Consider the following 56,306-nt stretch of genomic DNA (forward strand, 5'->3'; position numbering starts at 1 on the left):
ACGGCGACTTCTACCGCGTCGACACCGCCCTGGTCGTGCCGAAGGTCGACGCCACCACCTGGAAGCTCCGGATCCACGGCAAGGGCGTCGACCGCGAGCTGACCGTGTCCTTCGCCGACCTGCTGAAGATGCCGCTCATCGAACGGAACATCACCCTGACCTGCGTCTCCAACGAGGTCGGCGGCCCCTACGTCGGCAACGCCCGCTGGATCGGCGTCCGTCTGGCCGACCTGCTCAAGCAGTGCGGAGTGAAGCCGCCGTCGAAGGGCGGCCCCGCCGACCAGCTCGTGGCGCGGTCGGTGGACGGCATGACCATCGGCAGTCCCGTCGAGGACGTGATGGACGGCCGGGACGCGATGCTCGCCCTCGGCATGAACGGCCGGCCGCTCCCCTTCGAGCACGGCTTCCCCGTCCGCATGGTCGTCCCCGGCCTCTACGGCTACGTATCGGCCTGCAAGTGGATCCAGGACATCGAGCTGACCACCTTCGACTCCTACGACTCGTACTGGGTCAAGCGGGACTGGGCGCAGAAGGCGCCGATCAAGACCGAGTCGCGCATCGACACGCCCAAGCCGTTCGGCCGCCCGAAGTCCGGCACGGTCATGGTCGCCGGGGTCGCCTGGGCCCAGCACCGCGGCATCGACAAGGTCGAGGTGCGCGTCGACGACGGGGCGTGGGAGGAGGCCCGGCTCGCCACCGAGGACACCCGGGACACCTGGCGCCAGTGGTCCTACCCCTGGGACGCCACCAAGGGCGGCCACACCCTGACCGTGCGGGCCACCGACCGCACCGGCGAGACCCAGACCCAGAAGCGCACGAACACCATTCCCGACGGCGCCTCCGGCTGGCACTCCGTCGTCGTCACTGTCGACTGAGCTGGCCTGTCTCTTCGCGCTGCCCACCCCGAACAGGTACGAGCCCGGCGACTGTGCGTTACTGGTGGCTTTGACCTGTTCAAGCCGCAGTCCAGCGGTGTCCGGAAGGCAGCACGTGAAGGAAGCCAACCACCTGGAGTCCGGCCCATCCCGTGGACCTGAACTGCAAGAACTGATCGTCCAGGTCGCCCAGGGCGACCACGAGGCGTTCGCCCTGGTGTACGACGCGGTGGCTGGGCCCGTGTTCGGCATCGTGTGCAGACTGCTGCGCGATCATGCCCAGTCGGAAGAGGTCGCCCAAGAGGTGCTGGTCGAGGTCTGGCGTACCGCGGCCCGCTACCGAGCGGATCGGGGCACGGTGCTGAACTGGGTGCTGACCCTGGCGCACCGGCGCACTGTGGACCGGATCAGGTCGGTCGAAGCGGCGGCCGCACGCGACCACAAGGCCGCACTGCTGGAGCAGATCCCGGAGTTCGACGAGGTGAGTGAACAGGTGGAGGGACAGTTGGAACGGGAACAGCTGCGGCGCTGTCTGCGTTCCCTAAGTGTGATCCAGCGTCAGGCCGTGACGCTGGCCTACTACCAGGGCCTCACGTACAAGGAGGTCGCCGAGACACTGTCCGCGCCGTTGGGCACCGTCAAGACTCGGCTGCGTGACGGTCTCATCCGGCTTCGTGACTGCTTGGGGGTGACCGTATGACCGCCTCGACCGACCTGCACACGCTGACCGGCGCCTACGCGCTGGATGCCCTCGATGAGGACGAGCGCGTCGCGTTCGAGCAGCACCTGGCCAAGTGTGAGGACTGCGCCCAGGAAGTACGTGAGCTGATGGCGACCGCCGGACGGCTGGCGCTCGCGGCCACGGTTCCGCCACCGCCCCGCCTCAAGGTCCAGGTGATGGAGCAGATCACCGGTGTGCGGCAGGAGCGCCCTCATTCTGCGGTGACGGCCTTGTCGCCTACAGCACGTCGCGGGCACGCCATGCGGTGGGCACTCGCGGCCTGTGTCGCCGCCGCTGCCGCTCTCGGCGGCACGACGCTGTGGCAGTACCAGCAGGCCGATGAAGCCCGTCAACAGGCCGAGGCCGCGCAGCAGCAGGCCGACCGTGTCGCCGAGGTGCTCGCCGCCCCGGACGCCAAGGTCACCTCGACCGCCGTCGGCGGCGGGGCACGCGGCTCCGTGGTCGTCTCGCACGACAGCGACCAGGCCGTCTTCATCGCGTCCGGCATGGCAAAGCCACCGGAGGGCAAGGTGTACCAACTGTGGTTCGCCGACGGGGACCGGATGCGCCCGGCCGGCCTGATGAACCCTTCCCGGACGAACCAGAGCGTCCTGATGACGGGCGCCGTCGACAAGGCGTCCGGCGTGGGCGTCACCCTCGAACCGGACGGCGGATCGAAGCAGCCCACCACCCAACCGGTGGCCCTGCTGCAACTGCCGTCCTGATCCTCCGGCCTCGCCGTTCGGTCCGGGACGGCCCGGGGCATGGTCAAGGGGTGCGCCACGGCCACGGCGCACCCCTTGATTCCCCTGCTTTTTCCCTTTTCCCGTCACCCGGTGTGGTGTCGAGGCTGTCCGGCTCCCGCGTCAGCTCTTGGGCATGAGGACGCTGTCGATGATGTGGACGGTGGCGTTCGAGGTCTGTACGTCGCCGCAGACGATGTTCGCGGTGTCGTTGACCTTGTACTTGTCGCCGGAGCCGGAGGTCGTCAGCTTGCTGCCCTCCAGCGTCTTGAAGCTGCCGTCGGCCAGTTTGTCCTGAGTGACCTTCTCACCCACCACGTGGTACGTGAGGATCTTGGTGAGCTGGGCCTTGTCGCCCAGGACCTTGTCCAGGTCGGCCTTCGGGATCTTCGCGAACGCCTCGTTGGTGGGCGCGAAGACCGTGATGTCCTTGGCGTTGTTCAGCGTGTCCACGAGACCGGCCTTCTTCACCGCTGTGACCAGCGTCGACAGGTCGGGGTTGTGGGACGCCGCCGTCGCCACCGGGTCCTTGGCCATGCCGTCGAACGAACCCGCGCCGTCCTTGGGCACCGACGAACAGGCCGGGCCGAACGGGCCGGACATGTCGTCGGCGGAGGCGGACGGAGCCAGTACGGCCAGCGAGAGCGGCATGGTGAGCGCCGCCGCTCCGACCAGGATCCGGGTGCTTACTCGATGAGCGGTCATGATCAACACTCCTTTGCGGCGGGCTGCGGACCCGCCGGGCCCCCGAGCGGCCCGGGGCCGGTGAGGGCGCGGGCTACCGGGGGCCGGCGCGTCATTCACGCCCTCACATCAGGAATTCGTCACCGCACGAGGGACGGATTGGTCTGCATTGCCCTGATTTAAGAATGTCGCCGACTTCGGCAATCCGGAGTGAGGGCCGGTGCCGGATTACTGGCGGAGGGCGCACTCGAAGGGTGCGGTGCCATTCAGAGCCGGACCCGCGGGTGCACGGGACGGGGAGGGTGAGTTCGAGGAGGAGTCGGCCATGAACCGCTCGAAGATCCGCACCGGGATCGGTGCCGCCGCCCTGACGGGAGCCTTCGCCCTGACCGGTCTGGCCACAGCCGGCAGCGCCCACGCTTCCGGCTGGGACCCGGACGGATGGGGGCCCGCAGGCTCCTGGTCCGGCTCCTGGTCCTGGTCCGGCTCGTGGTCCTGGTCCAGATCCGGGGGAGGGCATGACGACCATGCCGCTCCGGCCGTCGTGACGGCGTGGCCGGAGGTGTACGTGCGTGACGCGCCGACCGTGCACGCGGAGGCGACGGCCACGCTGCCCGACGGAGCCCACATCCGCCTGTTCTGCCAGACCACCGGCGACCGCGTGGACGGTACGTCGACCTGGTACTTCGACAACGACGCCCACGGCTGGATCAGTGCAGCCCACGTCCACCCCACCGGTTGGCAGCCGCCCAGTTGCTGACGTCACCGTCACCGACACCGACACCGTCCGCAGTCCGTCCGGAGGGGGCTAGGAGGTTCTCGCCATGACCACCCTTCATGCCAGGCCCCGCACCCGTCCACGGGTGACGCTCGACGATCACCTGCCGGTCGACCACCGCCTGGGCCGGGTCTACCGATACAGCGCCGGATTCATGGGCCTGTTCCTGCTGGCGTTCGGTGTCCTCGGACTCGTCCGCCGCATCGGCTTCTTCGACACCGGCGCCAACACCGCCCTCGGCCTCAGCACCAACGGAGCGCTGAGCGTCCTGTCCCTGGTGGTCGGCGGCGTCCTCCTGGCGGCCGCCGTCCGCGGCGGGAACACCGCGTCAACCGTGAACACGGTGCTCGGCATCGCCTTCCTGCTGGTCGGCTTCGCGTTCCTGTTCGCGCTGGACAGCCGCTTCAACTTTCTCAACTTCCGCATGCAGAACGTCCTGTTCAGCTTCGCTGTCGGACTCCTGCTGATGACCGGCGGCATGTACGGAAGGGTCAGCGGGGGCCTCCCGCACGACAACCCGTACTGGCGCTCGCGGCATCCTGGCTGACCACGGCGCCCCGCAGCGGCCCTGCCGCCTCGGTTTCACTCTTTCGGTGAATCGACCAATCCGCACCGGCGACCGCACCGGATTCCCCGCGATGGAGGCGAATGGCCTTCACAGTTCCGATCGCTGAGGGATTTCCATGCAGACTCGCCTCCGTCGTGCCGCCGTTGTCGTCGCCGCTGCCGCCATGCTGCCGCTGGCCCTGACCGCGTGCTCCGACAGCGACTCCAAGGACAAGGCGTCCGACAGTTCGTCCGCGGCCTCCTCCAAGGGGTCGGACATGGCCAGCCCCTCCAGCGACACGAGCACCGCGGACGAGCCGTTCGGCTCGGCCTGTTCGTCCGTGCCCAAGGACGGTGCGGGTTCGTTCGACGGGATGGCCAAGGACCCGGTCGCCACCGCCGCGTCCAACAACCCGGCCCTGTCGACGCTGGTCACCGCGGTGAAGAAGGCCGGCCTGGTCGACACCCTGAACAACGCCAAGAACATCACCGTGTTCGCGCCCACCAACGACGCCTTCGCGAAGATCCCGAAGGCCGACCTGGACAAGGTCCTGGCCGACAAGGCCAAGCTCACCCAGATCCTCACGTACCACGTCGTGGGCCAGAAGCTCGCGCCCAAGGACCTGGCGAACGGCTCCTTCGACACCCTGGAGAAGTCGAAGCTCACCACCTCCGGCTCCGGCGAGAACTACAAGGTCAACGACTCGGCCAACGTCGTCTGCGGCAACGTGAAGACGGCCAACGCCAACGTCTACATCATCGACACCGTCCTGATGCCCAAGAGCTGACGACCCACGAGCTGACACGACCGCGCGGGCCGACCGGCAGGAAGACCCGCGTCGAACGGCCTCCGCACCTGCCCGCCCCGGACGGTTCCAGGGGAGTCCGGGGCACAGCGGCGGGCGGAGACGGGCCGGGCAGGTTGCGGTGCCTGCTCGGTCGGTCGTGTCCGGCGGGCGGGTAGTGCGTGGAGTCCGAGCAGCAGCTCCACCGCTCCCGCCCGCGCCTGGGTATGTGCCGGCTGTCCCGTACGTACGGACCCGCAGGGCTGACGTCAGTGCGCGCCGGCCCCGAACTCCGCGTGCCGCGCCCGCGCCTCGTACAGATCGCCGGGGCTGACGTCCCGCAGGGGAAGTGCGGTACGCCGGGCCTCCGCACGGGCCTGCTCCATGAGCCGCCGGAACTCTTCCTGCGTCATCGCACTCACCTCACCAGGGCTGCCAGGGCTGCACGGGCTCTCCCTGGTAATCCGTCGCCGCACGCGCATCGGACGGGTACGGATCGCCACGTTCACGGCAGGCGCTGGCCCGGTTCGGCATCCAGACGGGCAAGGAACACCATGGAGTCCGCCTCGGTCGTCCCGCGAGCCCGGTCGTAGGAGAGAACGTCCAGGACCGTGCACAGGCCGGCCGTCGCGACGTCATCGGCATGGTGCAGCAGGAGCTTGCGGGCCGAGCAGGCAGCCACACCCCCCGAGGAACAGGGCGACCCGCAGACGGTCCCGCCAGGATCGACGCCGAGACCCGGCGCCGCTTCGCTTTCGCTCAGGCGGCACCGGATCTCCCGCGGTCTCATCGCCGGACATCAGCAGACGCGCTGCGCCGGAAGGCGGGGACTACTTCCACATACCCGTCTGACCGCCGCCCCAGGTGTCCGAACCGTTGGCGCAGGTGTTGCCGAAGGCCGGGTTGAGCAGGCCGATGACGCTGACGGTGTTGCCGCAGACATTGACCGGAACGTGCACCGGCACCTGGACGACATTGCCGGAACCGACGCCCGGCGAGCCCCAGGCGTCGCCCTGAGCGCCGCTGTCCGCGGAGGCGGCACCCGCACCGGCGAGAACCGCGCCGCCGACCGCCACCAGAACCGCCGCGCTCTTCAGTACACGAGACATGAATTTCCCTTACTGCTCGCACAGTCCCCGCCCGTCGGGCGGGGACAAGGAACTTCCTGTTCCTCAAGGGCAATCCGGACCTCTCACGGGCCCGGATTGGCGGACGGCCGCCGGTTCACTCGTCCGGAGCACGGGCAGAACGCGTGCACGCCGCTCCGCCGGCCGGGGTCAGCCCACGGGAGGACGAGCCGCTGACCCGCTACTTAGCTGTCGGGGTGGCGGGATCTGAACCCGCGACCTCTTCGTCCCGAAGCAACTTGGGGCGGCTGGCTAGTTCCCGGAAGGGCGGAGTTCCGCATGATAGGCCCGCACATGAAAAAAGTCGCTGGACTCAAACCACTCGCGAGCTAACAAGTTTGTCCAAGACTCTGGCGCACTGGGGCGGGTGGTCACCATCTTCCGCGCTCGTTTTAGGGCCCTCCATACTCTGAGGCGCGGAATACTATCGCCTCGGTGTTCGCCTAACGCGAAGCGAAGTGTGCCGATCGGTTCCGCGCCTGCTTCTAGCTCGACCGCTCGGCCCGTGCCTCTGGGGCTACGGGAGGGTGCAAGCTCATGTACTTTCGTTTTGGAAAGGTAGATGACTTCACCGTCGCGGCGCCCCTCATCGATATGGCCTCATTCTCTCCGACGTGAACGTGCTGGGGCTGAGCGTAGAGCCAATGCGAAAGCCCTCGACAGCAGCTGGCTGGAGCTGTCGAGGGCTTGAGTCACCGGCTCAGGCAGGGAGCAGCAGCCCGGCTGCACGACCTTCTGCGACCGCCGCGGCCACCAAACAAACGACCTTAAATGACTTCCGCATTCTGCTCATGAAACTCTCCCTTCGTTCACCACTGGCATTCCCTGACGTTGTGTTACCTAGGGTCAGAGCCAAAAACCTCAGCACCAGGGCGACCGAAACGAGCGCGAGGAAGGGTACAAGGGGAGTCGAACCCCAAACTCCTGCCCCTAGTCTCAACCGGTGACGCAGGGAGAGTATCGACGAACTCGATCTAGACGGCAAGCAGTTTGCGCAACAACTTGACGGGCCCCTCCGTCTTGCAGGCAGGGGCAGGGTTTCCCCGCAGGTGACTGTTCGTCCCGTCCCTGCCCGCTTGATGGCGTGGCATCAGTGACGCGTCTGAACCCAGACGATCAACAAGCTGACGGCTCCGGAGCCGAGACTGTACGAGGCACCCCGGAGCATCTGATGCCGAACGGCCCGCCCGTGACGGGCCGCCCACATCCGCAGGTATCGAGCGGCGCGAGACCGTGGGCCGCCCGTATTGCTAGTCTGCACAAGTCACCTTTCTTACGTGAGATACGTGAACCGGGTGCGCAGAGAGAGCCCTCCGGCTGATGGCGTAGGAACCGTGCCGGGAAGCAGGGCTCTCTTTGCGTTGTGGGGAGTGTAGGGAATGTCAGCGGTACATGGCTGCACAGCAGGGGTGAGCTGTCTCAGGGAACGCTCCGTAGTGGCACGCTGGTGCACGTTTCGGGTACACCAGCGCGACACTTTGACTACAGGAATGTGATTCGTCTCACATGAGGCGAACTGGCCATTGCTGAGCTGGCCTTGAGACACCGTAAGGGAAACCTGCACGGCAGGGTTTAAGCCGAGAAGCCATCCCGCCAAGAACTCTTTGATGCAGGTCAGCCTCGCGAAAGACGCACGGGAAGGGGGTGGGTGGCTGACTAACACCCAACTAGGGCTGACTCAGGCCCACTCAAGGCAAGCGCCCGTAGGCCTGCACGGAACGTGGATTGGCCGAAAGTGGCCGAGTGCAAGCTCTTCACCTCTTCACCCGCCCCCGGATCGCCAGGGCAGCGAGACCGAGCAGGACGGGCTCGGAGAAGCGGGACACCATCTCGATGTACCCGCCGGCCGTGGTGAGTTCCTCCCCGCCGGAGCGGAAGATCACGGAGTTGAGGGTGACGCTCAGCGCCTTGTCGAAGCGCTCGCCGGTGAAGTGATCACCCGTCGGGTTCTGCGGATCGTCCTTGTCGATCTCGAACGTGACCTTCCCGCCGCCCGGCGGCACCACGCCGGTCGCCTCCTGCGTGGGGGAGTCCTGCGGCAGGCCGAAGCCCATCATCAGCAGGATGGTCGTCATCATCGCCAAGGTGAGCCAGCCCAGTGCTCGTGAGGCGCGCAGCCCGTATCCGGACAGCAGCCAGTAGAGCTGAATCAGCCAGCGCTCCGCCGTTCCCCACCCTTTGCTGTGACGGCGCATCTCCATCTCGCCGTAGTAGAAGTCGGCGGCGCCTGGTTCGTCCTTGGCGTCCTCGCGGGCTTTGCGGAGCTGGCGGTATGAGGTAGTGATGATGGCCGGGCTGGGGAGCAGCTCGGGGAAGGTGTTGTGGGCCACCCACCCTCTCCACTGACGCTCTTCGAAGATGACCTGCCGCTTAGTCCATCTTCGGGGCAGACCCCTGCGCCAAAGAATTCCAGAGGGAGGCCTTTGGGTGCGCCATATTCCTTCCAGTCGGAGCTGGTCGAGATGATGAGTTCCGGAAAACCTGCAGGTTGAAATGTCCACGCTAGATAGAAGCAACATCGAAGCGTCGACTCCACGCAGCGAGGAAATCGAAGCAGCGGTGGGATCGCCGTCACCGGCTCGTTCTGTCCCCGAAGGGCGGGGGACATTAGCAACGTCGCTGGTTATCGTTGAAGGCTGCAAGAATGCCGCTTGGTCGAGGAAGACAGTGGCGTAGCTTATGCGCAGCGTGGCCGACTCCTCGAACCTCGACCGTACGCATGAAACGCGTTCAGCCATAACTTCTATGAGGCTGCTGCTCAGAAAGGAAGCATCTGCAAGGATCAAATTTTTTCCGCAAGATAGCGGGCCGATGGATGATTTACCCCCGAAAGATGCTCCTTGAAAGGTAGCCGTTTCATGCACGTTCGATCTATTGAAGTCAACGGCTGCATGAAATTTGGCAGACGGGGCGTACAGGTCGCCGAAGTTGGCCCGAGTGAATTGTGCGTCATTCCCGAACTCGGCTTGCGCAAAAGAAGCTGTACTGGCAAAACGCGCTTGGTCAAATGACACGCCTTCGTCAAAGCGGGCGTACTCGAATCCGACGGCTCCATCGAATATGACCCCCTTGAACGTGTTTATATGCGAAAAATGAACTTGCAGAAATGTTGAGTGAAGATCGAAGCGTGCGAGATCGAAACTGGCGAAGCTGTCGAATTCGGTTGCTTCGAAGCGAGCTCCTCGTGAGAAATGTGCCCTGCTGAATGTGGCCATGCTGATAAACTTGGAGCCGGTAAAATCGGCGCCCACTTCAAAGTGAGATTCGTTGAAGCTGGTAACGCCGTTAAAGGTGAATTCGCCGAAGTCGATCGAGCCAAGAAACCGAGCCTGGTTAAATGATGCCCTGCCAAAGTGGGGTTCTCCGCTCTCGTTGGTAAGCGCGTTACGCAGACGTGTGAACAGTGCCTCACTAATCTCTGTGCCCCGCAGGTCGACGTCGCTCCCTGGGGACAAGGCCGCGAAGTAGTCCCGCTGCCCCTCGGGCGATGAGTGCGTGAGGCAGTTCGTGCGGCCCGGCAAAGGTATGCCCGAGCATCCGGAGGGGTCTACGGCACAGCGTGGCCAGGGCTGTTGCGCTGACGATGGCTCACTCATGCACCACTGATACCTCATTCAGCCACTCGCGTCACAGAGTGTGCAGGTAAGGGGAGCTGCTGTGAACCTGATCGCCTACGCCGTCACCGCCTGGCAGCAGGGCTTCACCGTCTTTCCGTGCAACCCGGCCGGGACGACGTGCCCGCAGTCCAGTGCAACAGGACTCCTGTGCTGCTGAGATGAGACGTCGAACACCTCCCTCAACGGCACGGGAGCCCTGTCCGTTGCGCACCCCGATCTCACAGCGCCCCCATCACCCGATCAGTGGCCACACTGAAAACGCTCCCTACGCTTTCCTGCGGGTCGTGGTGAGCCCTTCGTATGGTTGACCCGCCCAGGGGCGCCGAGTGTGGTTCAAAACGCTCTGCCGTTGGTGGCTTTCACTGATTGGCCGCTCGGCGCCCCACGACGACTCGGCTGCCGATTAGGAATTGCGAATGATCGCTCAGTAGGGAGTTGACAGCGAGGTCGTCCGTGGGAAGAGCCAACAACACACCGCACGGAGGCACCACATGGCCGCGATCTGGGCCGGCATCGACGCCGGTAAGACCCACCATCACTGTGTCGTGATCGACGAGAGCGGCGGCCGGCTGTTCTCGCAACGCGTCGCCAACGACGAGCCCGTACTGCTCGAACTACTCGCCGATGTCCTGGCCCTGGGCGACGAGGTGACCTGGGGCATCGACCTGGCAGACGGCGGAGCCGCTCTCGCCATCGAACGCACCCGCACCGCATGTGGCTACTCCCAGCGTCTGCTCGCCACTCGCGTCACCGCGCAGGGCCGACCCATGACCTTCACCACGCTCTCCCGCATCGAACGCACGGTCCGACGCTGCGACATCGACGATCTCGTTGCCATCGCCGCCGCCCTCGGCGTCTCCCCATGCGCCCTCCTCGGCGGCCCTGCCCGAGCCTCGGAGACGGCCGGCGGGGGCGCAACATAGCCGACGATCGCCGGTTACCCAAACCGGTGATTCTCCGCATCATTGAACTTCCCCAGCGAGGCCCCCGCCTCCGTTGGTTTCGTGATTCCTTGCACGGCAAGTTCTCCGGCCAGTGGAAACGGGGACCTCCGGGATATTTTTCGCGACGCGCTGTCTCAGTCGTCGTAACGGGCCGCTCTTCATTCCGTCTCCCATTGAAGGACTTCTCTTGCCTGAAATCGCCTCGATTCCCCCTGGCTGTGCGTCCACATTCCCGGATGCCCCCGTCGTCGACCGCGCATTTCTTGGCGTGCGGGAAGCTGCCGCCTACCTCGGCCTCTCGCCTCGCACGCTCTACGTCTGGCGGCACCGTCGGCAGGGGCCACCGAGCTTCCGCCTGGGTGCCCGTGGGCGTGTGACGTACCGGCTCGACGCACTCGACGCCTGGATACGCGAGCAGGAACAGGCCGACTCGCGTTCCAACCTGGCCCTGGACCCCGTGAGCGCCGTCCCGCAGCGCCGCGTCGACTTCTCGGCCACAGCCTGACGCCCCAGAGCCGACGGCACCTCCACCCCGATCTTGAGGAAATACTTGGCCGGCTACATCGAAGACCGCTGGATCAACAAGAAGAAGGACCCCACCAGCGGCAAGCGGGAGCGCACCACCCGCTACGGGAAGGGCTCGCGGTACCGCGTGGCTGGTATCCCTGGCGTGCGGAACATGTCATTCGACACGCTGGAGGACGCCAAGGCGTGGCTCCGCAGGGCCGGAACCGACAGCGAGCGCGGCGAGTTCGTCGACCCCCGTGACGGCTCCGTCGCCCTGGCCGACTACGTGACCCGCTTCTGGAAGGAGGGTGTGCGGGGTGCTCCGGGCACGGTCAAACGTGTCGACGAGCGCGTGCGCCTCCACATCCTCCCGCACCTCGGCACGGTGGGCCTGAGGGACATCTCGGCGACCGTCCTGCGCAGCTACATCGCCACGCTCGAAAGCGAGTGCGCGCCGCGCTATGCCCGACAGATCCTCACGACCCTCTCGAACATCTTCGAGACGGCCATCGACGACAAGCGCCTCGTACGCAACCCAATGCGCGCCAAGTCGGTGCGCTGGCCCAAGGCGCCGGAGGACCAGCGGGAAGCGTGGCCGCTGGAGACAGCGCAACGCGTGCGGGACGTGATCAAAGCGCGCTACCGCATCGCGGTCGTGGTCGCTCTCGGCTGCGGGCTGCGCCAAGGGGAGGTCTTCGGCCTCTCTCCGGAGGACATCGACTTCCAGCGCGGAGTCATTCGCGTGCGTCGACAGGTACAACTGCTCAACGGACGGCTGTACTTCGCCCTGCCCAAGGGCGGGAAGACGCGCATCGTCGACATGCCGGGATCGGTCGCCGCCGAGCTGGCCGCGTACTTCCTTCAGTACACGGCGGTCGAGGTCGAGTTGCCGTGGGGCGGGCCGGAACCGGAGAGGGAGAAGCGGCGGTTCTCCCTCGTTCTGACGACGACGTACGGCAACGCGATCCGCGCGAACATCTTCAACGTCGAGGTCTGGAAGCCTGCCATCGCCGCGGCCGGGGTCATCCCCCTGCGGGAGAAAGGGGAGCGGTGGAAGGCGTCACGCAAGGACGGGTTCCACGTGCTCCGGCACACCTTCGCCTCGGTCATTCTCGAAGCGGGCGAGTCCGTCGTCACGTTGGCTCGATGGCTGGGCCACTCCAGTCCGACCATCACGCTCGACCACTACGCGCACTTCATGCCGGAGGCAGGCGGGAAGGGGCGCGCGGCGGTCGACGCACTGCTCGGTGTGGTTCCCGAGTACGTTCCGGACGACCCAACTCGGGCGTGAGGGTAAGAAATGGGTGGCACAGCGTCGGCTGTGCCACCCATTGTGCTGTGTGGACCCTGGCGGCCGGATGGGGGTCAGTCCGTGAGGCTCTTGCGGCGAACACGCAGTGAGTACGTCCGCTTTCCCCCGGGGCGGCCGCTGCTGCCCCAGCCGCCGCTCGTAGCCACGTTCCACCCGCGCTGTTCCTTCATCTGGCCGGCGAAGGCGTGCAGGTCGTTGATCTCACAGCCGCAGTCCAGTGTGACGCTGACGCCGATGTACGGGCTTCTAGGGCTGTCCGTTGCGTAGGGGTTCGGCTCCCATCGCACTTCGTGTACGTGCTCCTTGAGGCCGGTGCGCTCGACGTCGTGCTTGATGCCGTGGGCTTTCGCGTACTCGTCCAGGTCATCGATCACGAACAAGTCGCTCGACCACTCGCCGGGCCAGACCGCGAACAGGCGGGACTTGCCGGCCACGGCCCGCTCGTACGCGGCGCGGTCGTCCCCGTGGGTTACCGTTCCGTCCTCGTGGACCTCGATGTAGCACGTCGTACGAGCGGTGTAGGGGAAGTCCTTCCCTGACTCCGCGGCACTTCTCGGTTCCAACTGATCCTCCCGGCCCGCGCGGTTCCATGTGGCCATTCAGTCAACACGCAGGGTGATGGCCTGCGCATGGAAGTCGGCGGAAGTCGGCTGGACGATGCCCGCGCAAGGGCTGGCGCTGTGCGCGGCGCCCTGCTCCCCAACGCCGCCCGTTCTCCCCAGATTCTCCCCAGAGGGTTCCGCAGTGCATTCGAAACCATTCGCTTACGTGAAGTCGATCAAGCGTCGCGAGTCGCCGCTACAGCCAGTCCCGCCGCTTGAAGACGAAGTACAGGCTCACACACACCACTGCCATCAGCCCGATCGCGAACGGATACCCGAAGCTCCAGCCCAGCTCGGGCATGTTCTCGAAGTTCATCCCGTAGATCGTGCCGACCAGCGTGGGAGCAAACAGAATGGCCGCCCACGACGAGATCTTCTTGATCTCCTCATTCTGCTCGAACCCCGCCTCCGCCAGCGCCCGCATCTCCGCGTTCTGCTGCTGGGTCACCAGGGTCGCGTTCACCGTCAGGATGTCGGTGAGGGCCTGGCGGAAGCCGTCGACGCGTTCGCTGGTGTGGGTGACGTGGTCGGCGACGTCGCGGAGGTAGCTCTGGAGTTCCTCGTCCGTGCCGTACTTGGCGAAGCCCGCCATCAGGCCGTGCAGCATGCCGACCAGGGGGCGGGTGGCGCGCTGGAACTCGACCATTTCGCGGGAGAGTTCGTAGATGCGGCGGGAGACCTCGGGGGCGCCGGAGAAGACCTCCGTCTCGATCTCGTCGATGTCGTTCTGGACGCCGTCCACGACCGGGACATAGCCGTCGACGACCGCGTCGAGGATCGCGTACAGGATCGCCTCGGGGCCCAGCTTGAGCAGGTCGGGGGAGTGCTCCATGCGGCGGCGCACCGCCGACAGGTCGGGTGCCGCGCCGTGCCGGACCGTGATCACGAAGTCCGCGCCGACGAACACGTGCAGCTCGCCGAAGTCGACCTCCTCGGCGGCGTCGAGATAGCGGGCCGCGCTCAGGACGACGAAGAGGGTCTCGCCGTACCGCTCCAGCTTCGGTCGCTGATGCGCCTCCAGCGCGTCCTCGACGGCGAGTTCGTGCAGGTCGAACTCGGCCGCGAGGGACTTGAGTTCAGCCTCCGTGGGCCGGGCCAGGCCGATCCACGCCGTCGTCCGCGGGTTCTCCCGCAACTGGCGGTACGTGTCCGTGAGCGACGCGGGGCTCGCCACCCGCACCCCGTCCCGGTACAGCGCCGCGTGCACCACGCTGTCCGGCGTCGGGTCGTGCGGGTCGTGCGGTTCCGCGGCGGTCGGGGCGGGCGACCCGGCCGGAGGGTGCCGGTCCGTGCCCCGGCGCCAGGTGTAGCGGCGTCCATCCTGCCGTCGCGGCATCGCCGCCTCCTTCCGGTGTTGCGATGGGTCCCCGGCAGCGTAACCAGCGAAGCCCACCCGCCCGGGCAGCGGCATCGCGGACAGTGGCTGACCTCATCGACCGCTACCGTCCTGTCATGACGACGAAGCCGATCACCGCGCGCGCCCTGGGCCGGGCCACCCTGGAGCGCCAACTCCTGCTCCGCCGCAGCCCGATGAAGGCCGAGGAGGCCGTCGCCCATCTCGTCGGACTCCAGGCGCAGGAGGTCCGCCCGCCCTATCTCGCGCTCGCCGCCCGCCTCGACGGCTTCACCCCCGCCGACCTCTCCGACGCCCTCGAAGCGCGGCGCGTGGCCCGGCTCGTCACCATGCGCTCCACGATCCATCTGCACACCGCCGACGACTGCATGACCCTGCGCCCCCTGGTGCAGCCCGCCCGGGAGCGCGAACTGCGCCTCTTCCGCAAGGGCCTGAACGGTGTCGACCTCGACCGGCTCACCGCCCTGACCCGCCCGTACGTCGAGGACGAGCCGCGCACCCCGAAGGAGATCCGCGAACTGCTCCTCGCCCACTGGCCGGACGCCGACCCGCAGGCCCTGATGATCGCCGCCCGCGCCTGCCTGCCGCTCGTCCAGGCCACCCCGCGCGGCCTGTGGCGCAAGAGCGGCGGCGTGCGGCTGACCACGGCCGAGCACTGGCTGGGCACGCCCACGGCGCCCACCCCCGCGCCCGACGACACGATCCTGCGCTACCTCGGCGCCTTCGGGCCCGCCTCGGTGAAGGACTTCCAGCAGTGGGCCGGCCTCACCCGCACCAAGGAGGCCTTCGAACGGCTGCGGCCGCGGCTCGTGACGTTCCGCGACGAGCACGGCGTGGAACTGTTCGACCTGCCCGACGCCCCGCGGCCCGACGAGGACACCCCGGCCCCGCCCCGGCTGCTCGCCGAGTTCGACAACCTCCTCCTGTCGCACGCCGACCGCACCCGCGTCATCGACGAGACCGACCGGGGCCGCAACTGGCAGGTGAACACCGTCTACTTGACCTTCCTCGTCGACGGAATGCTCGCCGGCCTGTGGACCCTGAAGGAGCCGAAGGGGACCAAGGCGGAAGGCACCGGGAGCGTGCTCACCCTCGAACCCTTCCGGCCGCTCACCCCCGCCCAGCGCGAGGAACTCGTCGCCGAGGCGGAGCGCACCGCCGCCGTCCTGGAGGCGCCCGGCCCGGTCACCGTCGACTTCGGCACCGTACGCACCTAGGGCCTGTCCGGCGGATCAGGTCGACTTCGCGGTCCCCGCCACACGCCCTAAGGCAGCAGCCCCGCCCGCCGCGCCTGCGCCACGGCCTCACCTCGGGTGTGCGCCCCCAGCCTGCGCATCGCCGAGCGCAGGTACCCCTTGACGGTCTCGGGGCGCAGGCCCAGCCGCTCGGCCGCCACCGCGTTCGTCGCGCCCTCCGCCACACACGCCAGCACATCGACCTCGCGGGGCGCGAGCGTGACGGCCGTCTCCCGCTCCACCGGGGCCCCGGCGGACGCCAGCCGGCCGCACACCGTGAGGAGTTCGGCCCGCAGCGCCGGGTCGACGATCCTCGGGGCGAGCGCGCGCAGCGCCCCGTGGGCCTCGCGGACCTCCTCCCACGCGCCGGTGCCCTCGACCGCCGGCGCGCTCGCCGCGGACAGCAGCGCCTGCGCCTCGTCGCGCACCACCAGCGCCTGCTCCACATCGCGGGCCGCCGCGAGCGCCGCGGTCAGCACCCGGTCGCCCAGCGGCTGGGCCGTGCGCAGCGCCCCGTACAGCACACCGCGCACCCGGCGCCGTACGACGACGGGCACGGCCAGTACCGAGCGCAGGCCCTCGGCCGCGACCGCGGTGTCGTACTCGTGGCTGATGTGCCGCGAGTCGGGGTAGTCCGTGACCGCGCACGCCCTGGCCAGGGAGAGGGCCTTGCCGCCCAGCCCGTTGCCCATGGCCACCGCGAGGCCGCGCAGCGACTGGGTCGCCGCGCCGCTCAGCTCGCCGATCCGCATCTGCCCGGGGCCCGCCGTCAGCCCGCCGAACGCGACCGGCAGGTCGGTGCTCCGGCGCAGCCGCACCAGCGCAGCTCGCAACTCCACCGCCTCGGAGAGGTCCGCGCTCACCGTCGATCTCCCTGCTGTGCTCTGTTCACCCCCGTTCGGGGGTGGTGAGATCCGCGTCACGGACTACACGATGTCAGACACGGTCCGCAAGGGCCGGGGCCGCGGCGCCGCGGGTACCCAGGGAGCAGGGGAGAACGATGCGTGTTCCGATGACGATCAGCGACTTCTTGGACCGGGCCGAGCTGGGTTTCGCCCACAGTCCCGGGGTGATCGACGAACCCGACCAGCCGAGCACGCCCGTGCCGACCTCCACGTACGGACGACTGGGCGAGCGGGTGCGCGCGTGGCAGGCCGGTCTCGACGCGCTCGGGGTCGGTGAGGGCGAGCGGGTCGCGGTGCTCAGCCACAACTCGTCCCGCCTTCTGGAGCTGCTGTTCGCGGTGCCGATGAGCGGCCGGATCGCCGTGCCGGTCAACTTCCGGCTGAAGGCCGAGGAGATCGAGTACGTGGTGCGGCAGAGCGGCGCGTCGGTGCTGCTCGTCGACCCCGAGGTGCAGGAGATCAGCGCGCACGCCAAGACGGCCCACCGGTTCGTCCTCGGCGAGCAGACCGAGACCGAGCTGATGCGGTTCGGCGTGGAGCCGCGCCCCTGGTCGGCGCCCGACGAGGACGCCACCGCCACCATCAACTACACGTCGGGAACGACCGCGCGCCCCAAGGGGGTCCAGCTCACCCATCGCAACATCTGGGTGAACGGACTGACCTTCGGCCTGCACACCCGCGCCTGGGAGCAGGACGTGTACATGCACACCCTGCCGATGTTCCACTGCAACGGCTGGGGCATGCCGTTCGTCGCCGCCGGCCTCGGCATGAAGCAGGTCGTGCTCCGCAAGGTCGACGGCACGGAGATCCTGCGGCGCGTGGACGAGCACGGCGTGACGCTGATGTGCGGCGCGCCCGCGGTGTGGAACGCGGTGCTCGACGCGGCCGCAGGCTGGGACGGCGCGATCCCCGGCCGCGACCGGGTGCGGATCGTGTGCGCGGGCGCCCCACCGCCCAGCCGCATGATCCAGCGCGTGGAGGAGGAGCTGGGCTGGGAGTTCACCCAGATCTACGGTCTGACGGAGACGTCCCCCGTACTGACGTTCAACCGCGCGCGGCCGGAGGAGTCGCTGCTGCCCGCGGAGGACCGGGCCCGGCGCCAGTCGCGGGCCGGGGTGCCCGCGCTCGGCGTGAAGCTGCGCGTCGCCGACTCCGGCGAGGTGCTGGCCCGCTCGAACGTCGTGCTCGACGGCTACTGGGAGAAGCCGGACGAGACCGCCGCGGCTCTGGAGGGCGACTGGTTCCACACCGGCGACGGCGGCACCATCGACCCGGCCGACGGCCATCTGACGATCTCGGACCGCAAGAAGGACGTCATCATCACCGGCGGTGAGAACGTGTCGTCGATCGAGGTCGAGGACACCGTCTTCAGCCACCCGGAGGTCGCCGAGGTCGCGGTGATCGGCGTGCCGCACGCCAAGTGGGGCGAGACGATCAAGGCCCTGGTGGTGCTCGTGGAGGGCGCGACGGTGACGGAGGCCGAGATCATCGCGTACTGCAAGGAGCGGGTGGCCGGGTACAAGGCGCCGACGACCGTGGAGTTCCGGGACGCCATCCCGCGTACGGCCACCGGCAAGATCCAGAAGTTCAAGCTGCGCGAGCCGTACTGGGAGGGGCGGGACCGGGGCGTCAACTGACCTCTCCGGCCCTGCCCGGCCTCACGCCCCGAGCCGCAGCTCCCGCCCCTGCCACCGTCGCCGCAGCCACCGGTCGTGGGTCGCGACGACGATCGCTCCAGGACCGCCGCCGAGCGCCTCCTCGAGTTCGTCGCACAGGCGCGGCGAGAGATGGTTCGTCGGCTCGTCGAGCAGCAGCAGGTGGGGCGGGCGCGCCACCAGGAGTGCCAGCGCGAGCCGCCTGCGCTGCCCGACGGAGAGCTGTCCGACGGGTTTGTCCAGGTCGGCGGCGTGCATCAGGCCGAGCGAGAGCAGCGGCACCCGCTCGGCCCTGGCCGCCCCCACTCCGGACGCGTAGGTCGCGGCGACCGTCCGGTCGGCGCGGTCGAACACGGTGTCCTGGGCGAGCAGCCCCACCGTGAGGCCGGGCCGTACGTCCCGCTCGCCCTCGCCGTCGAGCCGCCCGGCGAGCACCGCGAGGAGGGTCGACTTGCCCGTGCCGTTGCCGCCCGTGACCAGCAGCCGGTCGTCCGCCGTGACCTCCAGGGCGGTCGGTGCGAGCCGGCCCGGAACCGTCACGTCGGCCAGCGCCACCAGGGGCCGGTCGGCGTCCGCGGTGGGCGCGGCCAGCTCCCCGGCCGCGAACCGCAGCGGGCTCGGCGGCTCGGCGACCCCCACCCGCTCCAGCTCCGTCAGCCGCCGCGTGGCGTTGCGGACCCGGCGCGAGACCTGGCTCTGCACCCGGCCCGCCCGGTGGCCGTAGCCCATCTTCTCGTTGTCGCGCGGGCCCCGGTCCGGCGCGACCCGGTGCGCGGTCACCCCCGCCGAGTGCCGCAGCCGGACCAGCTCCTCCTGCTCCTCCGCGTAGCGCCGCTCCCAGCGCTCCCGCTCGGCGTGCTTCTCGTCCAGGTACGCGCTGTAGTTGCCGCCGTAGCGGACCGGCCCGTCCACCGCCGGGTCGAGGTCGATGACATCGGTGCAGACGGCGTCCAGGAACGCCCGGTCGTGGCTGGCGACCACGACGGCCGCGGGCAGCGCCCGCAACTGCTCCTCCAGGAACGCGGCGGCCTCGTCGTCCAGGTGGTTCGTCGGCTCGTCGAGCAGCAGCGCCGACGGGCGCCGCACGAGCAGCGCGGCCAGCGCGAGCCGCCCGCGCTGCCCGCCGGACAGCTCGCCGAGCGTGCGGTCGTGGCCGAGCGCCCCGAGCCCGAGGCCGCCCAGGACGAGGGCCGCACGCCGGTCGGCGTCCCAGGACTCCCGGTCCTGGGCCTGTTCGAGCCGCCGGCCGTAGGCGTCGAGGAGCTCCTGATGGCCGGGGGAGTCCTCGGGGACACCGGCCAGCTCCGCGCCGAGCCGGTCGAGCTCCGCTAGGTCCGCACGGGCCTCGCGCAGCGCGTCGTCCAGTACGTCGGCGATCGACGCGGCCGCGTCGAAGGGCATCTCCTGATGCAGCAGGCCGAGGTCGTCGGGGCGCTCGACGCTCCCCGAGTCGGGCACGTCCACCCCGGCGAGCACCCGCAGCAGGGTGGACTTGCCGACGCCGTTCTCACCGATCAGTCCGATGCGGTGGCCGGGCGACGCGGTGAGGCCGACGCCGTCGAGGACGCGCCGGTCCCCGAGGACACGGACGACGTCATGGGCGAGCAGAGCAGTTTTTGGCACCTGTAACCGTCCGATGCGATCGAGGGGCGGCCCGCCGGGCGGCAGCCTCGGGCGCGGGCCGTCGAGCACACCGGAAGGTCACACCTCGGGGCCGCCGCTCTCCTGGAGCGTGCCGTCGGCCACGCGCAGCCAGCGGTTCACCCCGATCTCGGTGAGGAACCGCTCGTCGTGGCTGACCACCATGAACGCGCCCTGGTACGAGTTGAGCGCGCTCTCCAGCTGGCCCGCGCTGACCAGGTCGAGGTTGTTGGTCGGTTCGTCGAGCAGCAGCAGGTGCGGGGCGGGCTCCGCGCACAGCACGCAGGCCAGGGTGGCGCGCAGCCGCTCGCCGCCGGACAGCACTCCGACCGGCAGATGCGCGCGGGCGCCCCGGAAGAGGAAGCGGGCGAGCAGGTTCATCCGCTCCGCCTCGGGCCGCTCGGGTGCGAACGCGGCGAAGTTCTCCGCCACCGTCAGCTCGGGGTCCAGCAGGTCGAGCCGCTGCGACAGATACGCGATCCGGCCGTCGCCCCGCTTGATCTCGCCGCTGTCCGGCGCGAGGTCTCCGGTGATCAGCCGCAGCAGCGTGGTCTTGCCCGCGCCGTTGGGCCCGGTCAGCGCGATCCGCTCGGGGCCGCGCACGGTCAGGTCGACGCCGCCGTCGGCGAACACCGGCCGGCCGGCGTGCCGGGCCTGGAGCCCCTCGCCGATGAAGACGTTCCGCCCGGCGGGCACCTGGGTGTCCGGCAGCTCCAGGGTCAGGCGCGCTTCCTCGCGCACGGCCCGCCCGGCCTCGTCGAGCCGCGCCTTGGCGTCGCTGACCCGGGAGGCGTGCAGCTGCCCGGAGCGGCCCGCGGACTCCTGGGCGCCGCGCTTCATGTTCCCGGCGAAGATCTTGGGCAGTCCGGCGCTCTTGAGGTTCTTGGCGGCATTGCTCTGCCGGCGCTCGGCGCGCTCGCGGGCCTGCTGCATCTCCCGCTTCTCGCGCTTGAGCTCCTGCGCGGCGTTGCGCACGTTCTTCTCGGCGACCTCCTGCTCGGCGCGGACGGCCTCCTCGTACTCGGTGAAGTTGCCTCCGTAGAGGCGCAGTTCGTCGCTGCCGAGCTCGGCGATGCGTTCCATGCGGTCGAGCAGCGCCCGGTCGTGGCTGACCAGCAGCAGGGCGCCGCCGAAGTCCGACAGCACGTCGTAGAGCTTGTGCCGGGCCGCCAGGTCGAGGTTGTTGGTCGGCTCGTCGAGCAGCAGCACGTCGGGCCGCTTCAGCAGCTGGGCGGCGAGGCCCAGCGAGACGACCTGGCCGCCGCTGAGCGTGCTCAGGCTCCGGTCCAGGGCGAGCCCGGCCAGACCGAGCCGGTCGAGCTGGGCGCGGGTGCGCTCCTCGATGTCCCAGTCGTCGCCGATGGTGGTGAAGTGCTCCTCGCTCACGTCGCCGGACTCGACGGCGTCGATGGCCCGGATGACCGGGGCGACCCCGAGCACCTCCGAGACCGTGAGACCGCTGGTCAGCGGCAGACTCTGGGGGAGATAGCCCAGCGTGCCGTCGACCGAGACGGAGCCGGCCGTGGGCTTGAGCTCGCCCGCGATCAACTTGAGCAGCGTGCTCTTGCCGGAGCCGTTGGGGGCCACCAGACCGGTACGGCCCGCGGCGACGGTGAAGGAGAGGTCCTGGAAGACGGGGGTGTCGTCGGGCCAGGCGAAGGAGAGGTTCGAGCAGACGATGGAGGCGTCGGACATGAAAGTGACCTCGCGGAAAAGCGGGCAGACAGACGAGACAGACTTCTGCCCTGAGCGGCGTGGGAAAAAGGGGTACGACGAACGGGCCACTCCGGCTGCGCTCTTTCAGCGCACTGCCGGTGGCCTGTCAGATCCGGGTCTCACCCGGAGATGTCGTCGTCACCCGCCACGACTGCCACTCCTCGCTCACGGACTGTTCACATACAACAGATCACACAAACCCTAGCAGGCGACGCGTCGGTACGGCGGGCGTCAGCCGCGCAGGTGGCGGCTCACGTCGCCCACCAGATGGATGCGCACCCGGCGTTCGACGAACCGCCACTGCCCGTCGCGCCGTGCGAAGCGGTCGCGGTAGCGGCCCGCGGCCACCGGCTGGAGGGGAAGCCCGGGCAGCTCCTGGAAGACCGTGACGTAGGAGCGGGCCGAGGCGGTGCCGGTCTCTTCGTCGACCTCGACGGCGATGTTGGTCGTCGCGTGGTGGGTGCGCGGTGTGCCGTCCTCGTACAGGATCACGCTCTTCCGGAGCATCCGCTCGACGGCCTCGGCGCCCTCGACAGGCGGTCCGCTGCCGATGAACGCGCCGTCGGCCAGCAGCGCGCCGACACCGGCGAAGTCCCCCGTGTCGATCAGCTCCGCGTACCGGGTGATGAGGTGGGTGACGGCGAAGGTGTCCGCAGCGGTGGTCATGTCGGTGAGCGTAGACGATCATCCGTCGCACCCGTCCGGAGTGAACCTTCCTGCTGTCGGCGGCCGTTGCAGGGACGTGACGGGTCTCCTCGACACGTTGTGCAAGGGGGTACGAACTCGTGGTGGGCGCGGTTAAGTTGCTCATCGGGCGCGCCCGCGAAGGGCCCGCCCGCCGAGTACTCAAGGAGGACCGCCGGTGACCGCCCCTTCGACCGCACTCTCGTACACGCACGGCACCAGTGCGACGCCCCTGCTCGGTGACACCGTCGGCGCCAATCTCCGGCGCGCCGTCGACGCCTGGCCCGAGCGTGAGGCGCTCGTCGATGTGCCGAGCGGACGCCGCTGGACGTACGGACAGTTCGGCGCGGACGTCGAGGAGTTGGCGCGCGGGCTGCTCGCGCGGGGCGTCGGGAAGGGGGACAGGGTCGGCATCTGGGCGGTCAACTGCCCCGAGTGGGTGCTCGTCCAGTACGCGACCGCGCGCATCGGCGCGATCATGGTGAACATCAACCCGGCCTACCGGGCGCACGAACTGGGCTATGTGCTGCGGCAGTCGGGCGTCAGCGTGCTCATCGCGTCGACCGGGCACAAGGGCACCGACTACCGCGAGCTGGTGCGCCTGGTCGCGCCCGAATGCCCGGAACTGCGCGAGCGCGTCTTCATCGGCGAGGAGAGCTGGGACGCGCTCGTCGCGGCCGCCGGATCGGTGACGGTCGATCAGTTGGCACTGCGCGAGGCCGAGTTGTCCTGCGACGACCCGGTCAACATCCAGTACACCTCGGGCACGACCGGCTTCCCGAAGGGCGCCACCCTCTCCCACCACAACATCCTCAACAACGGCTTCTGGGTGGGCGAGACCGTCGGCTACAGCGAGCAGGACCGGGTGTGCCTGCCCGTCCCTTTCTACCACTGCTTCGGGATGGTGATGGGCAACCTGGGCATCACCTCGCACGGCGCCTGCATCGTCATCCCCGCCCCGGCCTTCGAACCGGCGGCCACGCTGCGCGCCGTGCAGCAGGAGCGGTGCACCTCGCTGTACGGGGTGCCGACCATGTTCATCGCCGAGCTGAACCTGCCGGACTTCGCCGACTACGACCTCTCCAGCCTGCGCACCGGCATCATGGCGGGCTCGCCGTGCCCGGTGGAGGTGATGAAGCGGGTCGTCGCCGAGATGCACATGGCCGAGGTCTCGATCTGCTACGGCATGACCGAGACCTCACCCGTCTCGCTGCAGACGCGCCGCGACGACGACCTGGAGCGCCGCACCGGCACCGTCGGCCGCGTCCTGCCGCACATCGAGGTCAAGGTCATCGATCCGGTGACCGGTGTGACGCTGCCGCGCGGCGAACCCGGCGAGCTGTGCACCCGCGGCTACAGCGTCATGCTCGGCTACTGGGGCGAGCCGGAGCGGACCGCCGAGGTCGTCGACGCCGGACGGTGGATGCACACCGGCGACCTCGCGGCGCTGCGCGAGGACGGGTACGCGCAGATCGTCGGCCGCATCAAGGACATGATCATCCGCGGCGGCGAGAACATCTACCCGCGCGAGATCGAGGAGTTCCTGTACGGGCACCCGAAGATCGCCGACGTCCAGGTGGTCGGAGTGCCGCACGAGAAGTACGGGGAAGAGGTCCTGGCCTGCGTGATCCTGCGGGACCCGGCGGACCCCCTCACCCTGGACGAGCTGCGCGCATACTGCCGCGACCGGCTCGCGCACTACAAGGTGCCGAGCCGGCTGCGGCTGCTCGACGCGTTCCCGATGACCGTCAGCGGCAAGGTCCGCAAGATCGAACTCCGTGAGGGGCACGAGGAGGCGTAGCGGGTCAGCCGTCCCGCCGCATGCACACCCGGGGCCACCGGTCCAGGCCGAGTTCCGCCTCCGCCGCGCGGATCCGGCGCAGGCCCGGGGTGAGCGCGGCGCCGGTGAGCCGGTGGAAGCCGAGGCGCTCGTAGTACGGGGCGTTCCACGGCACCTCGGTGAAGGTGGTCAGGGTGAGACCCGACAGGCCCGTGCGGTGGGCGTGGTCGGCGGCGTGCGCGATCAGGGCGCGGCCGACCCCGCGCCGGGCGGTGTCCGGGTGCACGGTGACCTGCTCGATGTGGAAGGAGCCGTCCACCGTCTCGCCGACCAGGTACGCGAGGACCTTCCCGCTCTCGTCGACGGCCACCCAGGCGTGTCCGGCCGCGCGGTAGCGCTCCAGTTCGGCGAGCGCGGGCGGCTCGTCGTCGGCGACGGCGTCCATGCCGAGCGGGCGGAACAATTCGCCCGCGGCCGTCTCCAGTTCTCGCAGGCGGGGCAGTTCGGACGCCTCGGCGATACGAATGATCATGGGGTCAGTATGCGCAGGCGGGTCTTTCGGCACACGCCCCAGGTTCGGCACAGGCCTCAGGTTCGGCACACGCCCTAGGTGCCGCCCGCGATCATCTCGTCCGCCGGGCTGTTCACCGGCTGCGGCTCCCCGGTCAGGTCGAGCACGAACAGGGGCACCAGCAGCTCGTCCGCCCGGGTGCGGGCCGCGTCCGCGTATCCGGCGAGCGAGAAGTAGACACAGGCCGCGGACTCCGTCATCGACTGGAGCCACAGGCACTCCACGTCGCGCACCGTCGCGGGCCGCACCGAGGGTTCGAGCTGGGCCACAAGACCGCGCGCGGCGAGCCCGATGCCGGACGGCGGGCGCTGGTCGGCGCGGCGCACGTCCGGATAGCCCAGCCAGCGCAGATACAGCGCGACGGCGGTCACCGCGTCGCGCGCGGTGCGGATGGCGACGGGCTGGAACGCGGGCCGCGGCGGTGTCGCCGTCCGCGGCAGCGGTATGTGCTGGGGCGGCGGCACCTGGTCGTCCTGGACCGGCAGGCGCAGCAACGCGCCGCAGTCACAGCCCAGTTCCGGCCGGGGCCAGCGGTCGCGGCGGCCGCACACGGGGCAACGCAGGGTGACCCAGTCGTCGTCCCACGTGTGGTCGCTGACCGCCTCGGCGGCGGCGCCGCGCACCAGCGGGGGAGACACCGGCGCACCGCACGCGCACGGCAGTGCCGCGGGCACGTACGTGTGCTCGCGCGGGCAGGCCGGGCAGCGTACGCGCACGGGCTCGGCCATCACACCCCCTAGTGGGCCGAAGGGTTCCGGATCGTCCGAGTCTCATCATCCACCTTGACGGCGTTCCTGGCGCCCCTCTACATTGCTTCCATATAGCAGAAGCTAGTTTCCACTATACGGAAATGCAGTACGGACTTCAGAGCTCGCCGCGGGGCGCGACGGGAGCGCGAATCCGACATCCGAAGAACAAACAGACGAGAGGGTGACCGTCGGTCACCGTAGGAGTCGGGAGCACTCATGGCTCGAATGACCGCCGCCCGCGCGGCCGTTGAGATCCTCAAGCGCGAAGGCGTCAGCAGCGCGTTCGGCGTGCCCGGTGCCGCCATCAACCCCTTCTACAAGGAGCTCAAGGAGAGCGGTGGCATCGACCACACGCTCGCCCGCCACGTCGAGGGCGCCTCGCACATGGCCGAGGGCTACACCCGGGCGAACCCGGGGAACATCGGTGTCTGCATCGGCACGTCGGGCCCGGCCGGCACCGACATGATCACCGGCCTGTACTCCGCGATCGGGGACTCGATCCCGATCCTGTGCATCACGGGTCAGGCGCCGAGCCACCTGCTGCACAAGGAGGACTTCCAGGCCGTCGACATCGCCTCCATCGCCAAGTCGGTGGCGAAGATGGCCGTCACCGTCCTGGAGGCCGCGCAGGTCCCCGGCGTCTTCCAGCAGGCGTTCCACCTGATGCGCTCGGGCCGTCCCGGGCCGGTCCTCATCGACCTGCCGATCGACGTCCAGCAGACCGAGATCGAGTTCGACCCGGAGACGTACGAGCCGCTGCCGGTCTACAAGCCGGCCGCGACCCGCGCGCAGATCGAGAAGGCGATCGGCCTCCTGCTGGAGTCCGAGCGGCCGCTGATCGTCGCGGGCGGCGGCATCATCAACGCCGACGCGAGCGACCTGCTGGTCGAGTTCGCCGAGATCACGAACACCCCCGTCGTGCCGACCCTCATGGGCTGGGGCACGATCCCCGACGACCACGACCTGAACGCGGGCATGGTCGGCCAGCAGACCGGCCACCGCTACGGCAACGCCACGTTCCTGGAGTCGGACTTCGTCCTCGGCATCGGCAACCGCTGGGCCAACCGCCACACCGGCTACAAGCTCGACGTCTACCGCGGCGAGCGGACGTTCGTGCACGTCGACATCGAGCCGACCCAGATCGGCAAGATCTTCGCGCCGGACTACGGCATCGCGTCCGACGCCAAGGCCGCCCTCGAACTCTTCGTCGAGGTGGCGAAGGAACTGAAGGCCGATGGCCGGCTCCCCGACCGCTCCGCCTGGGTCGCCTCCCACCTGGAGCGCAAGGAGACCCTCCAGCGGCGTACGCACTTCGACAACATCCCCATGAAGCCGCAGCGCGTCTACGAGGAGATGAACAAGGCGTTCGGCAGGGACGCCCGGTACGTGACGACCATCGGCCTGTCGCAGATCGCCGGCGCCCAGATGCTGCACGTCTACAAGCCGCGCCACTGGATCAACTGCGGCCAGGCGGGCCCGCTGGGCTGGACGATCCCGGCCGCGCTCGGCGTCGCCAAGGCCGACCCGGACGCCCAGGTCGTCGCGCTCTCCGGGGACTACGACTTCCAGTTCATGATCGAGGAACTGGCGGTCGGCGCGCAGCACCGGATCCCGTACGTCCACGTCCTGGTGAACAACGCCTACCTGGGCCTGATCCGCCAGGCGCAGATCGGCCTCGACATCAACTTCCAGGTCAACCTGGAGTTCGAGAACCAGAACAGCCCGGAGCTGGGCGTCTACGGCGTCGACCACGTCAAGGTCGCCGAGGGACTGGGCTGCAAGGCGATCCGGGTGACGGACCCCAGCGAGCTGGGCGAGGCCCTGGAGCGGGCCAAGAAGCTCGCCCAGGAGCACCGGGTGCCGGTCGTCGTCGAGGCGATCCTGGAGCGCATCACGAACATCGCGATGAGCCCCACGGCCGACATCAGCGCGGTCAAGGAGTTCGAGGAGCTCGCGACGGAGCCGGGCCACGCGCCCACGGCGATCCGGCCGCTGAAGGTCTGATGCCGTAAGAGGCATCCACGAGGAACCAGGCGGGCCACCGGTGCACACCGGTGGCCCGCCCGTTTGTGTTGTCGGCGCGGTGCCCTACCGTTCATGACATCGGCCAAGATCCGCGGGGAGTGCCGCATGGGTGCATGGATGGACTACTTCAGCGCAGTCGACGACGAGACGGCGGCGGAGCAGCTCGACGTCGGCGAGGTGCCCGGCGCGGTGTGCGGCAACGGGATCGACCCGGCGGTGATGATCGCCCACCTGGAGTCCCTGCTGACCGGCCGGGGCTACGAGGAGGTGCGGGCCCAGTCCCGCCAGTGCGCCCTCGTCGCGCAGGAGGGGGACTGCGCGGTGATCGTGACGACGCTGACGGAAGGTGTGCGGGACGCGCTGGCCGGCGCGGAGCCGTGGGAGCTGCGCTCGGCCGCGGTGGCCTGGGGGCGCACCGAGGGGTTCGACGGGGACGAGGCCGAGGACGAACTGACGGCGCTGGTCGAGTCGTTCGCCGAGCTGGCGAGGCTGGCGCGGGCGTCCGGACAGCGGCTGTACTGCCGCGTCAGCATGTGAGGACACGCGGGGGAGGGCCATGCGAGGGGAGGCCACGCGAGGGGAGGCCACCCGCGGCCACGCAGAGAAGAGCCCCCGGGTACGGACCGTCGTACCCGGGGGCTCCGGTGTGGGAAGTGGTGGCCGTCCGACGGCGCGCGACTGGCGAGACATGCATGCGCGCCACCGGACGGAGATCGGTGGCTGGGACCGCGGCGGCTGAACGACGGTTCCGGGGGCCGCCTGCCTCAGGTCGACAGGGGGCCGGGAACCTTCACCACCGCACTGGCTCGTACGGCCGCCGCGGTCCTCGTCCGCCCGCACCGCCCCGGGACCACCCCTCATCCGGGTCCCGCAGCGGTTCGGGTCTGCGCGTACGGAGCTGACCTCCCATCAGTCCCGTACGCAGTCTGTGCGTTGCCTCGAAAGGCGGCGGAGGCTCAGTCCTCGCGCAGGGCGCGGACCGCCTCCTCCACGCGCTTGCCGTAGTCCTGGTCGGCGGCGTGGAAGTGGGCGAGGTTCTTCTCCACGATGTCGTCGTGCGAGACCTGGGAGAGCCCGCCGGCGATGTTCGCCACCAGACGCCCCTTCTCGTCCTCCGACATCAGGCGGTACAGCTCGCCCGCCTGGAAGAAGTCGTCGTCCTTGGTGTGGGCCGGGGCCTCGTGCGTGCCCGTGTAGCCGGCGACGGCCAGCGGCGCGGCCAGCGGGCGGCCGGTCTCGGCGGGGCCGTCGAAGGAGTTCGGCTCGTAGTTCTTGCGGGTGCGGCCGTAGGCGTTGGTCGCCATGACGCCGTCCCGGCCGTAGTTGTTCGCCTCGGTCGCCTTCGGCTGGTTGACCGGCAGCTGGGTGTGGTTGACGCCCAGGCGGTAGCGGTGCGCGTCCGCGTAGGCGAACAGCCGGCCCTGGAGCATCTTGTCCGGCGAGGGACCGATGCCGGGCACGAAGTTGTTCGGGGAGAACGCGGCCTGCTCGACCTCGGCGAAGACGTTGTCCGGGTTGCGGTCGAGGACCAGGCGGCCCACGCGCTGCAGCGGATAGTCCTTGTGCGGCCACACCTTGGTGAGGTCGAAGGGGTTGAAGCGGTAGTCCGCCGCCTCGGCCGCAGGCATGATCTGCACGTGCAGCGTCCAGGACGGGTGCACTCCGCGCTCGATGGCCTGGAGCAGGTCCGTCTGGTGCGAGTTGGCGTCCTTGCCGACGATCTCCTGGGCCTGCTCGGCGGAGAGCGAGCGGACGCCCTGGTTGGTCTTGAAGTGGTACTTCACGAAGAAGGCTTCGCCCTGCTCGTTCGTCCACTGGTAGGTGTGCGAGCCGTAGCCGTTCATGTGCCGGTACGAGGCCGGGATGCCGCGGTCGCCCATCAGCCAGGTCACCTGGTGCGTGGCCTCGGGGGCGTGCGCCCAGAAGTCCCAGACGTTCTCCGGCTCCTGCTTGCCCGTGAAGGGGTCGCGCTTCTGGGAGTGGATGAAGTCGGGGAACTTCAGCGGGTCCTTGATGAAGAACACCGGGGTGTTGTTGCCGACGAGGTCGTAGTTGCCCTCTTCGGTGTAGAACTTCAGCGCGAAGCCGCGCGGGTCGCGGACGGCGTCCGCGCCGCCGAGGTTGTCGGCGACGGTCGAGAAGCGCAGGAAGACCTCGGTGCGCTTGCCGATCGTGTTGAGGAAGTCGGCGTGGGTGAAGCCGGTGACGTCGTCGGTCACCTCGAAGTGGCCGTAGGCGCCGGAGCCGCGGGCGTGCACCACGCGCTCCGGGATGCGCTCCCGGTTGAACCGGGCGAGCTTCTCCAGGAGGTGCTGGTCCTGGAGCAGGATCGGGCCGCCGACGCCTGCGGTGGCGGAGTTCTGGTTGTCGGCGACAGGCGCGCCGGACTCGGTCGTGAGCACACGATTCGGCGTTTTCGGCATGGGTTCGAGGCGACCTTCCGTGCAATGGCTGCTGACGATGGCTGCGATGTGGGGGAGCGTAAGTACCCCTGAACTGCCACGTCAACAGTTTGTTGAAGTTATCGGCAGGGCTTGTTCAACATTTTGTTGAACCGTTGGGCATGAGTGGTTCCGGACCGCGGCGACGCCTGGGCGCGACAGGACAGGTGTCAGCGCCGCCGCGGCCCGGAAGTCTTGGGGGTTACGCGACCTGGTTGCCGGAGAGGCGCTCGACGGCGCGCAGCAGCGCGGAGTGGTCGAGCCCGCCGTCGCCCTGGGCGCGCAGCGAGGCGACCAGCTGGGCGACCACGGCGCCGACCGGCAGGGCCGCGCCGACGTTGCGGGCGGCGTCGGTGACGATGCCCATGTCCTTGTGGTGCAGGTCGATGCGGAAGCCCGGCTTGAAGTCCCGGTTGAGGAAGTTGTCCTTCTTGCGGGTCAGCACGGTGGAGCCGGCCAGTCCGCCGTTGAGGACGTCCAGGGCCGCCGTCAGGTCCACGCCCGACTTCTCCAGGAAGACCACGGCCTCGGCGCACGCCTGGATGTTCACGGCGACGATCAGCTGGTTGGCGGCCTTCACGGTCTGGCCCGAGCCGTGCGGACCGCACAGCACGATGGTCTTGCCGAGCGCGTCGAGCAGCGGCTTGGCCTCGTCGAAGTCGGCCTGCGCACCGCCGACCATGATGGAGAGCACGGCCTCGATGGCGCCGGCCTCGCCGCCGGAGACGGGGGCGTCGATGACGCGGATCCCCTTCTCCTGGGCGTTCTTCGCCAGGTCGACCGAGGTCTGCGGGGTGATCGACGACATGTCGACGATCAGCGCGCCCGACCGCGCGTTCTCCAGGATGCCCTCGGGGCCGTAGGCGATCGCCTCGACCTGCGGGGAGGCCGGAACCATGGTGACGATGACGTCGGCGTCCCTGACGGCCTCGGCGATCGACTTCACGGCCGTGCCGCCGGCCGCGGCCAGCCGGTCCAGCTTGTCCTGCTCCAGGGTGAAGCCCGTGACGTCGTAACCGGCCTTGATCAGGTTCTCCGACATGGGCGAACCCATGATGCCGAGCCCGATCCACGCGACCTTGGGGAGATTGTTGCTCATGAGGGTGACTCCAAACGCTGAAAAAAGCTTGATACGTCGATGAGTTGGCGGGGCCGGCCGAAGCTCAGGCGGCGCGGTGCTCGCGCGGCAGCCAGTCGAAGGCCTCGGCGCTCGGGCGCTCGCCCGGCTTGTACTCCAGGCCGACATAGCCCTCGTAACCGGCCTTCTTCAGCTGGTCGAGCAGCTCCTCCAGGGGCAGCGAGCCGGTGCCCGGCGCGCCACGGCCCGGGTTGTCGGCGATCTGCACGTGGGCGGTCCTGTCCGTGTAGGCGCTGATCACCTGTGACAGGTCCTCGCCGTTCATCGACAGGTGGTAGAGGTCCATCAGGAACTTGGCGTTGCCGAGGCCCGTCGCCGCGTTCACCTTGTCCACGATCTCGATCGCCTTGGGGGCGCTCACGATCGGGCACTTCGGCGACTCGGGCTTGTTGAGCGCCTCGATGAGCAGGACGGCGCCGATCCGGTCGGCCGCGCGGGCCGCCAGTGTCAGGTTCTCCAGGGCGAGCGCGTCCTGGACCGTCTCGTCCACGCCGTCCACCCGGTTGCCGTAGAGGGCGTTGAGCGCCTTGCAGCCGAGGGAGGCGGCGAAGTCCGCGGCGACGTCGATGTTCGCGCGGAACTTCTCGCTCTCCTCGCCGGGGATCGACAGGGCGCCCCGGTCGGGACCGGGGAGCTGTCCCGCGTAGAAGTTCAGGCCCGTCAGCTGGACGCCGGCGTCCGTGATCGCGGTGCGCAGGGCGTCGAGCTCGGACTGTGCGGGGGTGGGGGCGTCGACCCAGGGCCACCACAGCTCGACCGCGGTGAAGCCCGCCGCGGCGGCGGCCGCGGGGCGCTCCAGGAGCGGGAGCTCCGTGAAGAGGATCGACAGGTTGACGTTGAAGCGCTGGTCTGCGAATCCCATCGGGGTCGGCGCTCCCTTCTGGTTTGAATCCATCGAGATTCCGTATTGCGGAAGTTCGTTTCTGCTTGATGGAAGGTTGCCTCCGGCGGGTGGTGGCTGTCAAGAGGGGCTGCCGGAAAAACCGCCGACGGCGCTAGGTTGAGCGCGTGCGATTGAGAGTGGAGTTCACGACCGAGCCCTTCGACCTCGACGAGGCGCCGCCGCACGCGGTGGCCGCCCGCGACGTCCTGGAGGGGGCCGACCTCGACGCGGTCGACGTCGGACCGTTCGGCAACACCGCCGAGGGGGAGTCCGACGGGGTGCTGACCGCCGTCGACGCGCTGCTGCGCAAGGCGCTCGCGGCCGGGGCGACCCGGGTCTCGCTCCAGGTGAATGTGATCGGCGACGAGTCCGGGGAGGGCGATAAGTGACCGGGTCCGCCGGCGATGCCTCCGATCCCTTCGTCAGGGCGGTCAAGCCGCTCGTCGACGCCATGGGGGGCGAGATGATGCCGCCGCAGGAGGCAGGCAAGGACGACGTCGTGCTGAGCTGGGAGGGCGTGGACGTGCTGGCGGTCCGCCTGCCCCAGCTGGCCGACTCCCTCGATCACATCCTGGCCGCCATGGAGCGCAAGGAGGGCAAGCCGCTGGCCGCCCTCGACCGCAAGGAGAAGCAGGAGGTCGTGCGCGCCCTGGAGGCGCGCGGCGCGTTCTCCGTGCGGCACGGGGTGGAGACCGTGGCCGGCGCCCTCGGCGTCTCACGCTTCACTGTCTACAACTACCTCAACCGCGATAAGGCCACCTGACCTGCGAGAACGCCGCACTCCCCGAACCGCCGTCCGTTAACCGGACGGCGGTTTTTGTAACTCCAAGTTTTCAACAAAGTGTTGACGCGGTGTTTCCGAGGGCGTTAGCTATCCGCAGCCCGTCCAGCACAAGGCCACGGAGGCACCCCGTGACTTCAGGTATCAAGCCGGGTCTGACCCGGTTCAACACCTCGGACGAGAGCGCGGCCCAGGCCGAGCTCCACGAGGTGTGTGCTTCATCGGCATGGGGGAGCAAGCTGCTCGCCCAGCGCCCCTTCGCCACCGTGGAGGCCCTCTTCGAGGCCAGTGACGCCGCGACGGCCGAGCTGAGCGACGACGATCTCGCCGAGGCGATGGCGGGGCACCCGCCGATCGGCCGCCCGAAGCCCGGCGACCCGACCTCCTCGCGCGAACAGCGCGGCATGTCGGGGGCCTCCGAGGAACTCAAGGCGGAGATGCTCGAACTGAACCTGGCCTACCAGGACCGGTTCGGACATGTCTTCCTCATCTGCGCCACCGGAGCCACCGGCGAGCAGATGCTCCAGGCGCTCAAGGCACGCATCGCGAACACGCCCGACCAGGAGCGGGAGACCGTCCGCACCGAACTGGGCAAGATCAACCGCATCCGCCTGACCCGCCTCGCAGAAGGGGACAACGCCTGATGAGCACCGAGACCACGGCGTCGGTGTCCACGCACATCCTGGACACCAGCATCGGACGCCCCGCCGAGGGCGTCACCATCTCCCTTGCGGCGCGCGCCGGTTCGGGCGCCGCCTGGGCGGCACTCGGCGGCTCCGCCACCGACGCGGACGGGCGCTGCAAGGACCTCCCGGCCCTGCCGGAGGGCACCACCCACGTACGGCTCGACTTCGAGACCGAGGCGTACTTCGACAAAAAGCAAGCCGATGCGCAGCAGGACGCCCCCGCGAATCGGGACAGCGGCACGTTTTTCCCGGAGGTGGCGATCACGTTCGCCGTCAAGCCGGGTGAGCATTACCACGTGCCGCTGCTGCTCAACCCGTTCGGCTACTCCGTTTACCGAGGGAGCTAGCAGACATGCCCACGATTCTGGGATCGAACCAGTACGGCAAGGCGGAGAACCGCGTTGTCAAGATCACGCGGGACGGCGACACCCACCACATCAAGGACCTGAACGTCTCGGTCGCCCTCAGCGGTGACCTCGACGACGTCCACCTCACCGGGTCGAACGCCAACTGCCTGCCGACCGACACCACCAAGAACACCTGCTTCGCCTTCGCCAAGGAAGTAGGCATCGAGTCGGCGGAGCAGTACGGCGTCGCGCTCGCCCGGCACTTCGTCGACAGCCAGCCGTCCATCCACCGGGCGCGCATCCGCATCGAGGAGTACAGCTGGGAGCGCATCGCCGGCTCCGACGCGGGCTCCAACTTCATCGGTGCCGACGAGGTCAAGCACTCCTTCGTCCGCAAGGGCCAGGAGACCCGCCTCGTCCAGGTCACGTACGACGGCGAGAAGTTCGAAGTCCTCTCCGGGCTCAAGGACTTGACCGTGATGAACACGACGAACTCCGAGTTCTGGGGTTACATCAAGGACAAGTACACGACGCTCAAGGAGGACTACGACCGCATCCTCGCCACGTCCCTGTCCACGTGGTGGCGGCACAACTGGACGGGCGCCGAGGACGACCGCACGCCCAACTGGAACAAGTCCTACGACCAGGCCAGGAAGCACATCCTCCAGGCCTTCGTCGAGACGTACTCGCTGTCGCTGCAGCAGACCCTCTTCCAGATGGGTTCGCGCGTCATCAACAACCGCAGCGAGATCGACGAGATCCGCTTCTCCGCGCCGAACAAGCACCACTTCCGCCAGGACCTGTCGCCCTTCGGCCTGGACAACGAGGCGAAGGACGGTGCCGTGTACTGGGCCGCCGACCGCCCCTACGGCCTGATCGAGGCCACCATCCTGCGCGACGGCGCCGACCAGCGCATACCGCTGGACATGACCAACCTCTGACGCCCCGGGCGCAGTTGACTCGGTTAGCGCACCCCCGTCCACCCGTAGGCGACGGGGGTGCGCCGTACCGGAGGGAACATAAGCAATGGCAGTGCCTGCAAAGGGGCCGGCAGCAGCTGAGGGCCCGTGTTCCACCCCACCGGAGAGCGCTGACGCGGCGCACCCGGTGGACGAGAAGCTCCACGTCTCGCGGCTCGTCCCCGCCGCGCTCCAGCACATCGCCGCCATGTACGCCGGCGTCGTCACCCCTCCGCTCATCATCGGCCAGGCCGTCCACCTCGACACCGCGGGCCAGACCCGGCTGATCGCCGCGTCGCTGCTCATCGCGGGCGTGGCCACCCTGCTCCAGACGCTCGGCGTCAAGGGCTTCGTCGGCAACCGGCTGCCGTTCGTCAACGCCGCGTCTTCGGCGGGCATCGCCCCCATGCTGGCCATCGCCGAGACCAACGCGCGAGGCGAGCAACTCCCCGCCATCTACGGGGCGGTCATGGTCGCGGGCGTCTTCTGCCTCGCCATCGGACCCTTCTTCGGGCGGCTCCTGCGCTTCTTCCCGCCGCTCGTCACCGGCGTCGTCATCACCCTCATCGGGGTGACCCTGATGCCCGTGCCCGTCGGCTGGGCCCAGGGCGGCGACAAGACCGCCGCCGACTACGGCGACATGCGCTACCTCGCCCTCGCCGCCTTCACGCTCGTCGTCATCCTGCTCATCCAGCGCTTCGGACGCGGCTTCGTCAAACAAGTCGCCCTGCTCTTCGGCCTGTTGATCGGCACCCTCGCCGCGATCCCGTTCGGCATGGCGGACTTCAGCTCCATCAAGTCCGCCCCGGTCGCCGCGCTTCCCACGCCGTTCGCCTTCGGCGCCCCCGAGTTCCAGCCCGCCGCGATCGTCTCGCTCTGCCTCGTGATGCTCGTCCTGATGACCGAGTCGAGCGCCGGCATGCTCGCCATCGGCGAGATCTGCGAACGCGACTGCGACGGGCGGACCATCACCCGCGGCCTGCGCACCGACGGCATCGCCACCTTCATCGGCCCGATCTTCGGCGGCTTCCCCACCTCCGCCTTCGCCCAGAACGTCGGCGTCGTCTCGCTCACCAAAGTGCGCAGCCGGTACGTCGTCGCCGTCGCGGGCGGCGCCCTGCTGATCCTCGGCGCCTTCCCCGTGCTCGGCGCGGTCGTCTCGATGGTCCCCATGCCGGTCCTCGGCGGCGCGGGCATCGTCCTCTTCGGCTCCATCGCCGTCAGCGGCATCCGTACGCTCTCCGAGGCGGGCCTCGACGACAGCTCCAACATCATCCTGGTGGCCGTCTCGCTCGGCGCGGGCATCATCCCGCTCGCCGCGCCCACCTTCTACGCCGACTTCCCCGCCTGGGCGCAGACCGTGCTCGGCTCCGGCATCAGCGCCGGCGCGCTCGTCGCCGTATCGCTGAACCTCTTCTTCCACCATCTCGGCACCCGTAGCAGCGCCAGCGCGGCTGCGGCACTCAAATCCTCCTAGGGTCCTGCCGTGCCCAATCGCCACTCACGAAATGAAGGAAGCACCATGGCACCTTCTTCGGCAGACCGCATCATCATCGAGAACGTCGCCATCGCGACGGTCGACGCCCAGGACACCGAGTACGCCTCGGGCCACATCGTCGTCGCCGGCAACGTCATCGAGTCCATCGGGGCGGGCAAGGCTCCCGAGGGCCTGGAGAACGTCGTGCGCCGCGTCGACGGCACCGGCCACCTCGCCACGCCCGGCCTGGTCAACACACACCACCACTTCTACCAGTGGATCACCCGCGGCCTCGCCACGGACCACAACCTGTTCAACTGGCTGAAGACGCTCTACCCGACGTGGGCGCGCATCGACGAGCAGATGACGTACGCGGCCGCGCAGGGCTCCCTCGCGATGATGGCCCGCGGTGGCGTGACCACGGCGATGGACCACCACTACGTCTTCCCGCAGGGCTCGGGCGACCTCTCCGGGTCGATCATCCGCGCCGCCTCCGAGATGGGCGTGCGCTTCACCCTGGCCCGCGGCTCCATGGACCGCAGCGAGAAGGACGGCGGCCTGCCGCCGGACTTCGCCGTCGAGACCCTCGAAGGCGCCCTCGCCGCGACCGAGGAGACCGTGCGCAAGCACCACGACGCCTCCTTCGGCGCGATGACGCAGGTGGCCGTCGCCCCCTGCTCGCCGTTCTCCGTGTCCACCGAACTCCTCAAGCAGGGCGCTGAGTTGGCGCGTCGCCTCGGCGTACGGCTGCACACCCACGGCAGCGAGACGGTCGAGGAGGAGAAGTTCTGCCACGAGCTGTTCGGCATGGGCCCGACCGACTACTTCGAGTCGACGGGCTGGCTCGGCGAGGACGTGTGGATGGCGCACAGCGTCCACATGAACGACTCCGACATCGCCGCGTTCGGCCGGACGAAGACAGGCGTGGCGCACTGCCCGTCCTCGAACGCCCGGCTCGCGGCGGGCATCGCCCGCGTACCCGACATGCTCGCGGCCGGTGTTCCGGTCGGTCTCGGCGTCGACGGCACCGCCTCCAACGAGTCCGGCGAACTCCACACCGAGCTGCGCAACGCGCTCCTGATCAACCGCCTCGGCACGCACCGCGAGGCCGCCCTGAACGCCCGGCAGGCGCTGCGCCTCGGCACGTACGGCGGCGCCCAGGTCCTCGGCAGGGCAGGGGAGATCGGCTCGCTGGAGGCCGGCAAGCTCGCCGACCTGGTGCTCTGGAAGATGGACACCCTCGCCCACTCCTCCATCCTCGACCCGGTCATCGCGCTCGTCTTCGGCGCGGCCGCCCCGGTCACCCTCTCCCTCGTGAACGGCGCGCCGGTGGTGGAGGACAGCCGCCTCCTGCACGTCGACGAGGACGCCATCGCCCGCTCCACGCGCGACGAGGCGCAGCGTCTGGCGCGGATCGCCGCGCAGGCCTGACGGCTCGACAACCTCTGAACTCCGGCCGGGGAGGACGGTCCCCGGCCGGACCCGAGCTGCCGAGCGGGCAGCTCGGGTGCCGCCCCGGAACGTGGCCCGAAGCTTCACGTCCCCGGGGCGGTCAGCACTGCCTGGGCGCACGACAACTTCATACGAGCTCCACCAGCACCACCTTGCACCACCTCCCAGAAGCGAAAAGTGCCGGCGGCCCGCCGGGACTGGAAAACAACCGGAGGAGCCGCAGTGGCGACGAAGCCCAGGTTCACCAAGCAAGGCACCACTCCCGACGAGTCCGCGGAGCCCGAGCCGGGCACGGCGGGACATACCAAACATCCGGTTGACGAGACCCTGCCCCCGCTGAAGATGGCGACGACCGGCCTGCAGCACGTGGCCGCCATGTACGCGGGCGTGGTCGCGCCCCCGCTCATCGTCGGCGCCTACATAGGCCTGTCGGCGAAGGAACTCACCTTCCTGACCGGCGCCTGCCTCTTCACGGCGGGTCTCGCGACCTTCCTCCAGACGCTCGGCATCTGGAAGATCGGCGCGCGCCTTCCCTTCGTCAACGGCGTGACGTTCGCGGGCGTCGCCCCGATGCTCGCCGTCGTCGACTCGACGAAGGACAAGGACGACGCGCTGCCGATCATCTTCGGCGCGGTGATCGTCGCCGGCGTCCTCGGTTTCATCGCGGCGCCCTTCTTCTCCAAGGCGATCCGCTTCTTCCCGCCGGTCGTCACGGGGACGGTCATCACGCTCATCGGCATCTCGCTGATGCCGGTCGCCTTCGGCTGGGCGCAGGGACCCGACGCGAAGGCGTCCGACTACGGCTCCATGAAGAACCTGGCCCTCGCCGGGATCACGCTCGTCATCGTGCTGCTGCTGCGCCGCTTCACCACCGGCTTCGTCAAGCAGATCGCGGTCCTGCTCGGCCTGGTGATCGGCACGGTCGTCGCGATCCCGTTCGGCGTCACGGACTTCTCGCCGGTCGGCGACGCGGACGTCGTCGGCTTCCCGACCCCGTTCCACTTCGGCGCCCCGCAGTTCGCCGGAGCGGCCATCGTGTCGATGATCGTCGTCATGATCGTGTCGATGACGGAGTCGACGGCCGACATGCTGGCCCTCGGCGAGATCGTCGACCGTCCCGCCGACGAGAAGACGATCGCGGCCGGCCTGCGCGCCGACACCCTCGGCACGGCGATCAGCCCCGTCTTCAACGGGTTCATGTGCAGCGCCTTCGCCCAGAACATCGGCCTGGTGGCGATGACGAAGATCCGCAGCCGGTTCGTGGTCGCGGTCGGCGGCGGCTTCCTCGTCCTGATGGGCCTGTGCCCGATGGCCGCTTCCCTGATCGCGGTCGTGCCCCGCCCGGTCCTCGGCGGCGCGGGCGTCGTCCTCTTCGGCTCGGTCGCCGCCAGCGGTATCCAGACCCTGGTCAAGGCGAGCCTGGACAAGGACAACAACGTCCTCATCGTCGCCGTCTCGCTCGCCGTGGGCCTGATCCCCATCGCGGCGCCGGACTTCTACCACGCCTTCCCGGAGCGCGCGAAGATCATCCTGGACTCGGGCATCTCGACCGGCTGTGTCGCGGCCGTGCTCCTGAACCTGGTCTTCAACCACCTGGGGCGCAACCGCGACGCGGACGACGTCACGGCACCCATGGAATCGGGCGGCGCGATCGCGGAGCAGCGCTCGGAGGCGAGGGCGGCCGGCGTTCACTGACCCCCGTCGGGGCTTCTCACGCAGTTCCCCGCACCCCTGAGAGCGAGCTTCGCTCGCTTCGGGGGCGCGGGGAACTGCGCGACCGGCCACGACGAGAGCCGTGGCCGTGAACTCAGCCGATGTGGAAGCTGTCCCCGTACACCTTCCAGTCCAGCGGAGTGTCGAGGTCGAGGTTGCCGTTCTTCAGGAACACGCGCTGCGCCGTGTCGACACGGCTGGTGTCGCTGTGCGCCTCCTCCTGCTGCATCGCCCACACCCGCGCGTCGAGGAACGCGTTCAGCCAGGTGACCTCGTCACCGCCCTGCGCGGGCGGCTTCGCGTTGCCCAGGGCGCGCTTGCGGATACTGGAGAAGCTCGTCGGGTCGCCGCCGTCGCCGTGCATCACGATGGCGTCGTAGTACGCGAACTGACCGAGCGTGCCGATCCCGTCGGCCTTGCCCTGCGCGACCGCCGGATCGAAGTACACACGGTCGCGCTCGTCGTTCTGCGCCTGCTGGAACGCGGAGTCCCCGGCCGCCTGCTCCCAGGCGTCGGGGAAGTCCGGGTCGAGCCCGTCGTGCGAGTCGCTGCCGTCCACGTCGCGCAGCGCGGGCAGATACCCGGCGAGTACGTTGCCGGGCTCGCGCTGCGTGTACAGCTCGACCAGGTCGAGCATGTCACCGGTGCCGGAGCAGAAGCCGATGATCCCGGCGGTGTAGCCACGGCCGTCGCCGATGTCCTCGATGTACTTGTACTGGGCCTTCCAGTCGAGCGAGGAGTTCTCCGCGCTCGACACCAGCTTCATGGCGATCTCCTTCTTCGCCGGGTCGTCGAGCCCGTCGGCGGCAGCGACGGGGGCCGCGCCGGCGAGCTGGGTCGTCAGGAGCGGGGCCGCGACGACCGTGGCGCCCAGCAGGGTGAGAAGGGTGCGACGGGAGGGGCGTGAGGTGCGTATGTGGGGGGTTGGCACGGGTCCTCCTGAGGGGAGTTCGTCGTTCCGTCGACTGTTAGGAAGGTTTCCTACCAGAGATTCGGTGTGACGTATACCCGTCAAGACAGCTTTGGGCCGGGCCGGTTGGCGGCCTCGGGGTGGCTACAGGCCAAACGCGCCGGGGTCCCGCGCCAGCTCCTTGAAGACCTCCCGCGGGTCCCCGACCAGCTTGCGCCGGTCCAGGTCCAGCATGCCGCTCACGCCGGTGATCTCGGCCGACAGGGTGCCGTCGGTCTTCCTGATCGCCTGGAGCACGCGGAACGTCTTGCCCTCGCCCCACTCGAAGACGCACTCCACGTCCACCGCGTCCCCGGCGCGCAGCTCCCGCAGATAGCGGATGTTCGTCTCCAGGACGACGGGACCCACGCCTCGCGTGAGCAGATCACGCTGCTCGATGCCGCCGTGCCGCAGCAGCGCCCAGCGGGCGTGCTCCGCGTACTGCAGATACACGGCCTGATTGAGATGGCCCTGCGAGTCGGTCTCGTACCCGCGCACCTCGATCCGAACGGAGAACGGCTCTGCCACGATGTTCCTCTCGATGATCCAGGTGATCCTGTCCGGCGTGCCGGGCCTGAGCGCTTGCTCAGGTCCGGTCGACGGGTTCAACAGGGTGGTGCGGCCCGGCATTCCGCGCGGGAGGCGTGCTCTCAGGCCCGTCTCGGCGAGGCAAGCAGCCAGCGGCCCCCACGCGTCTCCGCGTGCTCGCTCACCTGCCAGCCCGCCCGCCGGAGCGCCTCGGCGCAGTCCGTGAGGGCGGCGGGATCGGGATGCCGGACGGCCACGGCCTCCGGCTGCGGGGTGTCCGTCACCCGGTAGCCGGGCTGCGTCGCCGTCGCCGGGACGCAGCCCGCCGCCTCCAGGGCGAGCGCCGCGGAGTGCGCGAGGCGGCCCCGTTCCCATGCGCACGGCCGGTCGGTCGCGCCGTCCCGGTGCGTCATCCGGCGTATCTCCAGCAGGCCCTGCCAGGCCGTACGCACGTCGCGCGCCCGCGCGGGCGTGGCGACGGCGTCCGGCTCGCCGCCGAGCCGCGCCGTGAAGACCCCGCTCGGCGCGGTGGGCTCCACCGGCGGCTCCGGTGCGGGCGGTGACACGGCGTCGGCGGCCTCGCGGATCCGGTGGCCCGCTGGGGTCAGGAAGTGATCGTGCGGCGGCCGGGGATGCCGGAACGCCAGGCCCAGCGCGACGAGCCGCGCGAGCTGGGTCCCGGTACCGGTGATCCGGCCCGTCTCCGGCTCGGCCGCCTCGATGACGCGCCGCTGCGCGGCGGTCGGCGGTCTGGTCATGGCACACCCCCGTCTCCGGAGAACCGTCGGCTGCGGACTCCCTGCCGACGATGGTGCACGACGGGTCTGACAACGGGAGTGCGAAGACAGCGCTAGGGCCGCAGGTTCCAGCCCGAGATCACCGGTCGGCCGTGCTCGAAGGTCAGCCGGCTCACCGTGCCGGTCGCCAGCAGGAAGTGAGCGCCGCCGGACGGCTGCAGGCCGAGGCGGCGCGCCGTCAGGACCCGCAGGAAGTGGCCGTGCGACACGAGCACCACACTGCCCTCGTTGTTGGCGAGCGCGGCGTCGACCTTGGACAGCATCCGGTCCGCCCGCGCGCCCACCTCCTCCGGGGTCTCGCCGGGATGCTCCGGCGGCCCCTCCGGCACCCCGTCGTCGAAGAGGAACCAGTCCGGACGCGTGCGCTGGATCTCCCGGGTGGTCACGCCCTCGTAGGCGCCGTAGTCCCATTCGACCAGGTCATGGTCGACGGTGACGCGGGAGAGGCCGGCCAGTTCGGCGGTCTCCCGCGCGCGCTGAAGCGGGCTCACGAAGACGGCGCCCACGTGGTAACTGCCGACGAGCGGTGCGACCCGCCGCGCCTCCTCCCGGCCGTTCTCGGTCAGCGGGAGGTCGGTCAGTCCGGTGTGCTGGCCCGTCAGGGCCCACTCGGTCTCACCGTGCCGGACAAGAAGCAGATCACCCAAGACACGCGCCCCGTTCTGTCAGGGTTCGGAATGGTCACAGGACATTCAGTGGACATTGTCGCTGGAACCGTACCCGGGGCGCGCGTCACCGCAGGCAGCGGGGATTGTCGGACCCGGCCCGTAAGGTTTCAGAGGTCGACCGGATCGAGTGGACGAACCGGATCGAACGGGCCGAGTGGGTCGAACGGACCGAGTGGGTCCGATGAGCGCCGAGAGGGGAGGGGGAGCCGCCGTGCCGGAACTGCCGGGTGCCGTGCTCCGTGCCGCCGCCGTCTTCCTGCCCGCTCCGCTGCCGCGCGAGGGCCGGATCGCGTTCTGGTCGCCGGACGACGCGGCGGGCCCGCCGGGCGCCGACGCGGAGATCGCCGTGGTGCGCCCGCACGGACCGGGCGTCCGCAGCCGCCAGGTCCCCGCCCTCGTCCTGCCCGTCGTCGACGCACTGCCGCTGCTGGTGCGGGCCCGCCGCACCACGGGCGCCCACCCCGCCGCCGCGGCCTGGGGCGCGGCCGCCGCGCACGCGCTCCATCTGGTCGCCCGCGGCCGGCTGCTGCCCGGGCTCACCACGTCCGACCACGACGCCTGGCGCGCGGGCCCGCTCGACGAGGACGACGTCGCGCAGCTCAAGGGCATCGCCGCCGCCCTGCCGCCGGAGGGCTTCGCGGTCCCGGTGGCCGGCCGCAAGCCCGTCCAGGTGCCCGAGCCGCAGGCGCTGGTGCGGGCGTTCCTGGACGCCGTGGCCGACGCGCTGCCGCGCACCCCGGCCGCGGCGCACGCGGCGGGCGCCCCGTTCGCCGCCGCCGCTCCCCAGCACATTCCGCAGGCGCGGCCCTGGGCGGTGGAGGCGGCCGCCGGACTCGACGCGGGCGTGAAGATCTCGCTCCGGCTCGACCTGTCCCAGCAGGACTTCTTCGACGCGGACGACACAGAGGCAGCGTCGGACACCGGCACGGACGAGGAAGCCGGAGGGCCGCCCGCCCCCGAGGCGCGCCGCGCGGGGACCGCCGTCGTCCAGGTGCACAGCCTCGCCGACCCCACGCGCGTGGTCGACGCCGCGCACCTGTGGGCGGGCGACGCCGACGACCACTTCGGGCCGCGCGCCCGGATCGACGCCGTGCTCGCGGTGCGCCGGGCCGTCGCCGCCTGGCCGCCGCTCGGCCGCCTCCTGGAGCAGGACGTGCCGGACGTGCTGGCCCTCGCCGAGAGCGAGCTGATCGACCTGCTCGGGCCCGGTGCGGCCCGGCTCGCCAAGGCCGGCGTCACCCTGCACTGGCCGCGCGAGCTGGCCCGTTCGCTGACCGCCACCGCCGTGGTGCGCGCGCAGACCGCGCCGGGATCGGCCACCGACGGCACGACGTTCTTCGACGCCGACGAGCTGATGGCGTTCAACTGGCAGCTGGCGCTCGACGGGGACCCGCTCACCGAGCGCGAGATGGACCGGCTCGCCGAATCCCACCGGGCCGTCGTCCGGCTGCGCGACCAGTGGGTCGTCGTCGATCCCGACCTCGTTCGCAAGGCACGCAAGCGGGAGCTGGGCCTGCTCCAGCCCGTCGACGCCCTCGTGGTCGCCCTCACCGGGGAGGCCGAGGTGGACGGCGAGCGGGTCGCGGCCGTCCCCACCGGACGCCTCGCCGAACTGCGCGACCGCCTCACCCAGGGCCTCGGCACCGTCGAGCCGCCGCCCGCCCTGCGTGCCACCCTCCGGGACTACCAGCTGCGCGGCCTCGCCTGGCTCGACCTCATGACCTCGCTCGGCCTCGGCGGCTGTCTCGCCGACGACATGGGCCTCGGCAAGACGGTCACCCTGATCGCGCTGCACCTGCGCCGCGACCGGCCCGAGCCCACCCTCGTCGTCTGCCCCGCGTCGCTGCTCGGCAACTGGCAGCGGGAGATCGAGAAGTTCGCGCCCGGCGTCCCCGTCCGCCGCTTCCACGGCGCCGACCGCAGCCTCGACGACGGCACCGGCGGCTTCGTCCTCACCACGTACGGCACCCTGCGCACACGCGCCGCCGGACTCGCCGCGCACGACTGGGGCATGGTCGTCGCCGACGAGGCACAGCACGTCAAGAACCCCAACTCGGCGACGGCGAAAGCCCTGCGCACCATCGACGTCCCCGCGCGCGTGGCCCTCACCGGCACCCCCGTGGAGAACAACCTCAGCGAGCTGTGGGCGCTGCTCGACTGGACGACACCGGGCCTGCTCGGCCCGCTCAAGGCCTTCCGCGCCCTGCACGCGCGTGCTGTCGAGGGCGAGGGTCCGCTGGAGAACCCCGAGGCGATCGAGCGGCTGTCCCGCCTGGTGCGTCCCTTCATCCTGCGGCGCAGGAAGTCCGACCCGGGCATCGTCCCCGAGCTGCCGCCCAAGACCGAGTCCGACCACCCCGCGCCGCTCACCCGCGAGCAGGCCTCGCTCTACGAAGCGGTGGTCCGCGAGTCCATGGCACAGATCGAGGCCGCCGAGGGCATCGGCCGGCGCGGCCTCATCATGAAGCTGCTGACGTCCCTGAAGCAGGTGTGCAACCACCCCGCGCAGTACCTGAAGGAGGGCGAGCAGTCCCGCCCGCGCCTGGTCGGCCGCTCCGGCAAACTCGCCCTGCTCGACGAGCTGCTGGACACGATCCTCGCGGAATTCTATGAGGGAGCGGAGCGACTTCCGCTGAAGGGCGGTGGTGGGCGACGGGAGGGCGGCTCGGGGGGTTCGGTTCTCGTCTTCACCCAGTACGTGTCCATGGCCAAGCTCCTGTCCACCCATCTGACCACCCGCGGGATCCCCAGCCAGCTGCTGCACGGCGGCACCCCGGTCGCCGAGCGCGAGCGCATGGTGGACCGCTTCCAGTCCGGTGACGTCCCCGTCTTCCTGCTGTCCCTGAAGGCGGCGGGCACCGGGCTCAACCTCACACGCGCGGGCCATGTCATCCACTTCGACCGCTGGTGGAACCCGGCGGTGGAGGAGCAGGCCACCGACCGCGCCTACCGCATCGGCCAGACCCAGCCCGTGCAGGTGCACCGGCTCATCACCGAGGGCACGGTCGAGGACCGCATCGCCGAACTGCTCGCGGCCAAGCGGTCCCTGGCGGACGCCGTCCTCGGCTCCGGGGACGCGGCGCTCTCCGAACTGACCGACCGGGAGCTGAGCGATCTCGTGTCGCTGAGGAGGGGGTCCGCGTGAGGCGCGGCGACACCGGGCGGCACAGCGCCCACATCCCCGGCCGGGTCAGGGCCGCCGAGCAGGCGCAGGCCCGGCACACCGACGGCCGGCGCACGTTCCCGCCGCTGCCACCGCGCGCCCAGAGCGGCGACGCCGCGCTGACCTGGTGGGGGAACGCCTGGGTGGACGCCCTGGAGGACACCGCCCTCGACCCGGCCCGGCTCGCCCGCGGCCGTACCTACGCGGACCGCGGCCACGTCGACGCGATCACCGTCACGCCGGGCCGCGCCGTCGCCTACGTGCACGGCTCGCGCCCCCGCCCCTACCGGGCCGAACTGCGCCTGCGCCCCCTCTCCGACGAGGCCTGGGACCGCTTCCTCGACATGGCGGCGGCCCGCCCCGACCACATGGCCTCCCTGCTCGACAAGGACGTGCCGCACGCCCTCGCCGCCGTCGTCGACCTGCTGCCGACCGCCGACGACCTGACCCCCGAGTGCAGCTGCCCGGACCGCGCCCATCCGTGCAAGCACGCGGCGGCGCTCTGCTACCAGACGGCGCGGCTCCTCGACGAGGATCCGTTCGTGCTGTTCCTGCTGCGCGGGCGCGGCGAGCAGGAACTGCTCGCCGCACTGACCCGGCGCAACGCCACGCACACGGCGACGGAGCAGGCCGGTGCGGCGGCCCCCGGGATCGACACGGTCCCCGCCCGGGACGTCTTCGCCGCCCGCGCCCAACTCCCCGCCCTGCCACCGGAGTTCCCGGCCCCGGCCTACCCCGAGCGGCCGCCGTCCTACCCGCAGCATCCGCAGGGCCCCGACCCGCTCGCGCTCGACCTGCTCGCCACCGAGGCGGGCGCCCGCGCGCACACCCTGCTCACCACCGGCAGCGACCCGATCGGCGGGCTCACCCCCTGGCAGGACGCCGTCCGCGTCGCCGCCGGCCACCCCGGCTCCGGGCTCACCGCCGCCACCCGCACGCTCTACGCCTCGCTCGCCCGCGGCACCGGACGCACCCCCGCCGACCTGGCCCGCGCGGTCGCCGCCTGGCGCCAGGGCGGCCTCGAAGGACTCTCGGTCCTGGAGGAGGAGTGGGACCCGCCCGCAGGCCCCTTCGACCGGGCCCGCCCGGCACTGCTCGCCCAGGGCCACCCCGAGTTCCGCCCCCGGCGCAACCACCTCTCGGCGCGCGCGCTCCAACTCCGCCTCGGCCGCGACGGCCTGTGGTACGGCTACGAGTCCGACCCGGGCCGCGACGACTGGTGGCCGCGCGGCGAGCCGGCCCGCGACCCGCTGACAGCCCTGGACTCCCTCCTCGGCCGCTGACCCGGGCGCCGGTCCACGCGGACGGAAGCCGCTAGGAGCGCCCCAACTCCTCGGCCCAGGAACGCAGTCGCGTGAAGTCGGCGGTCCGCAGACCGTGCCGCGGATGGATGGTGAGCAGCAGCGCGGGCGCCGCGTGACGCTCGGCCACGTACGCCACGTCGGCCTCCGTCAGCATGTCGTCGACCCAGGCGAAGGGCCGCCCGGCCGCCCACTCCACGAGCGTCCGCGTCTTCCAGTACAGACCGTCCGGATCGGTCGCGAACAGCTGCGGCCACTCGATGACCGGCAGATCCCGCGGCAGCCCGACCGCCGGCGCGATCATCTCGTTGGCCTCGTGCATCCAGGTCGTGGCCCAGGCCAGTTCGTACGGCAGCGCCCGCAGCAGCGCCCCGTGCCCCGGGTGCAGCACCACGCGCAGCCCCCGCCGGTGCCGACGCGACCCCGGCTCCTGGCGCGACATCCAGCTGGAGGGCTTCAGCCGGTGCGCGCGGTATCCGCGCAGCCGGGCGAACCGGTCCGCGTACGGATTGAGCGGGCCGTCCACGTCGAGCAGCAGCAGCGGCTTGTCCGTCATGGGGAAGCCATGCCCGCGCCGGAGCGTCCGTACGCGCTCAGCGCACCGTCGGAGCCGCCGCCGACACGAACGCGTCCAGCGTCTGCTTCGACTGCTGGGAGCGCCGGTCGCGGTCCGTCGCGTCGGTGGCCTCGTGCAGACAGTTCACGAACTCGAAGGACTGCTCGGCGAGTTGCCGCAGCCGCGAGTCGTCGCAGATCAACTGGACGCGGGTGAGCGCGGAACGGGCGGTGATCCGCGCCTCGTACGACGTGAACCGGGAGGCGTCCACGACGGCCTCCGGCGCGTTCTCGTGCGACCGGAACCAGCGGTCGTTCTGGCTGCGCCGGTAGTCGTGCAGCGCGCCCGCGAACGCGCTGTAGGTGGAGATGCGCTCCTGCCGCAACTGCTCGGCCCGCGCCAGCTCCGCGCCGCGCACCGTCGCCCGCCCCTGGAAGAAGTGCGTGACCACCGAGCCGAGCAGAGTGCCGAGCACCGCTATCAGAGCCGCGTCCACCGTCTTCGTACTCCTCAACGCGCCGTTAATTCAGTCGATTTCCTGCCCGCCAACTGGCTACCGTCACAGACGTGTCCACGAAACTCAACCAGATCATCGCTGTCGAGAAGGGCGTGAAGGCCAAGGCCCACCAGGACCTCGCCACAGCCCACCACGGACTGCAGAAGGCCGCGCTGCTCGCCGGCATCGCCCGCACGTACCAGCCCAAGGACGAGGAGGGCGAGCAGTTGCCGCCCGAGTCGACCCGGGTGCAGGTGCGCGCCGAGGACGTGCTGAAGCAGACCGCCGCGTCACTGACCCGCCTGTTCGACGTGACCGCCACGAAGGACTGGGCGAACTGCGAGGCGCGCGCCGACGTGACCGTCGAAGGACAGGTGCTCATCGGGCAGGCCCCGGTCTCGTATCTCCTGTTCCTGGAGAAGCAGTTGACCGACCTGGGCGCCTTCGTGCGCAAGCTGCCGGTGCTGGACGCCGCCGAGTCGTGGACCGAGGACCCGTCGACCGACGACTGGCGCACCGAGCCGGTGCGCACCGTGCGCACCAAGAAGGTGCCGCGCAACCACGTGAAGGCGGAGGCCACCGAGAAGCACCCGGCGCAGGTCGAGGTGTACTACGAGGACGTGCCGGTCGGGTACTGGACGACGGTGAAGTTCTCGGGCGCCCTGCCCGCCCGCCGCGTCTCCCAACTCCTCGACCGGGTCGAGAAGTTGCAGCAGGCGGTCAAGTTCGCCCGCGAGGAGGCGAACGCGGCGGAGGTCACCGACCGGCGGACCGGAGACCCGGTCTTCGGCTACCTCTTCGGCTGAGCCACCGACACGGGCTCGATGACACGGGCTCGATACAGTGAAGACTCCCCGGGCGTCACCGCGTGACGGTGGCGACCGGGGTGCGCGAGGAGCGCAAAGCTGACACTGAAGCTTGTCGTGAACAGCGCGGTGCGTACGGATACGTGTGTACCGTCGTCAATCTCAGACTCTCGCTCCAGACTCAGCATTCGCCGCTCGTCGCCGGATCGCGGGGCCCCGGGCCCGATCCCGTAGTGCCGGTTCGAATCCGGCCCGCCCAGCTCGATGGGCGGTGGTCCAACGGCAGGACGCGGGACTTGTGAGACTGACCGGGGTGCCAGGCGCACCGGCGCGCGAAATGAGCGGCTTTCCAGGTGCCGGGGGCAGGCTACGCCTCCGGCACCGCCGCATGTCCGGGGGCGAGCGACATGCCCCGGCCCGCGAAGAACTCCGCGAACCGCGCAGTCGGCAGCGACGCCGTGCGCGTCGCCGCGTCCGTGCCCGACGGATTGTGGAAGTGGTAGCCGGACCTGTCAGGCGTACGGGCCGTGACCAGGACCAGATGGCCGCCCCGGCCGGGAGCCGGCTCGTGCGGGCGGCGGATCGCGTAGTGCACGGAGGCGATCACGAGCCGCCCCGCGTCGAGGAGTTCACCGATCCCGTCGGCCGTCAGCTCCCGGTGCACCGCCGCGTCGACGCCGTGCGCCGCCCGCAGGTACTCCACGGCCGGCGCGTAGATCATGCCGTGGATGTCCCCGTCGGCGTCCACGGTGTACGCGCCGAACTTCACCGCTCCGTCCCGCAGTTGGAAGAGGGACGGGGCCCCGGCGCCGAGTGCCATGCGCAGGCAGGTGGCCCCGCACAGATGCCCGCACCAGCGCGCGTAGTCCTCGACCGTCGCCGCTCCCGAGTCGGCCCACGCGGGGTCCAGGGCCCGGTCGAACCCGTCGTTCACGATGGGCCCGACGAGGTCGGGCGAGGCGAACTGGGTGTGGCTCGGGTACGGGCAGGTGGTGCAGGAGGTCACTGACGGTATCCGCTCAGGAAGCGCCCGATCCGGCTGATCGCGGCGTCGAGGTCGTCAGCGTAGGGGAGCGTGAGGATCCGGAAGTGGTCGGGGCGCGGCCAGTTGAAGCCCGTGCCCTGCACCACCTGGATCTTCTCGCGCAGCAGCAGATCGAGGACGAACTTCTCGTCGTCGACGATGGGGTGCACCTTCGGGTCCAGGCGCGGGAACGCGTACAGCGAGCCCTTCGGCTTGACGCAGCTCACGCCCGGGATCTCGTTGAGCTTCTCCCACGCCTTGTCGCGCTGCTCGCGCAACCGGCCGCCGGGCGCGGTCAGTTCGTGGATGGACTGCCGCCCGCCGAGCGCGGCCTGGATGGCGTACTGGGCCGGAGCGTTCGGGCACAGGCGCATGGAGGCCAGCATCGTCAGGCCCTCCAGATAGCTCTTCGCGTGCTGCTTCGGCCCCGTGATGACCAGCCAGCCGGAGCGGAACCCCGCCACGCGGTACGTCTTCGACAGTCCGCAGAAGGTGAGGACGACCAGGTCCGGGGCGAGGGCGGCGGCGCTGTGGTGGACGGCGTCGTCGTACAGGATCTGGTCGTAGATCTCGTCCGCGAACACCATCAGGCCGTGGCGGCGGGCGAGATCGAGGATGCCCTCGACGATCTCCTTGGGATAGACGGCGCCGGTCGGGTTGTTGGGGTTGATGATGACGACCGCCCGGGTGCGGTCGGTGATCTTCGACTCCATGTCGGCCAGGTCCGGGTACCACTCGGCTTGTTCGTCGCACAGGTAGTGCACGGCCTTGCCGCCGGAGAGCGTCGTGACGGCCGTCCACAGCGGGAAGTCCGGGGCGGGGATCAGCACCTCGTCGCCGTCCTCGATCAGCGCCTGTACGGCCATGGAGACCAGCTCCGACACGCCGTTGCCCAGGAAGACGTCGTCGACGTCGACGTCAAGACCGAGCGCCTGGTAGCGCTGGGCGACGGCGCGGCGGGCCGAGAGGATGCCGCGCGAGTCGGTGTAGCCGTGCGCCTGCGGCAGCATCCGGATCATGTCCTGGACGATTTCCTCGGGCGCCTCGAAGCCGAAGAGCGCGGGGTTTCCGGTGTTCAGACGCAGGACGCTGTGGCCCGCCTCCTCCAGCGCGTTGGCGTGCTCGATCACCGGGCCGCGGATCTCGTAGCAGACCTCGCTCAGCTTGCTCGACTGCCGGAACTCCATGCGCTTGCCCTCCAGGCGGACCAGGTGTCACTGTGCTGAACCCTTGCTACTTGGTTTTACCAAGTAGGTGCTTGGAAAGTCCAACAAGTTGCATAGACTGCGCGTCATGCCACGCCGAAGCTACGACCAGTACTGCGCAGCGGCCCGCGCTCTCGACTCCGTCGGGGACCGCTGGACCCTCCTGATCGTGCGCGAACTCCTCGCCGGGCCGCGCCGCTACACCGATCTGCATGCCGATCTCCCCGGCGTCAGTACGGACATGCTGGCCACGCGGCTCAAGGACATGGAGCGCGACGGGCTCGCGACGCGGCGCCGCCTGGGCGCTCCCGCTTCGGTGTACGTGTATGAACTCACCCCGCGCGGGCGGGAGTTGCTGCCCGTGCTGCAGGCGCTGGGGGAGTGGGGCGCGGCCGATCTCGCGGAGCGGCGGGCCACTGACGCGGTGCGGGCGCATTGGCTGGCGCTGCCGTTGCTGCGGCAGTTGGAGGGGCTCGGGGAGGCCGGGGTCGTCGAGGTGCGGGTGGATGAAGGAGAGTTCCACCTGCGGCTGGGCGGGGAGCCCGGGTACGGGGACGGGGCTTGGGGCGGGGGGATGCCTGATGTCCGTCTGACCCTGGACGCGGAGGTGTGCGGGGCTGTCGCCCGCGGGGAGATCGGCCTCGTCGCCGCCGCGCGGGCCGGCCGGATCACTGTCTCGGGAGACGGTGCCCTGGCCAAACGCCTGCTCACCGCCGACGACTGAGGGCCGGGGCCTGTCGCGCAGTTCCCCGCGCCCCTTATCGGGTTGTGGTTCGTGTGCGGGCCGGTGGCCGCTTCTCGCGCAGTTCCCCGCGCCCCTTATCGGGTTGTGGTTCGTGTGCGGGCCGGTGGCCGCTTCTCGCGCAGTTCCCCGCGCCCCTGGAGATGCGCACTTCGTGCGCGATCTCCATCGAGACGCGCCCTCTGCCCAAGGCGGAGGCCTGCCCTTTGCCCCGGGTGGAGGCGCGCCCCCGCCCTTTAGGAGAGGCGCGCCACTCGCCCCCTCGTCAGAGGCGCGCGAAGCGCAGCCTCAGGGGAGGCGGCGCGCAGCGCCTGCCTCAGGGGCGCGGGGAACTGCGCGGGAAGAGGCCACCGGCCGGCACCCGACAGCGGACCCAGGGGCGCGGGGAACTGCGCGGGAAGAGGCCACCGGCCGGCACCCGACAGCGGACCCAGGGGCGCGGGGAACTGCGCGGGAAGCGGCCACCGGCCGGCACCCGACAGCGGACCCAGGGGCGCGGGGAACTGCGCGGGAAGCGGCCACCGGCCCGCGCCCGACAACGGGCTCAGGGGCGCGGGGAACTGCGCGGGAAGCGGCCACCGGCCCGCGCCCGACAACGGGCTCAGGGGCGCGGGGAACTGCGCAAATCGTCGCCCCCCCCACACCCCCGCCACCCCCTACGGCATGCGAGCCGGCCGTCCCGAGCCCCGGGTCAGGGCGTAACCGCCGATCCCCGCAAGCGCGGCCAGCACAGCCCCGGCCCCGGTCCACACCCAGCGACCGGTCCACCACCCGGAGGACCACCCGTCCACCGGAGCCGCCTTCTCGGTGGAGGCAGTCGTCCCCGGCACCAGCGGCGCGGCCAGCGTGCCGTCCACCGCCGCCGAAGAGCCGATGTCCTTCGAGCGCGCCTCGACCGAGGCCGACACCGGTTGACCCAGATCGGCGTCGGCGAGCGAGGTCACCGTCAGACGGACGTAGTACGTGCCGGGCAACGGATCATTGGCCCACGCGTCCGACCAGGCCCGCACCGGCCGCAACGTGCAGGCCAGCTCCACGCTCTTCGCCTCGGCGGCCACCGTGCGCGCCTGCATCCCGTACATGCACGACTGACGGCGCCGCAGCCCGTCGTACACGTCGATCCGCCAGGTCTGCCCACCGTGCCGGGCCTGCGCCGCCGACAGATCGACGCTCGCCTTCACCGTGGGCCGCTGCCCCGCGTCGGCCGGGTACGACCAGTACAGGTAGTCGCCCGTCGACGCGCTCGCCGTCGCCTTCTGGTCCTGCTGCATCGCCGCCGCCGTGCGGAACGACGTCCCCGCCTCGGTCGGCGCCTTGCCCGAATCGGAATCGGAATCGGAGTCGTCGGCGGCCACCGGACCGGCCAGCGCCAGCAGCGCGGTGGCGGCGCCCAGCAGCGCGCCCGTCAACAGTCTCGTACGTCGCATCAGTTGGTCCTCCAGACAGCCAGCCGCCAGCGCGAGAGCCAGCCCCAGATCACACCCGCGAGGAACCCGACCACGACCAGCGCGATCAGCAGCCACCAGCCGTTGCCGAGCCCGAACGCGGCCACGTCGGACGCCTGGTCCGGGCCGTCCACCAGGTCGACCGTCAGCTCGACCGGCAGACCGGGGCTCGTCTTCACCGAGGCGGGCGCGGAGTAGGAGTTCGAGACCTGGAGACAGACGGTCTCGGCGCTCGCCTCGGCGTCGTCGTCACCGTCGGCCTCCGGCTTCGGATAGCGCAGGCCCGTCGAGATCGCGTCCGTACGTCCGTCGCCCGACTCCTGGCCGCGGACGATCTCCCGGCCGTGCGTGGTCACCGCGCGCAGCAGCACGCCGTAGTCCTGGTCGACGGCCCGGTCGGCCGAAACGCTCACCGAGGCGCGCAGCTCCTGCCCGGGATCGACGTCCACCCGGTAGAAGCGGTGCTCGCCGAACTTCTCCCGGTCGCTGTACAGACCGGGCTTGAGCTGCGGCGCGTCGGCGCACTGCCCGGCGCCGTCGACGGCCACCGGGTTGACGACCGGGTCGGCCGCCCGGTCGACCAGCTGGCCGACCTTCTTGGAGAGCTGGTTCTTGTGCCGCACCGCGGTGTACGTGCCGCCCGTGGCGTCCGCGATGCAGGAGAGCTGCGCGCGGGTCTTGGCGTCGGCGACCAGACCGAGCGTGTCGATGGTCAGGCCGATGCCCTTGGCGGCGATCTCGCGCGCCACCTCGCACGGGTCGAGCGGCTGGCAGGTGTCCTCGCCGTCACTGATGAGGACGATGCGCTTGGTGCCCTCGCCGGAGCCGAAGTCGCCGGCGGCCTTCAGCAGGGCCGGGCCGATCGGCGTCCAGCCGGTGGGCTGAAGGGTGGCCACGGCCGTCTTGGCGTCGGCGCGGTCCAACGGGCCGACGGGGTAGAGCTGTTGGGTGTCCTTGCAGCCCGTCTTGCGGTCGTCGCCGGGGTAGTTGGCGCCGAGTGTCCTTATCCCGAGTTCCACCTCTTCGGGGGTCGCGTCGAGGACCTCGTTGAACGCCTGCTTCGCCGCGGCCATCCGCGAGCCGCCGTCGATGTCACGGGCCCGCATGGATCCGCTGACGTCCAGGAGGAGTTCGACCTGCGGGGCGGGTTTGCTGTCGGTCTCGTCCGCGTACGCCGCTGTGGGCGCGAGGCCGCCGGCTGTCAGGGCGGCGAGCAGGGTGCACAGCCCTGCCGCCAGCCTTTGTCTGATGATCATCCGCCGGATCCTATGGACCGGAGGGGCCCGGGACCAAAACGAGCAGGGGAGACGACCGTGCGGGTGCCGCTCCGTCAGTAGCGCTGTGCCTGCGCGATCTTCGCCGTGAGGTGCGGCTCCGGCGGCTTCGTGCTGATGGCGAGCGGCTGGGCCTTGTCGCCCGCGGCGAGGTCCTTGGCGCCGACCACCGTCGACTCCACGACCTTGCCGTCCGCGTCACTGAAGTCGACCCGCACCGCGTACGACGCCTTCTGGTCGGTCTTGTTGGTGATGTTGACCACGAGCGCGCGCACGTTGTCCGTCTCCGCGAGGGGCTTGCCGGTCAGCGAGACGCTGTCCATGGCGTTGCCCTTCCCGTCGGCCTTGTCCAGCTCGCGCGTGAACTCCTGACGGCTGCGCTCCACTTCGGCGGAGACCGACGCCTCGAAGTCGTGCGCGCGCTGCGACGCCGACGCGGCCGCCTTCGAGGCCGACTCCTTCACCTCCGCCTTCTTCGACGCGGCGCTGGAGGCCAGCGCCGAAGGCGGCTCGCCCGAGAAGTTCGACGAGTTCGGCGCCGTCGGCCGCGGGCTGGTGCTCGCCGAGCCGGAGTCGCCGCTGTCGGTGCTGCACGCCGCGAGCGCCAGGATGCCGGTGGCCGTGCACACGGCGAGTGCCGTGGCCGTGCGACGGGGCGCCTTGGTTGTCCTCATGACCGGTTCCGCTGCCTTTCTCTTCGCTGTCTCGGTACCGCGCCCGCGCCTCAGAAGCGCAGGACGGCGGCGATGTGCCCGGCCTCGGCGAGGGTGCCGTCCGGGACGAAGACGACCTCGCCCCCGCTCTCCAGGGTGGACTCGACGATCTCGTCGACGATGTCGTGGACCGCGTCCAGATCGTCGTCCCGCGCGGGCTCCAGATGCCCCTCGCCGGCCCGCACGGTGGTCCGGAAGTCCTCCTCCACGACGAGCCGGTGGATCCGCGCGTCCGACGCCTTCTGCCAGACCTCGTCCACCCCGGCCGCGTACGTGTGGCCGCCGCGCGCCCGGTCCAGGCCCGCCAGCGCCTCGGTGACCGCCCGCCGGGCGTCCTCCTCGCGCGCCGGGGCGACGGCCTTGGCGACCGCGTCGGGCGCGCCGTGCGCCAGGCCGCCGAACGGCACCTGGACCGCCCCGCGCGCGGCGTCGCCGACCTCGCCGAGCAGGGTCAGCGCGGCCGGCTCCCCGGTGACGTACAGCGGGCGGCCCTCGGTCGCCAGCAGCTTCGCGAGGGCCGTGTCCGCGTCCCGGAAGAACTGGCGCGCCTGCTCGTCGCGGAAGGTGCTCGGCAGATCGCCGACGCGCTCCTTGCGCTCCGCGTCGGGGTCCTCCAGATCGCGGTCCATCGGGAACCCGTGGTCCGTGTCGCGGGTGACGCGCTCGCCCCGTCCGGCCCACAGGGCGATCCGGTCGGCGGCGACGGACAGCACCCAGTAAGGGCGCGCGGCGGCGTCGGCGGCCACCAGGTTGCGGGTGAGGAAGGTGTCGGCGAGCACGACGCGCTCGGGCACCGGCCGGTCGACGGCCCAGACCTGGTGCTCGCCTGGGGCGGCGAAGACCAGCAGGCCGTCCGCGGCGTGGGCGAGATCGGTCTCGGCGACGGCCGTCCGCAGCTGCGCGAGCACGTCCTCGCGGCGGTCGGCGGTCACCCCTGGGTCCGCGTCGAGCCGCCGCTCCGCCTCGCTCACGAGATTGTGCAGCCGGACCGGGTCCTGGGCGTTCTCGGGCCGGCGCCGATGGGTCGGCATCACCAGGGACACCGCCGGATAGGGGCGTTGCCTGCGGAGCTCCGCGAGGGCCGCAGGACTGAGAGAGGAGTACATAACACATCATGCTGCGCACACATTGATGTATCCGGCTATTCGGAATCGAGACGAAAAGGTGCAGTATCCGGCGATCCGGTACAAGACTGAAGCGTATGGA

General features: G+C 70.1%; 55 protein-coding genes (2 of these 55 cut by a window edge). 27 read left to right on the forward strand and 28 right to left on the reverse strand.

All coding sequences use genetic code 11. The features are described 5' to 3' along the window. The 3 genes from ACFVDP_RS21240 to ACFVDP_RS21250 form a co-directional block, all read left to right on the forward strand. Nucleotides 1-875, forward strand: the 3' portion of a protein-coding gene (locus ACFVDP_RS21240; protein WP_383491655.1) for a molybdopterin-dependent oxidoreductase. 739 nt of this gene lie to the left of the window's left edge; the window shows 875 of its 1,614 coding nt (coding positions 740-1,614); its start codon lies beyond the left edge, outside the window; the stop codon is at nt 873-875. Between the two features lie 115 nt (nt 876-990). Further along, entirely contained in the window at nt 991-1,575 is a 585-nt protein-coding gene (sigK, locus tag ACFVDP_RS21245) for an ECF RNA polymerase sigma factor SigK (protein WP_383491657.1), read from the forward strand. After that, nucleotides 1,572-2,321, forward strand: a complete 750-nt coding sequence (locus ACFVDP_RS21250) for an anti-sigma factor domain-containing protein (RefSeq protein ID WP_383491659.1) — start codon at nt 1,572-1,574, stop codon at nt 2,319-2,321. The genes sigK and ACFVDP_RS21250 overlap by 4 nt, the downstream gene beginning before the upstream one ends. A gap of 141 nt (nt 2,322-2,462) precedes the next feature. On the opposite strand, the gene ACFVDP_RS21255 is transcribed toward ACFVDP_RS21250, so the two are convergent. Continuing rightward, nucleotides 2,463-3,044, reverse strand: coding sequence for a fasciclin domain-containing protein (locus ACFVDP_RS21255; RefSeq protein ID WP_383491661.1), 582 nt, complete (start codon nt 3,042-3,044; stop codon nt 2,463-2,465). 304 nt (nt 3,045-3,348) lie between these two features. Between ACFVDP_RS21255 and ACFVDP_RS21260 the strand changes: the two genes are divergently transcribed. The 3 genes from ACFVDP_RS21260 (at nt 3,349) to ACFVDP_RS21270 (ending at nt 5,135) form a co-directional block, all read left to right on the forward strand. Further along, the gene (locus ACFVDP_RS21260) at nt 3,349-3,783 is read left to right on the forward strand and encodes a hypothetical protein (RefSeq protein ID WP_383491663.1); all 435 of its coding nucleotides are present in this window, start codon (nt 3,349-3,351) and stop codon (nt 3,781-3,783) included. A gap of 64 nt (nt 3,784-3,847) precedes the next feature. Continuing rightward, on the forward strand, nt 3,848-4,348 hold the full coding sequence (locus ACFVDP_RS21265; RefSeq protein WP_383491664.1) for a DUF4383 domain-containing protein: 501 nt from the start codon (nt 3,848-3,850) through the stop codon (nt 4,346-4,348). Between the two features lie 136 nt (nt 4,349-4,484). Then, nucleotides 4,485-5,135 carry a fasciclin domain-containing protein gene (locus ACFVDP_RS21270; RefSeq protein ID WP_383491666.1) on the forward strand — a complete coding sequence of 217 codons (651 nt, stop codon included), beginning with the start codon at nt 4,485-4,487 and terminating at the stop codon, nt 5,133-5,135. Nucleotides 5,136-5,401: 266 nt separating this feature from the next. Here ACFVDP_RS21270 and ACFVDP_RS21275 read toward each other — a convergent pair whose 3' ends face one another. The 4 genes from ACFVDP_RS21275 to ACFVDP_RS21290 all read right to left on the reverse strand — a co-directional run bounded on the left by ACFVDP_RS21275 (nt 5,402) and on the right by ACFVDP_RS21290 (nt 9,714). Continuing rightward, complete coding sequence (locus tag ACFVDP_RS21275) at nt 5,402-5,545, reverse strand: hypothetical protein (protein ID WP_383491668.1); 144 nt, start codon at nt 5,543-5,545, stop codon at nt 5,402-5,404. Between the two features lie 92 nt (nt 5,546-5,637). Then, nucleotides 5,638-5,814: a hypothetical protein gene (locus tag ACFVDP_RS21280; protein ID WP_383491670.1), complete on the reverse strand. Its 177-nt coding sequence runs from the start codon at nt 5,812-5,814 to the stop codon at nt 5,638-5,640. Nucleotides 5,815-5,962: 148 nt separating this feature from the next. Next, nucleotides 5,963-6,241: a chaplin gene (locus tag ACFVDP_RS21285; RefSeq protein ID WP_383491671.1), complete on the reverse strand. Its 279-nt coding sequence runs from the start codon at nt 6,239-6,241 to the stop codon at nt 5,963-5,965. Between the two features lie 1,772 nt (nt 6,242-8,013). Continuing rightward, nucleotides 8,014-9,714 carry a pentapeptide repeat-containing protein gene (locus ACFVDP_RS21290; protein ID WP_383491672.1) on the reverse strand — a complete coding sequence of 567 codons (1,701 nt, stop codon included), beginning with the start codon at nt 9,712-9,714 and terminating at the stop codon, nt 8,014-8,016. A 653-nt stretch (nt 9,715-10,367) separates the two neighbouring features. Here ACFVDP_RS21290 and ACFVDP_RS21295 point away from each other — a divergent pair. The 3 genes from ACFVDP_RS21295 to ACFVDP_RS21305 all read left to right on the forward strand — a co-directional run bounded on the left by ACFVDP_RS21295 (nt 10,368) and on the right by ACFVDP_RS21305 (nt 12,618). Further along, the gene (locus tag ACFVDP_RS21295) at nt 10,368-10,799 is read left to right on the forward strand and encodes a transposase (RefSeq protein ID WP_383491674.1); all 432 of its coding nucleotides are present in this window, start codon (nt 10,368-10,370) and stop codon (nt 10,797-10,799) included. A gap of 289 nt (nt 10,800-11,088) precedes the next feature. Further along, nucleotides 11,089-11,325: a helix-turn-helix domain-containing protein gene (locus tag ACFVDP_RS21300; RefSeq protein WP_327660887.1), complete on the forward strand. Its 237-nt coding sequence runs from the start codon at nt 11,089-11,091 to the stop codon at nt 11,323-11,325. Between the two features lie 45 nt (nt 11,326-11,370). Then, nucleotides 11,371-12,618 (forward strand): tyrosine-type recombinase/integrase, encoded by a 1,248-nt coding sequence (locus ACFVDP_RS21305; protein WP_383491676.1) that lies wholly within the window; start codon nt 11,371-11,373, stop codon nt 12,616-12,618. Nucleotides 12,619-12,692: 74 nt separating this feature from the next. Here the strand turns inward: ACFVDP_RS21305 and ACFVDP_RS21310 are convergent, their stop codons facing one another. Both ACFVDP_RS21310 and ACFVDP_RS21315 read right to left on the reverse strand, forming a co-directional pair. Next, nucleotides 12,693-13,202, reverse strand: a complete 510-nt coding sequence (locus tag ACFVDP_RS21310) for a hypothetical protein (protein WP_383491678.1) — start codon at nt 13,200-13,202, stop codon at nt 12,693-12,695. A 235-nt stretch (nt 13,203-13,437) separates the two neighbouring features. Further along, the gene (locus ACFVDP_RS21315; RefSeq protein WP_383491680.1) at nt 13,438-14,577 is read right to left on the reverse strand and encodes a magnesium and cobalt transport protein CorA; all 1,140 of its coding nucleotides are present in this window, start codon (nt 14,575-14,577) and stop codon (nt 13,438-13,440) included. Between the two features lie 116 nt (nt 14,578-14,693). Here ACFVDP_RS21315 and ACFVDP_RS21320 point away from each other — a divergent pair, with 116 nt between their 5' ends. After that, complete coding sequence (locus ACFVDP_RS21320; protein WP_383491682.1) at nt 14,694-15,812, forward strand: winged helix DNA-binding domain-containing protein; 1,119 nt, start codon at nt 14,694-14,696, stop codon at nt 15,810-15,812. Between the two features lie 47 nt (nt 15,813-15,859). Here ACFVDP_RS21320 and ACFVDP_RS21325 read toward each other — a convergent pair whose 3' ends face one another. Beyond that, nucleotides 15,860-16,693, reverse strand: coding sequence for a response regulator transcription factor (locus ACFVDP_RS21325; protein ID WP_383491684.1), 834 nt, complete (start codon nt 16,691-16,693; stop codon nt 15,860-15,862). A gap of 137 nt (nt 16,694-16,830) precedes the next feature. On the opposite strand from ACFVDP_RS21325, the gene ACFVDP_RS21330 reads away from it, so the two are divergent. Beyond that, complete coding sequence (locus tag ACFVDP_RS21330) at nt 16,831-18,372, forward strand: AMP-binding protein (RefSeq protein WP_383491686.1); 1,542 nt, start codon at nt 16,831-16,833, stop codon at nt 18,370-18,372. 21 nt (nt 18,373-18,393) lie between these two features. Here the strand turns inward: ACFVDP_RS21330 and ACFVDP_RS21335 are convergent, their stop codons facing one another. From ACFVDP_RS21335 to ACFVDP_RS21345, 3 genes are all read right to left on the reverse strand, one after another. Further along, nucleotides 18,394-20,013: an ABC-F family ATP-binding cassette domain-containing protein gene (locus ACFVDP_RS21335; RefSeq protein ID WP_383491688.1), complete on the reverse strand. Its 1,620-nt coding sequence runs from the start codon at nt 20,011-20,013 to the stop codon at nt 18,394-18,396. Between the two features lie 78 nt (nt 20,014-20,091). After that, nucleotides 20,092-21,726 (reverse strand): ribosomal protection-like ABC-F family protein, encoded by a 1,635-nt coding sequence (gene abc-f, locus ACFVDP_RS21340; protein WP_383491690.1) that lies wholly within the window; start codon nt 21,724-21,726, stop codon nt 20,092-20,094. Nucleotides 21,727-21,978: 252 nt separating this feature from the next. Then, on the reverse strand, nt 21,979-22,413 hold the full coding sequence (locus ACFVDP_RS21345) for a nuclear transport factor 2 family protein (protein ID WP_383491692.1): 435 nt from the start codon (nt 22,411-22,413) through the stop codon (nt 21,979-21,981). Between the two features lie 196 nt (nt 22,414-22,609). On the opposite strand from ACFVDP_RS21345, the gene ACFVDP_RS21350 reads away from it, so the two are divergent. Then, complete coding sequence (locus ACFVDP_RS21350; protein ID WP_383491694.1) at nt 22,610-24,232, forward strand: AMP-binding protein; 1,623 nt, start codon at nt 22,610-22,612, stop codon at nt 24,230-24,232. A gap of 4 nt (nt 24,233-24,236) precedes the next feature. On the opposite strand, the gene ACFVDP_RS21355 is transcribed toward ACFVDP_RS21350, so the two are convergent. After that, nucleotides 24,237-24,743 (reverse strand): GNAT family N-acetyltransferase, encoded by a 507-nt coding sequence (locus ACFVDP_RS21355; RefSeq protein WP_383491696.1) that lies wholly within the window; start codon nt 24,741-24,743, stop codon nt 24,237-24,239. 74 nt (nt 24,744-24,817) lie between these two features. After that, complete coding sequence (locus ACFVDP_RS21360) at nt 24,818-25,510, reverse strand: hypothetical protein (protein ID WP_383491698.1); 693 nt, start codon at nt 25,508-25,510, stop codon at nt 24,818-24,820. 246 nt (nt 25,511-25,756) lie between these two features. On the opposite strand from ACFVDP_RS21360, the gene gcl reads away from it, so the two are divergent. Continuing rightward, on the forward strand, nt 25,757-27,535 hold the full coding sequence (gcl, locus tag ACFVDP_RS21365) for a glyoxylate carboligase (RefSeq protein WP_383491970.1): 1,779 nt from the start codon (nt 25,757-25,759) through the stop codon (nt 27,533-27,535). Nucleotides 27,536-27,661: 126 nt separating this feature from the next. Then, complete coding sequence (locus ACFVDP_RS21370) at nt 27,662-28,093, forward strand: hypothetical protein (protein WP_383491700.1); 432 nt, start codon at nt 27,662-27,664, stop codon at nt 28,091-28,093. 419 nt (nt 28,094-28,512) lie between these two features. On the opposite strand, the gene ACFVDP_RS21375 is transcribed toward ACFVDP_RS21370, so the two are convergent. The 3 genes from ACFVDP_RS21375 to ACFVDP_RS21385 all read right to left on the reverse strand — a co-directional run bounded on the left by ACFVDP_RS21375 (nt 28,513) and on the right by ACFVDP_RS21385 (nt 31,997). Continuing rightward, entirely contained in the window at nt 28,513-29,979 is a 1,467-nt protein-coding gene (locus ACFVDP_RS21375) for a catalase (protein ID WP_383491702.1), read from the reverse strand. A 220-nt stretch (nt 29,980-30,199) separates the two neighbouring features. Beyond that, entirely contained in the window at nt 30,200-31,096 is an 897-nt protein-coding gene (locus ACFVDP_RS21380; RefSeq protein WP_383491704.1) for a 2-hydroxy-3-oxopropionate reductase, read from the reverse strand. Nucleotides 31,097-31,160: 64 nt separating this feature from the next. Then, nucleotides 31,161-31,997 (reverse strand): TIM barrel protein, encoded by an 837-nt coding sequence (locus ACFVDP_RS21385; protein ID WP_383491705.1) that lies wholly within the window; start codon nt 31,995-31,997, stop codon nt 31,161-31,163. A 146-nt stretch (nt 31,998-32,143) separates the two neighbouring features. On the opposite strand from ACFVDP_RS21385, the gene ACFVDP_RS21390 reads away from it, so the two are divergent. From ACFVDP_RS21390 to ACFVDP_RS21425, 8 genes are all read left to right on the forward strand, one after another. Then, entirely contained in the window at nt 32,144-32,407 is a 264-nt protein-coding gene (locus ACFVDP_RS21390) for a hypothetical protein (RefSeq protein ID WP_383491706.1), read from the forward strand. Between the two features lie 62 nt (nt 32,408-32,469). Beyond that, nucleotides 32,470-32,781: a helix-turn-helix domain-containing protein gene (locus ACFVDP_RS21395; protein ID WP_383491972.1), complete on the forward strand. Its 312-nt coding sequence runs from the start codon at nt 32,470-32,472 to the stop codon at nt 32,779-32,781. A gap of 149 nt (nt 32,782-32,930) precedes the next feature. Then, a complete protein-coding gene (gene uraD, locus ACFVDP_RS21400; protein WP_383491708.1) occupies nt 32,931-33,443 on the forward strand; it encodes a 2-oxo-4-hydroxy-4-carboxy-5-ureidoimidazoline decarboxylase in 513 nt (170 codons plus the stop codon). Further along, nucleotides 33,443-33,832, forward strand: coding sequence for a hydroxyisourate hydrolase (gene uraH / locus ACFVDP_RS21405; RefSeq protein WP_383491709.1), 390 nt, complete (start codon nt 33,443-33,445; stop codon nt 33,830-33,832). Before uraD ends, uraH begins: the two co-directional genes overlap by 1 nt. Nucleotides 33,833-33,837: 5 nt before the next feature. After that, entirely contained in the window at nt 33,838-34,773 is a 936-nt protein-coding gene (gene pucL / locus ACFVDP_RS21410; RefSeq protein ID WP_383491711.1) for a factor-independent urate hydroxylase, read from the forward strand. 85 nt (nt 34,774-34,858) lie between these two features. Next, on the forward strand, nt 34,859-36,268 hold the full coding sequence (locus tag ACFVDP_RS21415; protein WP_383491713.1) for a nucleobase:cation symporter-2 family protein: 1,410 nt from the start codon (nt 34,859-34,861) through the stop codon (nt 36,266-36,268). A gap of 45 nt (nt 36,269-36,313) precedes the next feature. Further along, on the forward strand, nt 36,314-37,699 hold the full coding sequence (locus tag ACFVDP_RS21420) for an 8-oxoguanine deaminase (RefSeq protein ID WP_383491715.1): 1,386 nt from the start codon (nt 36,314-36,316) through the stop codon (nt 37,697-37,699). A 243-nt stretch (nt 37,700-37,942) separates the two neighbouring features. Further along, on the forward strand, nt 37,943-39,415 hold the full coding sequence (locus ACFVDP_RS21425; protein ID WP_383491717.1) for a nucleobase:cation symporter-2 family protein: 1,473 nt from the start codon (nt 37,943-37,945) through the stop codon (nt 39,413-39,415). 112 nt (nt 39,416-39,527) lie between these two features. Here ACFVDP_RS21425 and ACFVDP_RS21430 read toward each other — a convergent pair whose 3' ends face one another. The 4 genes from ACFVDP_RS21430 to ACFVDP_RS21445 all read right to left on the reverse strand — a co-directional run bounded on the left by ACFVDP_RS21430 (nt 39,528) and on the right by ACFVDP_RS21445 (nt 42,354). Further along, nucleotides 39,528-40,364: a chitosanase gene (locus ACFVDP_RS21430; RefSeq protein ID WP_383491719.1), complete on the reverse strand. Its 837-nt coding sequence runs from the start codon at nt 40,362-40,364 to the stop codon at nt 39,528-39,530. 123 nt (nt 40,365-40,487) lie between these two features. Then, on the reverse strand, nt 40,488-40,910 hold the full coding sequence (locus ACFVDP_RS21435) for an acyl-CoA thioesterase (protein ID WP_383491721.1): 423 nt from the start codon (nt 40,908-40,910) through the stop codon (nt 40,488-40,490). A 122-nt stretch (nt 40,911-41,032) separates the two neighbouring features. Beyond that, a complete protein-coding gene (locus ACFVDP_RS21440; RefSeq protein ID WP_383491723.1) occupies nt 41,033-41,668 on the reverse strand; it encodes a hypothetical protein in 636 nt (211 codons plus the stop codon). A gap of 92 nt (nt 41,669-41,760) precedes the next feature. Further along, entirely contained in the window at nt 41,761-42,354 is a 594-nt protein-coding gene (locus ACFVDP_RS21445; protein ID WP_383491725.1) for a histidine phosphatase family protein, read from the reverse strand. Between the two features lie 202 nt (nt 42,355-42,556). Here ACFVDP_RS21445 and ACFVDP_RS21450 point away from each other — a divergent pair, with 202 nt between their 5' ends. Further along, entirely contained in the window at nt 42,557-45,520 is a 2,964-nt protein-coding gene (locus tag ACFVDP_RS21450; RefSeq protein ID WP_383491727.1) for a DEAD/DEAH box helicase, read from the forward strand. Further along, the gene (locus ACFVDP_RS21455) at nt 45,517-46,821 is read left to right on the forward strand and encodes an SWIM zinc finger family protein (RefSeq protein WP_383491729.1); all 1,305 of its coding nucleotides are present in this window, start codon (nt 45,517-45,519) and stop codon (nt 46,819-46,821) included. Before ACFVDP_RS21450 ends, ACFVDP_RS21455 begins: the two co-directional genes overlap by 4 nt. Before the next feature lie 31 nt (nt 46,822-46,852). On the opposite strand, the gene ACFVDP_RS21460 is transcribed toward ACFVDP_RS21455, so the two are convergent. Both ACFVDP_RS21460 and ACFVDP_RS21465 read right to left on the reverse strand, forming a co-directional pair. Continuing rightward, a complete protein-coding gene (locus ACFVDP_RS21460; protein WP_383491731.1) occupies nt 46,853-47,395 on the reverse strand; it encodes a hypothetical protein in 543 nt (180 codons plus the stop codon). A 37-nt stretch (nt 47,396-47,432) separates the two neighbouring features. Further along, nucleotides 47,433-47,891: a hypothetical protein gene (locus tag ACFVDP_RS21465; RefSeq protein ID WP_383491732.1), complete on the reverse strand. Its 459-nt coding sequence runs from the start codon at nt 47,889-47,891 to the stop codon at nt 47,433-47,435. 71 nt (nt 47,892-47,962) lie between these two features. Here ACFVDP_RS21465 and ACFVDP_RS21470 point away from each other — a divergent pair, with 71 nt between their 5' ends. Next, the gene (locus tag ACFVDP_RS21470) at nt 47,963-48,697 is read left to right on the forward strand and encodes a hypothetical protein (RefSeq protein WP_383491734.1); all 735 of its coding nucleotides are present in this window, start codon (nt 47,963-47,965) and stop codon (nt 48,695-48,697) included. A 367-nt stretch (nt 48,698-49,064) separates the two neighbouring features. Here the strand turns inward: ACFVDP_RS21470 and ACFVDP_RS21475 are convergent, their stop codons facing one another. Together ACFVDP_RS21475 and ACFVDP_RS21480 are read right to left on the reverse strand one after the other, a co-directional pair. Beyond that, complete coding sequence (locus ACFVDP_RS21475; RefSeq protein ID WP_383491736.1) at nt 49,065-49,703, reverse strand: peptidase; 639 nt, start codon at nt 49,701-49,703, stop codon at nt 49,065-49,067. Then, nucleotides 49,700-50,908, reverse strand: a complete 1,209-nt coding sequence (locus ACFVDP_RS21480; protein ID WP_383491738.1) for a pyridoxal phosphate-dependent aminotransferase — start codon at nt 50,906-50,908, stop codon at nt 49,700-49,702. Before ACFVDP_RS21480 ends, ACFVDP_RS21475 begins: the two co-directional genes overlap by 4 nt. Before the next feature lie 106 nt (nt 50,909-51,014). Between ACFVDP_RS21480 and ACFVDP_RS21485 the strand changes: the two genes are divergently transcribed. Continuing rightward, a complete protein-coding gene (locus ACFVDP_RS21485; RefSeq protein ID WP_383491740.1) occupies nt 51,015-51,650 on the forward strand; it encodes a winged helix-turn-helix transcriptional regulator in 636 nt (211 codons plus the stop codon). A 674-nt stretch (nt 51,651-52,324) separates the two neighbouring features. Here the strand turns inward: ACFVDP_RS21485 and ACFVDP_RS21490 are convergent. From ACFVDP_RS21490 to ACFVDP_RS21505, 4 genes are all read right to left on the reverse strand, one after another. Further along, complete coding sequence (locus tag ACFVDP_RS21490) at nt 52,325-53,095, reverse strand: hypothetical protein (protein ID WP_383491742.1); 771 nt, start codon at nt 53,093-53,095, stop codon at nt 52,325-52,327. Then, nucleotides 53,095-54,369, reverse strand: coding sequence for a VWA domain-containing protein (locus ACFVDP_RS21495; RefSeq protein ID WP_383491744.1), 1,275 nt, complete (start codon nt 54,367-54,369; stop codon nt 53,095-53,097). Before ACFVDP_RS21495 ends, ACFVDP_RS21490 begins: the two co-directional genes overlap by 1 nt. A 74-nt stretch (nt 54,370-54,443) precedes the next feature. Then, nucleotides 54,444-55,061 carry an FxLYD domain-containing protein gene (locus ACFVDP_RS21500; protein WP_383491746.1) on the reverse strand — a complete coding sequence of 206 codons (618 nt, stop codon included), beginning with the start codon at nt 55,059-55,061 and terminating at the stop codon, nt 54,444-54,446. A 50-nt stretch (nt 55,062-55,111) separates the two neighbouring features. After that, nucleotides 55,112-56,206: a chemotaxis protein gene (locus ACFVDP_RS21505; RefSeq protein ID WP_383491748.1), complete on the reverse strand. Its 1,095-nt coding sequence runs from the start codon at nt 56,204-56,206 to the stop codon at nt 55,112-55,114. Nucleotides 56,207-56,301: 95 nt separating this feature from the next. Between ACFVDP_RS21505 and ACFVDP_RS21510 the strand changes: the two genes are divergently transcribed. Further along, nucleotides 56,302-56,306 carry the 5' end (the start) of a basic amino acid/polyamine antiporter gene (locus tag ACFVDP_RS21510; RefSeq protein WP_383491750.1) on the forward strand. Its footprint extends 1,450 nt past the window's final position, so 5 of the gene's 1,455 nt are visible here — the first part of the coding sequence; the start codon lies at nt 56,302-56,304; its stop codon lies off the right edge, out of view.

This window comes from Streptomyces sp. NPDC057694 (genome assembly GCF_042799415.1).
Lineage (GTDB): Bacteria > Actinomycetota > Actinomycetes > Streptomycetales > Streptomycetaceae > Streptomyces.

Coding starts and splice junctions, on each gene's coding strand:
- ACFVDP_RS21320 (WP_383491682.1), top strand. CDS start 14,694: ATGACGACGAAGCCGATCACCGCGCGCGCCCTGGGCCGGGCCACCCTG.
- ACFVDP_RS21255 (WP_383491661.1), bottom strand. CDS start 3,044: ATGACCGCTCATCGAGTAAGCACCCGGATCCTGGTCGGAGCGGCGGCG.
- ACFVDP_RS21330 (WP_383491686.1), top strand. CDS start 16,831: ATGCGTGTTCCGATGACGATCAGCGACTTCTTGGACCGGGCCGAGCTG.
- gcl (WP_383491970.1), top strand. CDS start 25,757: ATGACCGCCGCCCGCGCGGCCGTTGAGATCCTCAAGCGCGAAGGCGTC.
- ACFVDP_RS21485 (WP_383491740.1), top strand. CDS start 51,015: ATGCCACGCCGAAGCTACGACCAGTACTGCGCAGCGGCCCGCGCTCTC.
- ACFVDP_RS21345 (WP_383491692.1), bottom strand. CDS start 22,413: ATGACCACCGCTGCGGACACCTTCGCCGTCACCCACCTCATCACCCGG.
- ACFVDP_RS21265 (WP_383491664.1), top strand. CDS start 3,848: ATGACCACCCTTCATGCCAGGCCCCGCACCCGTCCACGGGTGACGCTC.
- ACFVDP_RS21460 (WP_383491731.1), bottom strand. CDS start 47,395: ATGACGGACAAGCCGCTGCTGCTGCTCGACGTGGACGGCCCGCTCAAT.
- ACFVDP_RS21295 (WP_383491674.1), top strand. CDS start 10,368: ATGGCCGCGATCTGGGCCGGCATCGACGCCGGTAAGACCCACCATCAC.
- abc-f (WP_383491690.1), bottom strand. CDS start 21,726: ATGTCCGACGCCTCCATCGTCTGCTCGAACCTCTCCTTCGCCTGGCCC.
- ACFVDP_RS21490 (WP_383491742.1), bottom strand. CDS start 53,095: ATGCGACGTACGAGACTGTTGACGGGCGCGCTGCTGGGCGCCGCCACC.
- ACFVDP_RS21285 (WP_383491671.1), bottom strand. CDS start 6,241: ATGTCTCGTGTACTGAAGAGCGCGGCGGTTCTGGTGGCGGTCGGCGGC.
- uraH (WP_383491709.1), top strand. CDS start 33,443: ATGAGCACCGAGACCACGGCGTCGGTGTCCACGCACATCCTGGACACC.
- ACFVDP_RS21415 (WP_383491713.1), top strand. CDS start 34,859: ATGGCAGTGCCTGCAAAGGGGCCGGCAGCAGCTGAGGGCCCGTGTTCC.
- ACFVDP_RS21315 (WP_383491680.1), bottom strand. CDS start 14,577: ATGCCGCGACGGCAGGATGGACGCCGCTACACCTGGCGCCGGGGCACG.
- ACFVDP_RS21375 (WP_383491702.1), bottom strand. CDS start 29,979: ATGCCGAAAACGCCGAATCGTGTGCTCACGACCGAGTCCGGCGCGCCT.
- ACFVDP_RS21360 (WP_383491698.1), bottom strand. CDS start 25,510: ATGGCCGAGCCCGTGCGCGTACGCTGCCCGGCCTGCCCGCGCGAGCAC.
- ACFVDP_RS21260 (WP_383491663.1), top strand. CDS start 3,349: ATGAACCGCTCGAAGATCCGCACCGGGATCGGTGCCGCCGCCCTGACG.
- ACFVDP_RS21500 (WP_383491746.1), bottom strand. CDS start 55,061: ATGAGGACAACCAAGGCGCCCCGTCGCACGGCCACGGCACTCGCCGTG.
- ACFVDP_RS21250 (WP_383491659.1), top strand. CDS start 1,572: ATGACCGCCTCGACCGACCTGCACACGCTGACCGGCGCCTACGCGCTG.
- ACFVDP_RS21395 (WP_383491972.1), top strand. CDS start 32,470: ATGGGGGGCGAGATGATGCCGCCGCAGGAGGCAGGCAAGGACGACGTC.
- ACFVDP_RS21495 (WP_383491744.1), bottom strand. CDS start 54,369: ATGATCATCAGACAAAGGCTGGCGGCAGGGCTGTGCACCCTGCTCGCC.
- ACFVDP_RS21270 (WP_383491666.1), top strand. CDS start 4,485: ATGCAGACTCGCCTCCGTCGTGCCGCCGTTGTCGTCGCCGCTGCCGCC.
- ACFVDP_RS21505 (WP_383491748.1), bottom strand. CDS start 56,206: ATGTACTCCTCTCTCAGTCCTGCGGCCCTCGCGGAGCTCCGCAGGCAA.
- ACFVDP_RS21480 (WP_383491738.1), bottom strand. CDS start 50,908: ATGGAGTTCCGGCAGTCGAGCAAGCTGAGCGAGGTCTGCTACGAGATC.
- ACFVDP_RS21275 (WP_383491668.1), bottom strand. CDS start 5,545: ATGACGCAGGAAGAGTTCCGGCGGCTCATGGAGCAGGCCCGTGCGGAG.
- pucL (WP_383491711.1), top strand. CDS start 33,838: ATGCCCACGATTCTGGGATCGAACCAGTACGGCAAGGCGGAGAACCGC.
- ACFVDP_RS21355 (WP_383491696.1), bottom strand. CDS start 24,743: ATGATCATTCGTATCGCCGAGGCGTCCGAACTGCCCCGCCTGCGAGAA.
- ACFVDP_RS21370 (WP_383491700.1), top strand. CDS start 27,662: ATGGGTGCATGGATGGACTACTTCAGCGCAGTCGACGACGAGACGGCG.
- ACFVDP_RS21380 (WP_383491704.1), bottom strand. CDS start 31,096: ATGAGCAACAATCTCCCCAAGGTCGCGTGGATCGGGCTCGGCATCATG.
- ACFVDP_RS21420 (WP_383491715.1), top strand. CDS start 36,314: ATGGCACCTTCTTCGGCAGACCGCATCATCATCGAGAACGTCGCCATC.
- ACFVDP_RS21440 (WP_383491723.1), bottom strand. CDS start 41,668: ATGACCAGACCGCCGACCGCCGCGCAGCGGCGCGTCATCGAGGCGGCC.
- ACFVDP_RS21450 (WP_383491727.1), top strand. CDS start 42,557: ATGAGCGCCGAGAGGGGAGGGGGAGCCGCCGTGCCGGAACTGCCGGGT.
- ACFVDP_RS21385 (WP_383491705.1), bottom strand. CDS start 31,997: ATGGGATTCGCAGACCAGCGCTTCAACGTCAACCTGTCGATCCTCTTC.